Source organism: Corynebacterium tuberculostearicum, from assembly GCF_032821615.1.
Lineage (GTDB): Bacteria > Actinomycetota > Actinomycetes > Mycobacteriales > Mycobacteriaceae > Corynebacterium > Corynebacterium tuberculostearicum_H.
On record NZ_JAVBIF010000007.1, the window covers coordinates 57,511 to 115,181 of the forward strand.

Genomic DNA, 57,671 nt, shown 5'->3' on the forward strand with positions numbered 1-57,671 from the left:
AAAAGGCCGGACTGCTGCGCAGAGCGTCGAAGTTTGCCTATGCGCAGGCTGAAGCGAGCGTCGGCAAGCTCACTGTGATCACCCGCAAGGCCATTGGCCCGGCCTACGTATTTATGGGCGCCAAGGACCTCGGCGCGGACCTGGTCTACGCATGGCCCACCGCGGAAATTGCCGTCACCCAGGCCTCCCAAGCTTCCCTGGCCATTTATGGCTCGGAGGACAAAGAAGAGGAGATGGACGAGCTCTTCTTGCACCCGTATGCCGCAGCAGAGCGCGGGCTGGCCGATAATGTCATCGAGCCAAAGGCAACCCGCCACTACCTGGTAGAAGGCCTGCGCCTGCTAGAGCGCAAGGCCGTAGCCCAGGTACCGAAGAAGCACGGAACCGTTTAGGAGGGGACATGTCTGCACCTGAAATCAAGGTAGTAAAGGGCAATCCCACCGAGGATGAGCTCGCGGCCCTGCGCACAGTCTTAGCGCAGATGAGTGCAAAGCACTCGGGCGCTACCGGCGAGCGCAATGAATGGGGCAACCCAGCCGAGCGCTTCGAGCGCTTTGGCGCGCAGCGCGTCTACAACCCCTCCGCCTTCCATACCGTGCGGTACTTCTAATGCGGCTTATCCTTGCCTCCCAATCACCCTCGCGCGCGTCTATCCTGCGCGGCGCGGGCGTGGAGCCCATTTTAGAGCCGGCCGATATAGACGAGCGCTCTCTCGAAGCCTCGCTCGCAGGCCACCCGCCGGCCGATGTCGTGGCGGCCCTCGCCACCGCCAAGGCCGAAAAGGTGGCCGAACGCTACCCCACCGAGCCTGTCATCGGCGGCGATTCCATGCTGCTGCTCGACGGCGAGCTACAAGGCAAGCCCCTTACCGAGGAAGCCACCATTGAGCGCTGGCACCAGCAAGCCGGCCGCACAGCCGAGCTGCTGACCGGCCACTGCCTTATCTTTGGCGATAAGCGCCATGTAGAAACGTCCACCACCACGGTGCACTTTGCCCACGCCAGCGAGGCCGATATCGCAGCATATGCCCACTCCGGCGAGCCTCTCCACTGCGCCGGCGCCTTCACCTTGGAAGCCATGGGCGGCTGGTTCATTGACCGCATCGAAGGCGATCCTTCCTCCGTTATCGGACTATCGCTGCCGGTGGTGCGCCGCGCGCTCTATGCCTTTGATCTGAACGTCTCCGATTTCTGGTAGCCGCGCGCCGGCGCCGCTACAGTGGGGTGGCATGGAAATGAAAGACATGCTTGCCCCGAAACCCATTGAGCTGCCGGCCGATCCCGGCGCAGAGTCCACCTCGGATCTCGCCGCCGGCATTGTTGCCCACCCCGATTCCCCGCTGCTGTGGGCGCTCCTAGCGGAGCAGGAGCTCAAGGAGCAGGAAGGCTCTGAGCCGTCCGCTTTCATCACCGCCTACGCTTGCGCGCGCACGGGTTACCACCGCAGCCTCGACCGCCTGCGTGGCAATGGTTGGAAGGGTTGGGGCCCTGTCCCCTTCTCCCATGAACCGAACCAGGGTGTCCTACGCGCCATCGCCGCGCTCGGCCACGCAGCAAAGGCCATCGGCGAGGACGATGAGTACGACCGCATTCGCCAAATGCTTTCCGACGCCGACCCGGAGTCCGTCGCCACCCTCCTCGACTAATCCTGGAGTTCCCGCATGCCTGCCGTGACACCGCGCTACCTACACCGCTTCTCTGCCGCCGTATTGCTCACTGTTTCCGTGCCGCTCACGCTGAGCGCCTGCGGTACTCAGGAAGATTCTTCTTCCTCCCATCAGCCGGTCTTTTCCAGCCAAGTACCTGCCGAAGATGATTCCGCCGGCGGGGACGATGCAGCTTCCGCGGCCGCACCCTCCCCGTCCGAGTCCACCGACGGGGGCGATGAAGCGACCACGCCGCAGCAGGATAAGAGCGAGGACAGCGAGTGCACGGAGCTCCCCAACGACCCGCGCAAGGTCTACGCCTCTGGCACGGCACCTGGACGCATGCCCGCTGATGACGGCAGCGATTTCAATTACTGGATCGCCGATATCGACAACTCCTATGACCCGTGCTCGACGATCAGCTGGATCATCTTCCGCGGCTCAATGGGCGATTTAAACGGTCCGGCAGGCACCGGCGCCTCGATTGCTGATGGGCTAGCCCTCTATGTCAACGGTGCCCCGGTAAAGGACATGTCCATCTTCCACAAGGTTGAGAGCGTCACCCCGGTCTCAGACAACGAGGTCGATTTCACGTGGGGAGAGCGCAGCCGCACCACCGCGGAGGGCATTACCGCCCACCACACCGTGCGCTTGCGGGCACAGGACGATTCCCTCGAACCGGTATCCGGCGAAGTCGCGGAATTCAACAAGATGTGGGTTGACCTTCCCAGCTACCAGCTTGGCACCTACGACTAACTTTTAGGCCGGCATTTAATCGTCTGGGCCCGCAATACAATGCGCCCCAGCGGAATTTCGCTGGGCGCTCGTCGTTGCTCGCTTAATTGAGCAATCAGCTCATTACAGTGCTAGTCCATCTTGTCCAGGATGTCGCCGGTGTTTTGCGCAATGCGCACGTTCGCCACCATGGCTTCCAGGAATAGCCTGATGGCAACCATGATTGCGTAGTAAATGACAGTGCTCAGTACCGCCAGGAAGATGAACGCAAAAATGCTTCCGAAGATGGCGGACGCGGAATCTTCCTGAATGCCATAAATGCCCATGCCGGTGGCGAAGAAGAAGGCACCGAGGAGGTGAAGGATCCACATGATGCCGCCAAGAATCATGGCGACCTTGTAGATTTCCTTCACATGGGTGAGGGTCAGGAAGTGCTTAAACTCGAACTCAAAGAGCCCGCCCAATAGGCCGTCCTTCTTGCCCAAGCCCTTGAGGGTGTCACTCATCTGGCTCTTCTTATCACCGAGGATTTGGCCGGAATCGGCAGAAGCATCGCCTGCTTGCGGGAACTGTCCGAATCCCTGGTTCGTGTTCTGCTGCTGGGTATAGCTGCCGAAAACCGGCTGATCGCTAGCGGACTGGGCGGAGCCGAATTGGTTGCCGTTCGCAGCAGCATCCGACGGTGCCGAATCCGTAAATGGATTATGCGCACGGGAGGCAGCGCCCTCGCTTGGGGTGGAGGGCCTCGAGGAGGCCCAGAAGTCAGAGGAGTTGCCCTCCGCGCTCGGCTTCGGAGAGGAAAGGTCACTCGAATGTCCAGACTCACCAGGCTTATCGGTGTGGCCGAAAGACTTCGTCTCCTTGGCATCGGTAGAGCCGAATTCCTTGGTCTCATTCACCTCGGAGGCGCCGGTAACCCCAGCGCTTTTCGCCGCATCCTCGGCGCGGTGCTGCGGGGTCTCGGAAAAATCGCGCGGAGAAAAATCCTTCGGGAACCCGTCGGAGTTGAAATCATTATCAGCCATAATCTGGTCCTTCGAAAATGCTTTAGGGGATGGTAGGAAAATGCCCCACGGTCACCCGTGGGGCCACTTGGCAGAATACAGCGTGCGCTAGGCGTTCGCGTCCTGAACGCGACGAATCGCCTCGGCGGCGACCTTTTCTTGGATGCCCATGTCTAGTTCGGAGGTGAAGCCAACGCAAGAGCAGTTGATTTCGCCGAGGACATAGGTGTCGGTGCCATCGGGGGCATCGTCAAGCATGAAGTCCGCGGTCCAGATCAGGGGAACATCCTTGGTATCGCCGAGCTTCTCTGCGATAACGGGGCGGGCCTTCTTAAACATCTCCAACAGTTCCGGCCAAGATTCCGGCTTATCGTAGGTGTACTTTGCGCCGGAGAAGAGGGTGGCAGAGAAGTTGTCGCCGCCTTCCGCTGGCTTCTTGTGCACGATGAATACCGGCTCATCGCCCACGAGGAGAATACGGATTTCGCCCTCTACAATGCGCGGCATAAAGCGCATGTCCACCAGCATGCCGTTATCGCCCTCAATGTACTGGTCACAGAAGTCCATGAAGGCGCCCAGCTTGTAGTCATGGGTCTGATTGTCTACTGCCTCGGTGCACTTCAGGGCGGTATCGAGCGGGAGCGCGGTGCCCGGTTCTACGGACTGGGCAAGCTCCTGGTCCGCGAGGCGCACGCGCCAGATGCCCTCACCGGTGGAACCGCGGTTTTGCTTGAGTACACGCTCGCCATAAGACAGCGAGGTGGGGAAAGTATCGTGCAGCTCTTCTACCTCGTAGTACGCGGCGGTATCGTCCGGCACCAGCGGGGTGTCATTGAGCTTGACCAGTGCATCTTTGGCGCCGTAGGCCATCATGTCCGCCGGAGTGGACATGCCTACCAGGCCGGCGTCTGCCAGCTTGGTGAGCATTTGGAAGTAGCCCTTTTCGCCACCGGGGATATTGCCTGGGTTCACGCGAGAGATATAAGCATCAAAGTTTTCAGAAACCTGGGCGTAGATTTCCTCTGCCTTGTCTGGGTGGAAGTAGATGACCTCCGCATCCCAGCCTTGTTCCTTGATCGCGTTGACGATCGGCATGGTGTCCTTACGGTGACCATCTGCGCCTTTATCGGAGCCGCCCTCTACCTCAAATACAACGATTGCCTTGTGCACTAGCAGTTCCCTTCTTAGGTGGTGTTCATAGCACGTTTTCGCACCATATCCCAAGTTTATCCCAGCTTTTCCTCCCCCGCGCGGCCAACTGCCCCCTCCGCCTAACCCCGTCGGCCGGCGCCCCTATTTCCCCGGCCGAGCCCTGTATCGCACACCACAGGAATGATCCCCGGGTGATCACCACGGGAAAATTCGGGTTAAAGTGGTGGGAGCAAATTACTAACCCTTATAGGAAAGGCAGGCGGACAGTGGCTGACGTTGATCCCTATCCCCCATTTCAGGAATACGCACACCCCGAGCGCCTCGTGTCTGCACCGTGGCTGTCCGCACGCCTAGGCATCAAGGGCCTGCGCGTCATCGAGGTCGATGAAGACTCGCTCCTCTATGACATTGGCCATATCCCCACCGCCACCCGTATCAACTTCCGCACGGAACTATTGAGCCCGCTTACTCGCGATTTCATCGATGGCAAAGAGTTCACTGCCTTGATGCGGGATAAGGGCATTAATGCCGACGATACGATTGTCCTTTATGGCGATAAGTCCAACTGGTGGGCCGCCTACGCCCTGTGGGTATTTACCCTCTTTGGCCACAAGGATGTTCGCCTGCTCGATGGTGGCCGCAATGCCTGGATGGCCGAGGAACGCGATACTTCCTTCATGGTGCCGGACTTCCCCGAATCCGAATACCCCGAGGTAAGCCGCGATGATTCCGTCCTGCGTGCCTTCGTAGACCAGGTGCGCGAGTCCGAAGGAGCGCTCGTGGATACCCGCTCCCCAGAGGAGTTTGCGGGCGAGGCCACCGAGCACGATCCCAATGGCGATTCCGCCTACGGCACCACCATGCGCCACGGCCATATCCCGGGCGCCATCAACCTCGAATGGGACCGTTCCAACTATCCCAACTCCTGCTTCCGCTCGGCCGAGGAGCTCAAGGTTAATTACGGAATGTTGGAGCCTGAATCTGCAACGATCCTCTACTCCCACGTGGGCGCGCAGGCCGCGCACACCTGGTTTGTGTTGACGCATCTTTTGGGATTCACAAAGACGCAGGTCTACGATGGTTCGTGGTCTGAGTGGGGCAATATGGTGAAAATGCCGATTGAGCGTTAACTTTTCGGTTTCGCCACATAAACCCATATCCGGCAGGGATGTGGGTTTATTTTTGTTCAAAAACATCCCCACTCGCGTGCGTGAAAATTAACTCATGCTTTTGTGTGCAAGAATAGATTGCGTATTCAACCTAATGTGTTCAGGAGGTTGCTGCCGTGGCAGTAGAAACCAAAAAGATCTCTAAGGTTCTCGTGGCGAACCGCGGTGAGATCGCCGTTCGCGTGATCCGCGCGGCCCGCGACGCTGGCATTGCCTCCGTCGCCGTCTACGCCGAGCCAGACGCCCAGGCACCTTTTGCCTCGCTTGCCGACGAAGCCTTTGCCCTCGGCGGCACCACTTCTGCCGAGTCCTACCTCGTCTTTGACAAGATTCTGGACGCCGCAGAAAGATCCGGCGCCGATGCCATCCACCCCGGCTATGGCTTCTTGTCTGAAAACGCCGACTTTGCCCAAGCCGTCATCGACGCCGACCTGACTTGGATTGGCCCCTCCCCCGAGTCCATCCGTGACTTGGGAGACAAGGTTACCGCGCGGCACATCGCCGAGCGCGCCGAAGCCCCCATGGCCCCAGGCACCAAAGATCCGGTAGCCGGCGCCGATGAGGTGCAGTCCTTCGCCATGGAATACGGCCTGCCCGTAGCCATCAAGGCTGCCTTTGGCGGCGGCGGCCGCGGCATGAAGGTGGCCTACTCCGCAGAGGAAATCCCCGAGCTCTTTGAATCCGCTACCCGTGAGGCAACCTCCGCCTTCGGCCGCGGCGAGTGCTTCGTAGAGCGCTACCTAGATCGGGCCCGCCACGTCGAGGCCCAGGTGCTGGCGGATAAGCACGGCAACGTAGTCGTCGTCGGCACGCGCGATTGCTCCCTGCAGCGCCGCTTCCAAAAGCTGGTCGAAGAAGCCCCGGCCCCTTTCCTCACCGAGGAGCAGCGCGCCTCCATCCACGAGTCCGCCAAGCGCATCTGCCGCGAGGCCGGTTACTACGGCGCAGGCACCGTGGAATACCTGGTGGGCGCCGACGGCCTCATTTCCTTCCTAGAGGTCAATACCCGCCTGCAGGTGGAGCACCCAGTTTCCGAGGAAACTACGGGCCTCGATCTCGTGCGCGAGCAATTCCGTATCGCTGAGGGCCACGAGCTCTCGCTCAAGGAAGACCCCACCCCGCGTGGCCACGCCTTCGAGTTCCGCATCAACGGCGAGGATGCCGCGGCGAACTTCATGCCAGCCCCTGGCACCATCGTGAAGTACTCCGAGCCAGCAGGTCCGGGCGTGCGCGTTGATTCCGGCGTCGTCCAGGGCTCCGTTATTGGCGGCCAATTCGATTCCATGCTGGCCAAGCTCATCGTTTGGGGCCCAGACCGCGAGACCGCGCTGCGTCGCTCCGCCCGCGCCCTGTCCGAGTACACGGTGGAGGGCCTGCCCACCGTTATCCCGTTTGACCAGGCTGTCGTTGCTGACCCTGCCTTTACCGCAGAAGACGGCAATTTCCGTGTCTACACCAAGTGGATCGAAGAGGAATGGGATAACCAGCTGCCCGCCCACGATGACTCCACCGATGCAGAGGCCGCCGAGGCCGAGCCTTCCCAGGTGCACACCGTGGAAATCGATGGCCGCCGCATCGAGGTTGCCCTCCCCGCCTCCTTCGGCGCCAACGGTGCCCCGCGCAAAAAGAAGAAGCGCAAGGGCTCTGGCGCCAAGGCCGCAGTGTCCGGCGATGCCGTTACCTCCCCGATGCAGGGCACGGTCATCAAGGTCAACGTCGAAGAAGGCCAAGAGGTCACCGAGGGCGAGGTTCTCCTCGTGCTCGAGGCCATGAAGATGGAAAACCCCGTCAAGGCGCATAAGGCCGGCACCGTTACCGGCTTGGCCGTGGAAGCAGGCGCTTCTACCACCAAGGGCAGCGTACTGCTGGAAATCAAGTAGCCTGCCCCGCTAGCCTTGGAAGAATGACTGATTCTTCCCTCGGCGTGCGCTTGGCCAAGGAAGAGGACCGCGACTATCTTGCGGGCCTCTTCCCTTCTTCTATTGCGGACTGGTCCCCCATTGTGGACGGCGGGGTCATCGCCCTGCCCATGGCCGCCAACGAGGACCCCACCGTTGCTCCCCGCGGCGCCGCGCTCCTGCGCTACTACCCCGCCGCCGACAAAGGCCCAGCTTTCTTGGGCGATCCCTCGGCGCACCCGCTTGACGACGCCACCTGGCTCACCCCCTTCGACCCCGAAGACATTCCCGAGCTCATCGTCTCCAGCGATGACCCCGCCGCCCGCGAGTTGCTTATCGCCAATGCCATCGACCTCGCGGCCGAGCAAACTGCCCCCGGCATCTCTTCCGCTGAGCCCTTGCCCGGATTCGAAGAACTCGCGCCTGGCAAGTTCTTCCGCCGCTTCTAGCTCGCCCCTAGGTCCGGCCGCCCTCCTGCTAACCTAGCTACGATGCTGAAAATAGATGCAACTTATGGACATTCCACCGCTTTAGGGCGCCTGAATCGCACCTTCGACGCCGGTCGCGTATACGGCTTGAAGGGCCCCAATGGTGCGGGTAAATCTACGCTGCTGCAGACCTTGAGCGGCGAAATTGCCCCACTCGAGGGCACCGTTACCATCGACGGTGCCGCACCCGGCAGCGCAGAGGCCGCCGGCTCCGTCATCGCAGTCGCGGACCCGGTCTTCTTGCCTGACCTCACCGTCGGCGAGCACTTCACCCTGCTTTCGCGCCGCTCCGGCGTGGACTTTGCCGAGGTCCATGAGCTCTGGGCTATCGACGACGCCATCCGGAACTCCGCGGTCAGCGACCTTTCTTCTGGCCAGCGCCAACGCGTCTACCTCGCCGCCCAGCTCTATCAGCCGGCCAAGGCCCTGCTTATCGACGAACCCGAGCGCCACCTTGACCACACCTGGACCGCCTTCTTGGCCGAGGAGCTGCGCCACCTCGCCGCCGAGGGCCGCTGTGTAGTGCTGGCCTCCCACTCCCCGGCCATCTTCGATGCCTGCGACGAGGTGGTGGAGATTTCATGAAGCTTCTGTCCACAGCCTCCTCAGCCCTCTATTACGCCTTTATAGCGGCGCTCATCGCGAGCGTCAGTGTTTACGCTTGGCAGAATGCCGCCGAGGTTTTGCCCTCGCTCGCGCAGCGCACAGCCGCGGCCCTGCCCGCCACCGCGACCATCGGCGCTGGGGTCGGCTCGCTCGCCCTCATGGTTCTCCTCGAGGCGCTCTACCCGCTGCGCAGCCTCTCGCTCGGGCGTTGGGTCTATGCGGATAGGCCGCGGGGGCGTATGCGGGGCGTCGATAAGCTGTCCATTGCCCAGCTCGCCGGCGTCAGCCTCCTAGGTCTTGCTCTGTGTGCATCACTGCACCTTCCGCTCTATGCGGCGATAGCCCTCCCTCTGCTGCGGTTTGTCATTGGCTGGCGATCCTTCGATCTCGCCTCGCTCCTCCGCGCGGGCCGTACTCGTGCCGTCGGCTCTTCTTCCTTTGGGATTTTGGACTCTGAGATTTCTGCTGATGCTATTGCCTCCCAGTCCGCGCGTCTTCGTCCGCGCTCGCATGCCACGACTTCGCTCAGTCTCCTCTTTGCCCGGCGCCTGTATCGCCGGTGGTATATCCCTCTCGGTGCGGTCGCCGTCATCGGCCTCACTCTGGGCCTTGCCCCACAACTCGGCAGCCTGGCGCTCATAGGATTCGCTGCTGCATGGACCATCGTCGGCGCCGCCACCGGCCGCGCCGCCTCCTTCGGCCGCATCATCGAGGGTGCCTGGCCCGACTGGGGGCTGCCCTTGGCTGCTTCCGCAGGTGCCGCAGTTCTTGGCACCGCCTTCATCGCCTTCGTATGGAAGCTGTCTTTGATAACGCTCGTAGCGTGTTGTTTAGGGCTTACCTACGCCGCCTTTAAACGTTCCCGCCCCGCACGTGTGACCACCATGAATATCATCGATACCGGCGGCTTCGGCGCCTCCTTCTCTCCCGAGGTCTTCGGCTACTTCATGCGCGGGAGCTACGGTATTGCTGCCATCGCAGTAGCCCTTTTCCTCTAGTCTCCCTGCCCCGCACCCCAGGTACGTCACTGCATTAAGTCACACATGCCTGGGGTTTCTTTGGGATCTCATTTTGTATTACAACTAGCAATACAGATTGTGTTACTATAAGTAATACAGAAAAAGATTGGAGGTGACAGATGTTCATTACCCTTAACCCCGAATCTGACGTCCCCGTATTTCAACAGATTCACGATGAAATCGTTTTGGCTATCGCTCACGGACAGCTTTCCGATGGCGACAAGCTAGATCCCGTCCGCCGCGTTGCCAAGGATATAGGCATTAACCCCGCCACCGTGAAGAAGGCATACGACCTCTTGGTTTCCGAGGGCCTCGTAGAAACCGCCGGCCGCTCCGGATCCATCGTCAGGCCTGGTGCTCGCACCGCCGCGCAAGAAAAACAACTAGAAGAGCAATTAAGCCGCATAGTCGCACTCGCCCGCGCACAGGGCTTTAGCCCAGATGAGCTCCACGCTCGACTCAGCTCCACCCTTAATGACCTGGAAGTATCGTCATGATTTTCACACTTTTAATGGCCGCCACCACCCTTGCTATCACTTGGATTATGGCCCAAACGCCCTCCCTGGCCTCACCTGGCACACCGCTCGGCGTCCGCGTACCCAAGGCTTATCTTTCCGATCCTGCCGTTACCTCCGCCCTTGCCGGATTCAAGGTACGAACGTGGACCTGTGGCATTGCGGCGACGGTCCTGTCCCTCTTTGCCTGGAAACTACCGCTATTAGCCGCCGTACCTTCCCTCGTGGTAGCGCTCGGTGGCATGTGGGCTTATCTATCCCAGCGCCGCCGCATCATCGCCGCTAAAAAAGCGGGCGGCTGGTTCGACGAGGTGGAAACCACCATCGCTGCCCGTGTTTCCCACAAATCCATTGGCACGCCCAACTTCGACGGCTTCCCTACGCCGACTTTTCCATGGGTAACCATGCTCTCTTCCCTGTTGTGCATCGCGGCCGGTGTAATCATCGTCGCTTCCCACTGGTCCGATATTCCTGACCCCGTTCCCGTGCACTGGAATGGCTCCATGGAAGCCGACAATTGGAGCGACAAAACAATTGGGAGCGTGTTTTTCTCCTCTTTCGCCGCTCTAGGCATGCTCTGCCTTTTCACCATCATCTGCTCTTTTATCGCGCATAGTGAGGTATCCCCACGCTCTGAGCGCAGCATAAAAGCGCGGCTGCGTAACGAAGCCAACCTCGCTGTCACGAACACCGGCATGGGAGTCCTCACTCTGCTCATCAGCGCCGGGATCGCACTGATGCAGGTAACCGGCCCTATCCCGCATTATCAACGCTTCAACGGCGCCGCGATCATCACAATGTTGATTCTCACCATTGGTGGCAGCATCGGTCTAGTTGTATTTCTTCTCTACAAGCAATCCCGGTTATCCGAGCAATTGCGCGGCATCCACTTTCCCGATGACGACAAAGAATCACCGGACAATGACCACCTCTATAAATGGGGTGTAATGTACTACAACCCTGATGACCCAGCGGTCCTAGTAGATAAACGCTTCGGTACGGGAATGTCCTTTAATTATGCTCGGTGGCAGGCCAAAGCTTTCCTCGTCGTTACGTTTGTCATCTTGGTCGGCTCGTTAGCATTGCCCGTCATCCTTGGTTAAGGCGAGCCTCCGCAATCCTCGCGAATCAACGATTTCGTCCATCTAGAGCAATGATTTCGTCGACGATTTTGGTCATTTGGATGGGCGAAATCGTTGATTTTCACCACAGCTAGACACCACAGCGCCCCGCTCCCTGGAGATTACTCGAGGGAAGCGGGGCGCTTGAGTGTGCTGATTAGTTGATTACGGCAATGAGGTCGCCGCCTTCAACCTTGGTGGCCTGGCCAATGGCCACGCGTTCGACCACGCCATCCTTGGTGGCGGAGATGGAAGCTTCCATCTTCATTGCCTCAATGACGGCGATTTGGTCGCCGGCCTTTACCTCGTCGCCAGGCTTGGCGGTCGGGTTGACTACACCTGCAAATGGTGCGGCGACGTGGCCCTCGTTGATGGGGTCGGCCTTTTCTACGGTGGCGACGGTGGACTCGGCGTTTCCGTCGCGAACCTTCATCGGGCGAATCTGACCGTTGACATTGAGCACAACGTTACGCATGCCCTTTTCATCCGGCTCACCCACGGCGTCGAGACGCACCACGACCTGCTTGAGATCGGCGCGATCGGTGGAGCCTTCTGGGAAGTAGTGGACTACCTTTTCTTCGCCTTCAGTCAGACCGTAGAAGAAGGTGGTATCCGTCAGCGCCTCGGTATTGCCGTACTTACGGCGGAACTCGTTGAACTCCTCGAACTGCTTGGGGAAGAGCAGGCGGTTCAGGCTGGCGCGGCGCTCATCCGAGTTATCGGATTCCAGATGCGGCTGTTCTTCCGCAGGAACCTCGCTCACCTTGGCGCCGGTTTCCTCGCGACCGTCGAGCACCTTATCGCGCAACTCCGGCCAGCCACCAGGAGGGGTACCGAGCTGGCCGCGGAGGAACTGGTTGACCGAGTCCGGAATATCGAACTTGGTCGGGTTGGCAGCGAAGTCATCAGGGTCTACGCCGGCACCCACAAGGTGAAGGGCGAGGTCGCCCACAACCTTGGAAGACGGGGTGACCTTGGTCGGACGGCCCAGCATCTCATTGACTGCTGCATAGGTGTCCTCGATGACCTCGAAGCGGTCCGCCAAGCCAAGGGCAGCGGCTTGGGCACGCAGGTTGGACAGCTGACCGCCTGGAATCTCGTGCTTGTAGACGCGGCCGGTCGGGCCAGGGATACCGTTCTCAAACGGGGCGTAGAGCTGGCGCACGGCCTCCCAGTAGGGCTCGAGATCCGATACGGCCTGCAGGTCGATACCGGTATCGCGCTTGGACTGGGAGAACGCTGCAATAAGGGCGGACAGCGACGGCTGCGAGGTGGTACCGGCCAGCGGCGCGGAGGCGCCGTCGACAATGTCTGCGCCCGAGAGGGCGGCAGAGTAATAGGTGGCCATCTGGCCACCCGCGGTATCGTGCGTGTGCACGTGCACCGGCAGGTCGAATTCCTTGCGCAGCGCCATAACCAGCTTGGAAGCGGCCTCAGGGCGCAGCAGACCAGCCATATCCTTGATGGCAAGGATATGGGCTCCCGACTCTACAATCTGCTCGGCCAGCTTGAGGTAGTAATCCAGCGTGTACAGGTTCTCCTTCGGCGACGAAAGGTCACCGGAGTACGCCATGGCCACCTCAGCAACGGTGGTATTGGTCTCGAGGACGGCATCGATGGCGGGGCGCATCTGGGAGACGTCGTTAAGAGCATCAAAGATACGGAAGACGTCCACGCCGGACTTGGCTGCTTCCTGGACGAAGCCGCGGCAGACCGAATCCGGGTACGGGGTATAGCCCACAGTATTGCGCCCGCGCAGGAGCATCTGGATGTTCTGGTTCGGCATAGCCTCGCGCAGCATGTCTAGGCGCACCCAGGGGTCCTCGTGGAGGAAGCGCATGGCGACGTCATAAGTCGCACCACCCCATGCCTCAACCGAGAACAGGTTCGGGGTCATGCGGGCTACGGCTTCGGCTGCAGAAACCAGGGCGGTACTACGCACGCGGGTGGCAAGCAGGGACTGGTGGGCGTCGCGGAAGGTGGTATCCGTAACCATCAGCGCATTCTGCTGGCGGATCTTCTCCGCCCACTTTTGCGGACCAAACTCGAGCAGGTCATCGCGGGAACCGCGTGGCAGTGGCTCGGAAAGGTCCAGCTCGGGGAGCTTATCAAAGGGACGCAGCGCCGTCGGGCGCTTGCCGTTGGGTTTATTAACGGTGGTCTCCGCGATGTACTCGAGGATGCGACCAGACTCATCGACGGCGGGCGGCGCCTTGAGTAGGTGCGGGTGCGCGTTGATGAAGCCGGTGTCCACACGGGTCTGAGTAAAGTCCGGTTCACGCAACAGAGCACGCAAAAAGCCGATATTGGTGGCCACACCGGAGACGTGGAACTCGTTGAGCGCGCGCTGGGCGCGCTGCACGGCCTGCTCGAAATTGACGCCGCGGCAGGTCATCTTTACCAGCAAAGAGTCAAAGTTCGGCGATACTTCTGCACCCACAGAAGTTGCACCGTCCAAACGCACGCCAGCGCCGCCCGGCGAACGATACGCGGTCAGCGTACCGGTATCCGGGCGGAAGCCGTTATTGGGATCCTCGGTGGTAATGCGGCACTGCAGGGCAGACCCGGTGATGGAAATCTTGTCTTGGGCGAGGTGAATATCCTCCAGCGAGGCACCGGCCGCGATATTCATCTGTGCCTTCACGATGTCGACGCCGGTGATTTCCTCGGTCACGGTGTGCTCCACCTGCACACGAGGGTTCATCTCGATAAAGACGTGGTTGCCGCGCTCATCCACAAGGAATTCCACGGTGCCCGCGCCCTCATAGTTGATGTGCTCGCAGAACTTCACCGCATCCTGGCAGATGCGGTCACGCAGCTCTGGGTCTAGCGTCGGCGCCGGGGCGATTTCCACTACCTTCTGGTGGCGGCGCTGGACGGAGCAGTCACGTTCAAAAAGGTGAATGACGTTACCTTGGCTATCAGCCAGAATCTGCACCTCGATGTGCTGTGGCTTGATTACTGCGGTTTCAAGGTAGACGCTGCCATCGCCGAAAGCGGCTTCCGCTTCGCGGGAGGCCTCGGCAGCCTTCTCGCGCAGCTGATCTTCGGATTCTACGAAGCGCATTCCGCGCCCGCCGCCACCGGCGACGGCCTTAACGAATACGGGGAAATTGAAATCCTTGGAGTATTCCACCAGCTTATCGACGTCCGTCGATGGCTCCGAGTCCTGCAACGTCGGCAGCCCAGCTTCCTTCGCCGCGCTTACCGCTGCAGCCTTATCACCAGTCAAATCCAGCGTGGATGGGGTCGGGCCAATGAACTTAATTCCATTGTCCTCACAGGCACGAGCAAGATCCGCGCGCTCCGAAAGGAAACCATAGCCGGGGTAAATAGCATCCGCTTCCGCCTTCTTCGCGGCGCGAATGACTTCATCGATATCGAGATAAGCCTTTACCGGCTGCCCCTCGGTACCAATACGGACGGCTTCATCTGCAAAGGCACGATGGAAGGAGTTACGGTCTTCACGAGGGTAGACCGCGACGGTCTTTGCCCCGGTCTCGAAGGCAGCACGGAATGCACGCACGGCGATTTCGCCACGGTTGGCTACCAGAATCTTTTTGAACGATGGAAGCGCGGGATTAGCCACTTCTGTGTTCCTTTCAACTCGGAAGGTACTGCGATACAGCACCTCCTCTTGGGTGATCCGTATCTCAGTTTAGAGATCGAAACCTTCCTTGTCTGCCCATTTTCAAGCGGAGTTTGCCACACTATCCAGCGCTTAAACCGTTGAATGGGTGGTTTCTGCAGTCCGACCAGTAATAACAGGGTTAGCCGGTCTGTAAATCTTGCAAATTTTCGCCTCAGCAAAATATACAGCGGGGACACCCTTGGATTCACTAAGTGTTCATTTTCACTTCATACTAATTTTTCTTTAATTAATGCATATTTATATGCAAGGTGTTACTTTCGTTTTGCGCACCCAGCGCACGTCCCGCCAATCTCTAACAAGGAGAGAAAATGAGAATAAAAAACTCGCTACAGCCAGCGTAGCTATCGCAGCACTGAGCGGAATCGCTGTACCAGCAGCCAGTGCCTCCGCAGGTGAATGCGGTGGAGGCCTTGTGTGCATTTTCAACGAAGCTAACTTCAGCGGATTCCTAGGTTCCCGGGGCCCTGGAATCGGAATCATGAACGTTTCGCGCAACGCCAATGACAAGATGTCATCGTGGATCAATAACACTGGAGGCCATGCTGCTTGGTACCAGCACGCCAATGGTGGCGGCAAGTGTCACACCATGACTCCATTTTCCAATAACAATTATGTGGGCTGGTGGAGCAACGACACCCTTACCTCGTGGCGCACTAATCGGGGCTGCTAAGTAGACATCCGTTAGCTGGGAAGAAGGATGACAATCATCTTTCTTCCCAGCTTCAATATTTCAGAACTAAATGACCCAAATTCACATTCACCAAGTTCATAAAACACTCGGCGTTGGCCCTAAGGCGACTCACGCACTCAAGGGAGTTTCATTAAAAGCCGCACAGGGAGACTTCATTGCAATCTCCGGCAAAAGCGGTTCAGGGAAAACCACTTTTTTGGACATGCTTTCCGGCTTAATCTCCATAGACTCGGGCTCAGTCACGGTTAGCGGGGTCAAAGTAGATACCGCTTCTGAAAAGGAATTGCTTCGTCTGCGCAGGGAGATTATTGGCATTGTCCACCAATCCGATCTCATCATTCCCGAGCTGACCGCCGCCGAAAACGTGCAACTCGTCCTATCAGCAGCAGGATACAAGCCTGTAGATTCTCGAACGGCGGCTGAATCCCTCTTAGAACAAGTAGGTCTCGAGGGACTAGAGACCCGATATCCCGACGAATTGTCCCGCGGCCAATGCCAGCGGGTCGGTATTGCCCGTGCGTTGAGCGGAAACCGGTCGATCCTACTAGCAGACGAGCCTTCTGCCGCTTTGGATCAACAAAACTCGCGAAGCGTGTTTGCACTGTTTAGAAAACTCGCCAGTCAGGGAACAACCATCATCACTGCTTCCCATGACCCGATCGTTCTGGACTATTGCACCCGATCTTTCACCTTGATCGACGGCCTTCTACACAATGCAGAGGAGGCGGAGGAATCACTTGGTTAGCCAACTTCTATCCAAAATCATTAAAGGACAGCCCAAAGTGCGTCTCATGTACGCACTAGCTGCTCTCAGCATTCTCCTCCTTGCCGCTACAGCCACGAGTGCGATGCTTATGACAATGTCCGCCGAACAACACGTCGCATCGAACCTAGGCGATAACCACCAGCGAGCAGACGCGCCCTGTTCACTTTCCTTAGGCGACGATATCGACGATTGCCTATCCGCACCGTCAGATCCCAAGCGGTTCTCCCGTGAACTTGTATCGCAAGACTTCTACGTGGATACTGACCCCGATCACCGAATGACATATTCGGAGGGTGATTGGGAAAGCCAAGGGCCCAGCTACGGTTTAACTTTGGAATCAGGTCGGTGGCCAACCTCTCCGGGGGAAATTATCGCAACCACAGCTAGCGGTCTTTCCGAGGAATCAGGGGTCAGTGCCTTTAGTAGCAACCTGGAGATTAACGTGGTCGGCACCGTTACCAGTAAATATGTACCGACCGCAACCGCCGTGTACGCAGCGCCTGGCACATGGGATCTCAGCACCACTCCTTCATCCCCATCTAGTGCTGGGGCGCGCCCAATGCTTTTAGATAACCAGTCTTCGGACCAAGAAGAACTAGAAAAGACAATGGATCGCATTGCTCACGTAGACAATGCCGAGTTCAGCGCCAGAGAAGCAGTGAAACTGTCCTACCTCTCAAGGCAATCGCTGGAGAATCAGCCTCCCAAAAGCCTTCTTGATGAATACTCGTTTTTCTTCGGAATTTTTGCGTTTCTCTTACCTCTATTTTTCTCAGCCTTCCTAACTGCCATGCAAAGGCGCGCGCTCGAAGCCCCGGCCAACGCTCTACATCAACTCGGAATATCCAGGAAGAAGTTGTGGGCTATCTTCCACGTACAGATCCTTTTTCTAGTCCTTTCAATTTCAGTGTGCGCTATTGTCACCGGTACGCTTTTCCCTCACCTCTTTAGAACCCATCTAGCAGAGTTGGGGTCCGTGCCTGGGCGGGATTTCGTCCTCCCCTGGAAATGGTGCGGGTTGCTTTTAGCGTCCGCCTTACTTCCCCCGATCTTCAGCGCACTGACAACTGCATTACCAATCCGGTTCCAAAAAGCCCAAACTGCGGAACATCAACTTTCTGCTAAATGGAAGCGGGTTTCAGCCGGGGCTATCCCGGCACTGTGCGCCATAGCACTAGCAACCGTATTGTTCGCTGGGGTAGTCGGCCCGGAAATTTTCACAACTCTTGCTCCAATCCCTACGTTAGCGCTCGCGATAGCGTTGACGCTCGCTGTAACTATTTCTATTAAAAGCGATTCCCCAACGTCACCGAGTCACCTGGCCCGTCGCTTTCTAAGTTCGCACCGTTTTCTCCCGCTAATTGGAGTAGCCCTATTGTCCAGTACAGCAGGGATAGCAATCTTCAGCAGCAACCTGGCCGCTAGTATGACTGCCTCAGAAGCTGAATCCTACGCACCAATTGTCGCACCCGACCAAGCAATCTTGACCCTGCCAGATGAAATGGATTCTGCGAGAGAATCTGCACAGAATTCATTAGTATCCCAAGGTGACTTGCCCGAACCCATTTCTGCACAGCAGCTTTCCGCAGGATTGCCGATGACTCCTGATGTATCGGGAACTTTTGGCATTCTTTCCGTCCAGGATGCCAAGAGTTGGGAGAAGCTCACGGACGAAAAGCTTACTTCCGACGAAAGGCAAACCCTGGAAAGCGGTGGTGTTCTTGTCCGCGACAAGAAACTTATGGATGCCTCTCACACACAGATCACCGATTCAAACGAAAAGTCGCACACGCTCGAGGCCCAAGAGGGTTCTTTTGGAAACTATTGGGAGAAACAAGTCGGCGGTGTGGTGCTAAACAGCACCGCACAAAGTCTTGAAATTCCTAGCATTTCAACCCAATGGATATTCGACGGCTTATCCGCCCAAAAGGCAGAACGAGTGCCAGAAATCGCTAACCATCTTGGTATACCACCTGAGGATATCCAGCTTTCCAAAGGCTACGAAACCGAGACCCCCTTATCGTTCTATATCAGCCTTACAGCAGCTCTGCTTTCTGCAATCGCCATATCTTTTGCGATTGCGCGCGGCCTAAATACCAGTATGAACACACTGCACACCACCTTTTTCCACTTGGGTCTTCGCCGTGATTGGAGCTTCAAATCGTTTTCGTGGGCCATAGCGATTATCTGCCTGAGTTCCCTAATCATCGGAGTCTTCAGCGGTCTCGCCCCGTTAGCAGCATATAGCTTCTTGCTCGGTGATGGCTTTCTGTTCGCAGTCGATTGGAACGCAATAGGCTTCACCATCACTTCAGTCCTAGCGGGCACCCTAATCGGAGCATTCATTCAACAAAGACGCCTTCACTAGCCCTAAACACCACTCCACTCGGCCCGCGGTCACAAATCATGTTGATCGCGGGCCCCTTTCGCTATATGGTTACCCACATAGGTGGTAAACCCATACACCAGGGAAGGAATCACATGCCACATACACGAGAGGCCGCACCATGAGCGATACTCGGCCTATTTATCAACAGCTGGCAGGAGGAATCAGAGACATGATTATTTCCGGCGAACTCCCCGAGGGAGAACGCGCCCCTAGTACCAATGAGCTTTCAGCTTTCCATTCCGTCAACCCCACTACCTCCGCAAAGGCACTAACCGTCCTCTTCGAGGAAGGTCTGCTGGAAAAGCGACGCGGCCTGGGCATGTTTGTGCGTGAAGGCGCGCGCGACAAGGTACGCCACCAACGCCAAGAATCACTCAGGGAAGACTTCATCGTTCCCCTCCTGAAAGAAGGAGCCGCGCTGGGCTTAAGCGCCAGCGACATCGCCGACCTCATCGAAGCCGAAGGAGACCATCATGACGCACCTTAAGTTGAAGAACGTCACCTGCAAGCGCCGCCTGCACGTGCCACACCTCGATCTCAACGCCGGCATGTACGGGCTGATCGGCCCCAATGGTGCTGGCAAGACCACGCTCTTGCGCGCGGTAGCGGGGTTCCTGCCCATCAAAGGCAGCATCGATACCCCACAGGTGGCGATCGCGCGCACCGGAGCCGATATCTTGCTCGCCGGTTCCACCGTGCGCCAGCACCTGCGCGCCGCAGAGCACGTACGTGAGGGATTCGACGTGGGGTATGCGGAGGAGCTGTTGGATAAGATGGGCATCGATAAGCGCAGCAAGAACCGCTCTTTAAGCACCGGCCAGCGCCAATTGGTTGCCTGTGCCACTGCCCTGGCAGCGCGCACACCGGTCACCCTCCTCGATGAGCCCTTCAATGGCTTGGATGCGCCGACGCGCACGCGCCTGCGTGAGCTCATCATCGCCCATGCCGCAGCCAGCCCGGATTGGCTGCTTGTGCTTTCTTCCCACCGCGCGGAAGATCTCGTGGGGCTGATTGACCAAGTCATTACCGTGCAGGAAGGCACGGTCAACGGACCCACAGATCTTGAATCCCAACGGCCGCACTACCCCGTGCTCACGGGCAGCGCAAAGGACGTTGAGCAAGCCCTCGCGCTTGCCGACGCCCTGCCCCTCCACCAATCCTCGCTTGGCTCGACCACCAAGGTTCATGCCTGGTCCCCGGTACCGTTTCCGGACGATACCGTGGACGCCACCCAAATCACCGTCTCCTACCTTGACGACGGCCAGCTCATTGATTCCCTTGTCTCCCGCGCCCATGAATCCGCCCGCACCCCACATGAGGAGTCCTAGTCATGAAGCTATTGAAGACCTTCAACCTCAATGCCAAAAAATCGCTAATCTCCGTGAGCATTATCATCGTTTTGCTCTGGACTGTTCCGTATTTTCTACCGTCTGATCCCGAGACAATCATCAACCCTGCGGATTGGGGTTTCTTCGCCGTATTCATTTGGGGAATTTATTGCGCCTTTGCAGCTACTGAGTACCGCCCGCTTCGTGGCTTAGGGCTTCCCTCAACAAAGTGGCTAACCAGTATGCACGCAACGCTTTGGGTAGCTGCACTGGTTTTCGGAGCTATTGCTTGGCTGACTTACTATGCTGCCCTACGCGCCGGCGTAGCTATGTATTCTTCGTGGGTCATTGCCCCTGGAAATATTGATGCCGCTCTCATTTTCGTCCGCATCGCGACCTTCGGCAGCTTCACTTGTGGTCACCTCATGACCGGTTATATCGGTACGCTCATAGGCCTCATATTCAGCTCTGCTTCTTCTCATTCCTGGGCTTCACGCCTGCTCATCATTGCTGGAATCATCGCGGGCATTGTTCTAGTAGACTTCGCACTCACTCTAATTTTCCAGTACGTCGGCGCTCCAGAAATTGAAGCCCCGTGGCCGGGATTGTTCTTTTTTACAGGACTCAGCATTATTGTCTGTTCCATAGTCGCTTACCTGCTCGCACGGCGTATCCAGCCATAGCCCGACCGCAGGAAAGCCACGACAAGTATGTCAGCTCCCCCGCTCCGGCCAACTTGACGGTGCCGGAATTGGGGGAGCTGACACGTTTAAAAAGGACTTCGGTGGAACCGAACGCTGCTCCTCGCCGTTATATGCAGATAGCGGGCGGATAAGCGAGTTATTCTCGTTCTGCTCTACGATGTGCGCAGTCCAACCGGTGATGCGGGCCATCACAAAGATTGGCGTGAAGAATTCAATGTCAAAGCCCAGGATGTGATAGGCAGGTCCAGCCGGGAAGTCGAGGTTGGGTTTGATCTTGATGGAGGTGTTTTCCTCCATTGTCTTGGCCATGATGTCATACATGTCAACCCACTGGGTCTGGTCGTGTTGTTCGGCCAGCTCCTTAAACGCTGCCTCCATTGTTGGCACGCGGGAGTCGCCGTTTTTGTAGACGCGGTGACCAAATCCCATGACCAATTCCTTGTTAGCCAGCTTCTTTTTGGTCCACTCTTCTGTCTTGGAAAGAACGGCAACCTCCAGGAAGTTTTTCATCACGGCCTCATTGGCACCACCATGCAAGGGCCCCTTGAGCGCGCCGATGGCCGCGACGATCGCGGAATAAGTATCGGACATGGTCGAGGTCACCACGCGGGCGGCTAAAGTGGAAGCATTAAAGGAATGCTCGGCATAGAGGATGAGGGACTTATCAAAGGCCTTGATATCGGCGCGGTTGGTAGCTGGAGAGCCTTCCTCATCACCGAAGACCATTCAGAGGAAGTTCTCCGCAAAGCCCTTCTTGCGGGAGGGCTGGATGTAGTCTTCGCCGCGGCGGCGCCGGAAATATCTCCAAGCGCCAATCCTCCACCGCCTTCCACTTCGCCCGCTCGGGTGGTTCTTGCCCGCTGTGGGTAGTCCACCGCGCCTTTGAAACGCCCAACCGCATCACCCGCCAGGTAGCCGCCATGCCGGATGGCCATGCCTACCTGTGGATAGGTCGCTTTGTGCAAGGAACCGCAAAATCTTAGGGAACCCCTCGCAAAGAATTCGCCGTGGGCTTAGGCTGCGATATCTCTGAGGCCGACCGCATTGTCTACGCCGATGCTCTTAATCTAGACATATCCGCCGCCACCCCTATCGGCCCTGGTTGTACAGCTTGCCCGCGCGAACATTGTCCCCAGCGTGCCCTTCCACAAGCAGATCGCCCCATCCAGGTTTCCCTCAATCGCACCGCCGAGCATTCCTACTCCACCTTTTAACAACGCATGCAAAAGCGCCCACCCTAGGCTGGCTACTAAAGGCGGGCGCAAAAGAAAGGAAAAGATCGCTTACTCTAGGTCGTCGTGAGCCACGAGGCGTCGCGCAGCCTCGGTGATGGTGCCGGACAGAGACGGGTAAACGGCGAAGGAATCAGCCAGCTGGTTCACGGTGAGCTGGTTGGTCACGGCCATGGCGATAGGCAGGATGAGCTCGGAGGCGGTCGGCGCGACGATGACGCCGCCGATAACGCGGCCGGAGGTCGCGCGGCAGAAGAGCTTGACAAAGCCGTGCTGTAGCGAGCGCATCTTCGCACGCGGATTGGTATTCAGCGGCATGGTAATGGTGCGGGCGGCTACCTCACCGGCCTCGATTTCTGCCTGGGTAAAGCCTACGGCTGCGATCTCTGGGCGCGTGAAGACGGCATTGGCCACGGTCTTCAGGCGCAGCGGGGACACGCCCTCACCCAAGGCGTGGTACATGGCCACGCGGCCCTGCATTGCCGCGACGGAAGCCAGCGGGAAAAGGTCAGAGCAGTCACCAGCGGCGTAGATACCGGCGATATTGGTGCGGGAGACGCGGTCAACCTGAATGTGGCCAGACTTGGCGGTTTCCACGCCAACGTTCTCCAGCTTCAAATCCTGGGTATTAGGGATAGAGCCGATAGACATGATGACATGGGAACCGGTAATTTCGCGGCCGTCTTGAGTGGTCACCAGCACATTGCCGTCCTCTGTGCGGTTGACGGTTTCCACGCGGCAATTCTTTTCCAGCTCAACGCCGCGCTCGCTAAGCACGGTCTCGAGGACGTCGGCCGCATCGGCGTCGTCATGCGGCAAAATGCGGTCACGGGAGGCAACCATGGTGACCTTGACGCCCAGCTCTGCGAAGGCGGAGACGAACTCGGCGCCGGTCACACCAGAGCCAACAACGATGAGGTGCTCCGGCAGTTCGGTGAGGTTGTAGACCTGCTGCCAGGTAAGGATGCGCTCGCCATCCGGCTGAGCGCCGGGGAGAATACGAGGGGTGGCGCCGGTGGCCACCAAGACGAGATCTGCGTTAATGGTTTCCTCGTGGCCGTCCTCGTTGAATACGGCAGTGACCTTGTGGCCGCCGAAGGCATCGGCTTCCTGATCCTCTGGGAAGTAACCACGGCCATCGATAACGCGAGCGCCTAGGGATTCCACCGTGGCGCGGATATCGGAGGACTGCTTGCTTGCCAGATCCTGCACGCGCTTATTCAGTGCGGTCAAGGAAAGATGGGCCTGGCCAATGCCCTGGTTAAGTTCCATATCCTCGGCACGGCGCAGGTCGGTTTTAATATTGGCACCAGCGATGAAGGACTTGGAAGGAACACAGTCCAAGATAACGCTGTTGCCGCCCATGCCTTGGTCTTCAATAATGGTGATTTCTGCACCATATTTAGCACCTGCCAACGCTGCCTCATAGCCGGCTGGGCCGCCGCCGATGATGACGATTCGCTTGGTCTGGTTCAACACGCACTTGCTCCTTTATCGGCTCCACTTTAAAAGTCGCTTACGAGTCTAACGTGTAGGACCTTAAAGCGCGTTAGTCTGTCTCCGCATTCTCCCCTATGAACTGCTCAACCACGGCGCCAAAAAGTTTGATGCCCACGCCTATGGCCCGCTCGTCGACGATAAGATCGCCCATGTGCAGGTCATGCTGCTCGCCTTCGCCGGACCAGCAGCCCAGCCGCGCCATGGAACCGGGGACCTTTTCTAGGTACCAGGAAAAGTCCTCGCCGCCGGAGGACTGCGGGGCTTGCACGACGGCCTGCGGGTCGATGGATTGGGCGGCGGAGGCAAGCAGGGCGGTGGCGACGTCGTCGTTAAGCACCGGCGGAACACCCCGGTTGTAGGTCAGCTCATGCTCTACGCCCACAGGCGCGAGGACTTGCTCCACCAGCTCGGTAAAGAGGCTTTGCATATCGCGCCAGATGCCAATATCGGCCGTGCGCATGGTGCCGGTCAAGCTGCCAGTCTCCGGAATGGCATTGGGCGCATAGCCGGAATTGACCTGGCCAAAGACCAAAACGGTGCCGGTGCGCGGGTCAACGCGGCGCGAGAGCAGCGCGGGCAGTTCGGTAATGACCTTTCCTAGGGCATACACAACGTCGGCCGACAGGTGCGGCCGGGAGGTATGCCCGCCTGGGCCCTTGATATTGAGCTCCACGACGTCGGTAGCAGAAGTAATCGCCCCGGCGCGGATACCGATGCGCCCCACGCGCAGCTTGGGCTCGGCGTGGATGGCAAAAATGGAATGCACGCCTTCCAGCGCACCCCATTCAATAACGTCGGTCGCACCGCCGACCCATACTTCCTCGGCCGGTTGGAAGATGACCCGAATACCCAATGGCAGGTCGTGGACGCGCTGAAAATCCGCCACCGCGCAGGCTAGGCCGAGCGCCACGGTGGTGTGCACATCGTGGCCGCACGCATGCATCTTGCCGGGCACCTCAGAGGTATATTCCAGGCCGGTGACTTCGGTGACTGGCAGGGCATCGATATCCGCACGGAAAGCTAAGCGGCCTAGTTCCGTATCGGGGCCGATGTCTACCATGAGGCCGGTCTGGGGGAAGCGCTGTGGCTCCAGACCGTAGTCCTGCAGGATAGAAGCGAGGAAGTTGGTGGTTTCTACCTCTTGGTTCGCGGTTTCCGGGTGGCGGTGAATATGGCGCCGCCACGCGATGACCTCCGCACGGTGGGCATTGAACCACTCGTTGATGAATTCCGAGATCATCCGCGTGCCTTCCCTGTCGTTGAAATACGTCTGGGTGCAAAGTCTACAACTAGACCATGCGGTTCAGTAACTCAGGTGGTGATGCGGGGTGCTCTAGCTCAAGGCGCCATTCCACGTGGCGGCAAACCGACGCCGATCCACATAGCCTTGTGGGAAGGGCGCGACGTCCTCGGCGGCGGCCACCGCGGAATCGGTCAAATGCCCTTCGACCACGTCCCCGCCGGCCGGCAGCAGCACCGCCGGTGGGATTTCTAGTGCCAAGGCCAGCTTATATACCGTAGACAGCTGCGGATCGGCCATGGCGTGCACGCCATTTTCGTTGCGCTCCAGATTGGAAATTTGGCTGCGAGAGACCCCAGAAATCTCCGCCAGCGCCTGCTGCGAAATCCCCCGACGCTTTCGCACTCGCCGCAATTGTTGCGAAAATCCGTGGCCGTAGCTCGACCACATTAGATGAATGAAACTCATATTCTCCCCCTGGAAAGTGCGGTCGCCTTTCCAGGGAGAAGATTACCTTAAAGGTCGATATTGCGCGGGCCGTAGAGGCGGTCGCCAGCATCGCCCAAGCCCGGAACGATATAAGCATCCTCGTTGAGCGAAGGATCGATAGCGGCGGTGACTAGGCGCACCGGCAGACCGGATTCAGCCAGCGCATCCACACCCGGCTGCGCCGAAACCATGCAGATGGCGGTGATATCGGTAGCGCCACGATCGGCAAGCAGGCGCAATGCGTGCAGCAGGGAACCACCGGTGGCCAGCATCGGATCCACCACGAACACCGTGCGGCCGGTCAGGTCCTCCGGCAATGCCTCCAGGTACGGCACTGGCTCGTGCGTCTCTTCGTTGCGGGCCATACCGATAAAGCCCACCTGCGCATCCGGAATCATGGACAGGGCCGGGTCCACCATGCCCAGCCCAGCGCGGATGATCGGCACGATGATAGGCGGGTCCTGCAGGCGGGTGCCCTGTGCGGTAGAAACCGGGGTGGCGCAGTCGAAGTTCTCCACGGCAAGGTTGCGGGATGCTTCATAGACAAGCATGGCGCCCAAGTCTTTCAGGGCGGCGCGGAACGCGGAGTTATCGCTGCGCGCATCGCGCATGAGGGTAAGGCGGGAGGCGGCAAGCGGGTGGTCTACAACGTGGATGTCCATGACCACCACTTTAAACTTTTTGGGAACCAAATGGGCCATCGGGCAGTCCAATAGGGCATGAGACCTTTCACGATCGATACTGACTATGCCCGCCACCTCGCCCGCGACCTGCACGCCCAGTCCCAAGGGGAGAATCCGCCCCACCCCGTTTTGCCTGAAGATTCCACATTCACCGCTTTCAATGAGGCTGTGCATGCCGCGCTCGATAATGTGGGCGCGCGCATGAGCGTGCTGCGCAACGATATGGGGCAGGTTGCCCACTCCGGTTTCCAGATGTCGCGCGAGGCAGAAGACACCGATGCCTCACTAGGCCAGCACCTTGGGGCGGCGATGTAGATGCTCGATACCGCGCTCAAGCAGATTGCCACCATGCAACCGGCGCAGCTTCCGGAGGTTGAGCTTCCCCGCGTGCCGGATCTCTCCGCCGCCGAGCCTTTGGCCGCTATCGCCCACGGCAATCCCGCTCCCCTACTCGAATCGGCGAAAAATATCGATCTCGATAATGCAACCATCTCTGCCGCGCTCGGACAGGCCCGCACCTTGGTGGCGGGCACCATCCGGGATCTGGTGGGCATCGCCACGCAGCTGGTGCGCCAGGCCCTGCCCACCGCGCTGGGTTTCCTGTCGCTGGATCCGTCGGCGCGTGCCGCCGCTCTGGCTCAGCTTCGCGCGCTTATCTCCCAGCACCTGGGCATGGCCACTGCCCGCGTGCAGCGCTTGATGGGCGATCTCAGCGCGGCTGCTCAGTCCCTGCAGCCGGTAGCGCAGCGGCCGGTGCACTCCGCGCTTGCCGACGCCCCCGCAAGCCCCACCGGCGCCCAGCACTCCACCGCTCTTCCAGAACAATCCGCCGCGGGCGCTGATGCTGGCGCCGACGCCACCGCACACGAGGTATCTTCTCCCCCGCCCGCACCAAAGCCTTCTGCCGAGGGCGGTTCGGCCGCCGGGCAGGCCGCGGTCGCCGCGGCGAAGAGCCAAGTGGGCCAGCCCTACGTATGGGGCGGCACCGGAAACGGTGGCTTTGATTGCTCGGGCCTTACCCAATGGGCTTATTCACAGGCCGGAGTGGACTTGCCCCGCACGGCGGACCAGCAGACGGTTGGTCAGCAGGTTAGCGCGGATCAATTGCAGCCCGGTGACCTGGTGGTATGGGATGGGCACGTGGCAATGTATTCCGGCAATGGCGAAATCGTGGAGGCCGGAGACCCGGTGCAAACCAACCCGCTGCGCACCACAAATATGGGTATGCAATTCAAAGGCTTTTGGCGGCCCACGGCCTAAGGCCGGTGCGGCCTCGCGCGCTGCTTAGGGCGTTGGGTAGACTAAAACGCCATGAGCACCCGCGCAATTGTACCTGTAAAGCTCTCGCTGACCGAGGGCGATTTTTATACCCTCTGGGCACCCAAGTGGCGCCAACATGGCTCCGAGTGGCAGGCCTTTCTGGGCGATGACGAGGCCGTCCTAGCCTTTAACTCACCCGCCGAGCTGCTGTGCTTCGTGGAGTCTGGCACTAAGCATGATTTGCTGGACCACCCGCACTGGGACCAGTTTGCCGGCCGCGATGCGGACCGCGTTACCCCGGCGGAGCGCGATGAGTATGACCTCATCGGCATGCCGGAGGCGCTGGCTGGTCGCCCGAGCCACCGGAACGTATCCACGGTGGCCCGCAACCTGGAGATGGCCTCCGCGCTTGCCGACGTCGCCGGTGCAGAGCACACCACCATCTTCTTCGCCTCCCACTCCATCCTGCGCAACGTCTCCCGCGGCGCCGACCACTACTCCGGCGAACAGGGCATGAGCGAGTGGTCCGGCGTGGGCCACGTCATCGCCGGCAACTGGAAGAAGGTCATCGAGGACCTGGATGAGCACGTCCGCGTGGTCTCCAGCGATGACTTTGATGCGGCCAAGGTCTCCGATGCCAAGGAGCGCATCTCTTCTGCTGCTGCCGCCTCCGCTGCAGCGGCCAAGGAAGCCGAGGAAAAGCGCAAGGCTGCCGCCGAGGCCGCTGACCCGTACGATAACTCCCCGTGGGCCGCCGCCGGCATCGATCCCATCAAGATCACCGCGCAGTCCAAGTCCGTCTACACCCTGCGCACCTACCTGGACGGCAAGCCCATCTTCTTGGGCAAGTGGGGCGAGATTTTCACCTTCGATTCCCCGAAGACCCTCGTGCGCTGGATCATGGACAACGATGACCACGACCTGGCACGTGTATCCACCTGGGAAGAGGTTGTCGCCGCCGCTAATGCCGGCGAGCTAGAAATTCAGGTCCACCCGGATAACCAGTACTCCTTCAACGGCATCGTGCGCGATATCGAAAAGGGCCCAGAGGCCGTCGATTCCGATCAGATGGCGCGCTGCTATGAGGTATGCGCCGATGCCGCTGACTGGGCCGGCGACGATTCCATTAACTCCTATATGCTGGCTCACCCGCGCCTGCAGGACTACTTGGGCTACATGCTCGGCTCCACCGAGCACGCCGGCTACGTACCGTCCAAGCCATATAACGAGCACGCCGAGTCTTGGAAGGGCTTGGAAGATATGCTCATCAAGCGCTTCTCTAAGTTCTAAACCCGTACCAGTTCGCGCGGCCCGGTCCGCGCGTGGCATCCGCCGCCCTAGCCTCTGCCCCACTGCACAGCAGCTGGACGGAGACGGGGCGGCTTTTTACGTCTAGTTGCCCGACGCTTCTTCCTCTTGGCGTCGGGTCCGGTCGCGCATGTATTTATCGAAAATCAGCCACACAACAAAGGCACTGAGTCCAATAATGGAGCGGCCTAGGGTTCCTATCCCAAAGACTCCGCCCAGAATCAGACCGAGAACAATCAGGCTGGCGAAAGTTACGACCCACGACACGTGCGTGTTGTATTTCATCGCTCGTCCTCCCTTAGTACGTGACTTTAGAGGTGGCGGCGAAGGTGGTCAATGAGGGCGTCGATAAGCTCGCGCGATTGTGGCGCCTTGGGTTTAATCTGGTCAAACCCGTGGTAGGCGCCGGCCCACACATCCAGGGTGGTGTCCACGCCGGCCGCATCGAGGGCTTGGGCAAAAGCCACGGATTCATCGCAGAAAAGGTCGATGCCGCCCACCCCGATCCACGTGGGCGGCAGTCCGGAAAGATCACTGCTCGTGGCCGGCGAAGCATAGGGCGGCAGGTCAACATCTAGGTGGTCATCTCCCAGGTACATCGACCACGCGCCGCGGTTCGGGCCCGCCGTCCAGATGAATTGGCCCACCGCACCGGACTTATCCGTGGTGCGGTGATCCAGCATGGGATAGACCAAGCCGAGCGCGCGGACCGGATGGCCCTCATCCAAGGCCCGCTGGACCAAGCCCGCGGCAAGGCCACCGCCGGCGCTATCGCCGGCGACGGCGATGCGCGAGGTATCCCCGCCCAGCTTATCGCCGTGTTCTTGCACCCAGCGCAGCGCGGCGTAACACTCATCATGATCCGCGGGGAACGGCTCTTGGGTGGATTTGTGGTAGCGCGGGGCTACCACGATGGCACCGAGCTCGGACGCCATGCGGGCATTTTGCGGGTCGTACATGGCCGGGCCACCGATGAGATGGCCGCCGCCGTGCGTCCATACGACCACGGGGCGCGGCCCAGCGGTGGCTGCGCCCTGGGCATCGCCGCGTGGGGTAAGCACGCGGGCACTAAAGGCGTGGCCATCGAAGGAAGCGGAAAACTCCGTAATATCCACCGCGTGCCGCACCGGACGGGAGAAGTCGATGCTGGCAAAGAAGCGGCTGGCGCGGGCAAAGGTGGCGTCGGCAAGCAGGTGCATAGGCAGGTACAAAATCGGGCTGCGAAGGCCCGGTGCCACCTCACGCAGGTACGGCCGGCGGCTGAGTGCATACGCCGCCATGCCCGCTACCCCAACCACACCGGTCAGGGCAGCCCCGGCCTTGAGGACTCGCGAAACGCGCATTTAGAAATCGCGCAGAATACGCTGTGCCAGCGGCTCAGAGGAAGCCGGGTTCTGGCCGGTGTACAGGTTGCGATCCACAATGACGTTCGGGGACATCGGATCGGTCTCCTGGTAATCCGCGCCGAGCTCGCGCAGGCGGGTCTCCAGCGCCCACTTAGCGGCGGCGATGACGTCCTCGCCCTCCTCAGCATTGCTGAAAGCAGTCATTTTGTAGCCCTTGAACGGCCAGTTCTCGTTATCTACGGCCAATAGCGCTGCCGGGGCGTGGCAAACGAGGCCGAGCGCGCGGCCGGAATCCATGCGAGCCTGCAGAAGCTTAGCGGAATCCTGGTCATAGGCCAGATCCTCCATCGGGCCATGGCCGCCTGGGTAGAAGATGAGGTCATAGTCTTCCTCATTGACATCGGCCAGGTTCATCGGGTTCTCCAGCGCTACGCCTAACTCTGCCAGGTAGTTTTCCTGCGCCATGCGCACGTTATCGGGCAGTACCTCCAGGCTGTACTCGTCTACGACGGGAGCCTTTGCTCCGGGGGTAGCGAAGTGGATATCCCAGCCTGCGCCTTGGAAGGCGCGGTGCGGTGCAATAAGCTCCTCGGCCCAGTAACCGGTCGGGCGCTTGGTGCCATCGGCCAGCGTCCATTCCTCAGCGGCGGTAACAACAAAAAGTACGGAAGGCATGTAATTCTCCTTTAGTCAGTAGTTTCTTCAGCGGCGTCTGCCAAAGACTCTTCAGTGTCTGGGCCTGCCAGCTCGGGGTCTGAAAGTTCCTCGTATGCTGGCAGGATAACCGTTTCTAGCAGATGCTGCCGTAATTCCTGGTCAGCAAAGGAATTCTCCACCGCTTTGACGGTGAGGTCGAAAAATTCCTCCAGCCCGTAGCCAAAGGTCTCACTCAGCGCGAGGAACTGCTTGGTCAAGGTGGTCTCGCCCGAGGAAATGGTGCAGGTAAAGCCCAGCTGCTGCAGCAGTGGCAGTGGGTGGTCGGTCAGCTCCTCGGCTTCCTCCAGTGGGGTAAAGACCAGGGGAATATGGCGGTCGCGGATGTAGCCAGAGGCCTTGCCCGGCACGATGCCTTCGATATTCGCAGTGAAGTCATCGATCATATTCACCGGGTGGATAAGGCGATTCACGCCGGCCTGGGCGGCGCGCTCAACTTCCGCGAAGTCCTCGCCCACGTGAATCTGGGTGGGTAGGTAGGCGGCGCGGAAGTCCGCGGCCGCGCCCGCCTCGTCCTGCGGGAGGTTATAGCCCACCACGGGGGCGTCGTCAGGCACTGCTGCCTCAGGGGCCGTGCCGGCCAGGACGAGGCGGGAGTCCAGGGAAGGAATGCGGGCTGCAACGGCGGCTTCAACAACCGCGGCAGCGTCCAGGCCAATCGCTGCTGGATCCAAGTGCAGTTCCGCGTAGACCACGCCGTCTGCGGCTAGGGCTTCGTAGCGCTCACGGATGGTCGCGGTGAGTTCCTCCGGCGTAGCGGCCGTGGAGTTAATGGGCTCAAAGAGGGAGACCTTAGGCAGCTTGGCCACCACGTCGGCGGCGGAGTCCTTGTTTTCAGGGCTAATCAAAGGCGCGTCATGCATGCGTCCCATCGTAGGCACGGGCCTAAGATGTGTCATGTCATGAAAAGAATTATAGCTAGTTCCCTCGTTACCGTCCTGCTCAGCGGCGCACCGCTCGCGCTGGCGGAAGAGCCGGAAACTCCTACCACCATGCGCACCACCGCCCCGGATACCGATAAGTGCCCGCACGCCGAGCGCCCGGAAAAGGCCACCACCACCTCGGAGCGCCTCGCTCCTGGGCAGGCCTCACCCACCCCGCTGCCGCCGGTGGAAAGCAATGAGGCCTGTGGCACCACCCTGCCCGAAGGGTTCAAGGTGGATAAGGATGTGGTGGCCGCGGCGTGGATGGTCTCCGATATCGATTCCGGCGAAATCATCGCAATGAAGGACCCTAACGGCCGCTACCGGCCGGCCTCCATCATCAAGGCACTGCTGGCGCTGGTGGTTATCGACGAACTGGATCTGCACCAGAAGGTCGAGGTGGGCGAAGAATCGGCACAGATTGACGGCTCAGCGGTCGGCATCGGCCCAGGCGGCACGTACACGGTGGAACAGCTTTTGCAGGGCTTGCTCATGGCCTCTGGCAACGATGCCGCGCACGCCCTGGCACAGGAATTGGGCGGCGACGAGGCCACGCTGCGCAAGGTCAATGAGAAGGCGGCCGAGATCGGCACAAATTCCACCTACGCGGCCAGCTACTCTGGGCTCGATGCCCCGGGCATGTCTACCTCGGCCGAGGATATTTCCCGCATTTACCGCGCGGCCTTCCATAACCCGACCTTCGCGCGGATTGTGGATACGGAGTCCGTGGACTTTCCCGGCTGGGGCGACCTTGACGGTTACCAATTAGGCAACGATAACGGGCTCTTCCTCAATGATCCGGACGGCATTGGTGGCAAGACGGGCTTTACCGATGACGCGCACCATACCTTCGTCGGCGCGCTCGACCGCCATGGCCGACGGCTGCAGGCGGTGCTGCTCGATACCACCGTGGAGCACGGCCCGCGCGCGTGGGAGCAGGCCCAGAAGCTGCTGCACGAGGCCTACAAGGTGCATCCCGGTGACGGTGTAGGGCAGTTGCTTGCCGACGTCCATTCCGACGCCGACTCCACTGCCTCCCCGGCCCCCGATGCCCAGGCACAATCGGCCAACTCCTCCTTGGCCGGGGTGCAGGGGTGGCTCGGCTGGGTTATCGCCGGCGCCGTAGTGTTGCTGGCTATTTGCGTGGGTGCTTTTTCACTACTTCGGCGTTAGCCCACTCATCGTGGGAGCCGCGGCGGTTATTCTTCTCCGAAATGGTGAAGGTATGCACGCCGGCGCCCACCCAGCTGGCGAACGTACCGGGGCCCGGCACGATATTGACTAGGCGCCACCACTGGCGCTTAGCGGACTGGGTGAGGGTGAGCCGCTCTTTGGTGTCGACATCGCGCACCGTGTAGCCCATCAGCAGCTTGGCCGGGCTGGCGCCGAGCCAACATTCGGTGCCCAAGGTGTAGAGCAGCAAGATGATGGCGCCGCCAATGAACGTCGAGAGCTCATCCACGCCGCCGGACAGCAGCGCGCCGCCGAAGCTGCCGCTAATGAGCGAAAAGAAGATGAGGTCCAAAATGGCCATGCCGATGCGCGCATCTTGACCGGCGCGCTGGCTAATTTCGGCCGCTGGTTGTTGTACCAACGGCGCGGGTACAGCCGCGTTCGCCGTTGCCGGCGGGAATGGATTGTGCTGCGGGGCAAAGGGATTGCGCGCATACGGCGACCCATAGGGGCTCGAGGTCTGCGCAAATCGTGGTTCCTGCTGAGCGTGACGCCCCGGCCCGGCCGCCTGACCGGGCTGGAAGGACTGAGCTTGCTGCTGGGCTTGCAGTGGCCGCGGGTTCCACTGCCCTACCGCGCCCAGCTGTCCGAGGTCTCCCCAGGTGGGGCGCACTCCCGCCGCGCACGCCTTATCGTATTCGGCCCGCTTTGCAGCAGAGCCCAAGACGCTGGCAGCGATGCGCAGCTGCGCGCGCCGCGGATCTTCAATGTCGTGGCCTTGCTGCTGTAGCAGCACATCCTTGGACTCCAGCAAGACTAAGAGCTCGTGCTCGCCATCGCGGCGATCTAGTCCCCATTCCTCATAAAGATTCGGTGCGATGTCATTGGCGTTCATAATGCTCCATCTTAAAGCCCAACGGCAGCGGCGGCCTCACCCCTAAGGAGGAGATTTTACTTACGGCGCAACAAGCTCCATGCGCCCACGGCCGCGGCGCCTACAGCGGCGCCAACGCCGAAGGTCGCACCTGCAGGCGCGCCTTCCTTGACCTCGTTGCGGACGCGAATAACGGCCGGCTCTGGGACCGGCGGGTGAGCGTACTTCAGGGACTCGGCGGTGGTGGCGGTCCACGCGGAGACGTACAGCACCACGCGCCAAATCAGATACATGACCACCATGAGCACGATGACGGGGCCGAAGACCGCGCCGGCAGGGCTGCCGGTAGCAGAGGACATGATGAGCGTGGACAGCTGCTTGAGCAGCTCAAAAGCCACGGCACCAATGGCCGCGCCGATAAGGCCGGACTTCTTCGGCACCTTGGTGCGCGGCAGGATCATAATCAGCCACCACATGACGATGAGGTTGGCCAGAAGGCCCACTGCCAAGCCGACAAAGAAAATAACCGAGTCCATGCCCGGGAAGGACTCGATTCCTACGCGCTCAAAGATTTTCTGGGTAAGGCCGGAGGACCCGGCGGCGGTGACGCCAAAGGCGATGAGGAATGCCACGATAAGGCCAATGAGGCCCACCAGGTCAGACAACTTCTTCTTCAAGAAGGAACCGCCCTCGTTGGCATCGATGCCCCACATGGCCGAGATACCGATGCGCAGGTTGTTCATCCAGCCTAGGCCGGACCACAGAGTGGTCAAACCACCGATACCGAACATGGCGCCGCGTTGGTCAATGGCGGTATCCAAGATCTCATTGACCGTATCTCCCATATCGCCATCGATAGAACTGGTGATATGGGATTGCAGATCATTGAGCAGGTCCTCGCGGTTAGCCAAGACGGCGGCGACGGTGGCCACGACCAGCATGGCAAGCGGGAAGATGGAGAGCACCGAATAATAGGTGATGCCGGCGGCAAACTGGTTGCCGCCTTCGGCACCGTAGCGCTCGTTCATGCGCATGAGGTGGTCAACGAATCCGGACTTGGAGCGAATCTTATCTACCGCACCGGGATCGTCGGCATTGGCGCGTTCGATGCCGTAGTGGTCCGTCTTCTTCGAGGAGGATTGCGTGGTGGTAGGCACGTGCTTCCCTTCTTGCTCGCACAGTTTTTATCTCACCTAGAGTAACTGGCAGATGCCCACTTGTCCCTTTGCGGGGTGGGGCACGGGGGAAGCGGCCGCTTACTACTTGCGCAGGCGGGGAAGGAAGCCGACCTTTTCATAGACGGCGTCGACAAGCGGCTGGGCAATCTCCTGCGCCGTCTCCGCGCCCTGCGCCAGGATGCGCTCGAGCTCGCCGCGGTCCGCCATCAACTCGTCATAGCGCGCCTTGAGCGGAGTGGTAAATTCCTGCAGCGCGTCGGCGGTATCGACCTTGAGGTGGCCGTAGCCCTGGCCGGCGTACTTTTCCACCAAGGAATCGATGGATTCACCGGTGAGCGCAGACTGGATGACCAGCAGGTTGGACACACCCGGCTGGTTGTCGCGGTCAAAAGCCACCGAGCCCAAGTCATCCGTCACGGCGGACTTGATGCGCTTAGCCGAGGTCTTCGGTGCATCAAGCAGGTTGACCAGGCCCTTCGGGTTGGCGCCGGACTTAGACATCTTGGACGTCGGCTCTTGCAGGTCATAAATCTTTGCCGCACCCTCCGGGATGAACGGCTCCGGCACCTTGAAGGTCTCGCCATACTTATTGTTGAAACGCTCGGCAAGATTGCGGGTCAGCTCCAGGTGCTGGCGCTGGTCCTCGCCCACCGGCACATAATCCGGCGAGTAGAGCAAGATATCGGAGGCCATGAGGATCGGGTAGGTAAATAGGCCCACCGAGGTGCGGTCCGAGCCCTGCTTGGCAGATTTATCCTTGAACTGGGTCATACGGGAGGCCTCGCCAAAACCGGTAAGGCACTGCAGTACCCAGGTCAGCTCCGCGTGCGCAGGCACGTGCGACTGCACGAAGAGCGTGGACTTTTCCGGATCAATGCCTAGGGCAATAAGCTGAGCGGCACCCGCGATGGTGCGGTTGCGCAGCTCCTCAGGGTTTTGCTCCACGGTGATCGCGTGCAGGTCAGGAATGAAGTAGAAGGCGTCATAGCCGTCCTGCAGGTCAATCCACTGCTTCAGCGCTCCCAGGTAATTACCCAGGTGATAGGAATCAGCGGTGGGTTGGATACCGGACAGGACACGGGAAACGGTGGAATTGTCTGCAGTCATGGTGCCTTATCCTACCCCCTAGCCCCGACGCACGGTTCACATCCTTCCCCGGCGCCGCCTGAGCGAAGGATCGAAAAATCCCCTGCCCGATTAGGCAGGGGATGCGGCGCAAGGATGTTAGAGCTTGCGGGAGGTGGGGCTGACTACGTCCATCAGGATGGCCCAACCGGATACCATCAGCGCGCCGCCCACGCCCATGAGCACGATGGGGCCGAGGAAAGCGAAGGACGGACCAACAACGGTCCACCACCAGATGCTCAGGCCGAGGATTACAGCGCCGAGGACGAAAGAAATAATTGCGCGAGCCATGAACTTTCTCCGTTGCAGATTACTGAATTTTTTGACCTGCCCATAATAGCACTACTGCTTGTGTTTGGGTGCCTTGCGCTTGCCGACGTCCCCCTTATTAAAGCTCCACTGCTGCTCCACGTTGACTCCCCTCGCCCCTGGCGAGTGCCGGCCGCTCGGCCGCGTAATCGACTGCCGCTTCGGCCGGCGCGCGATGCGGTTGCTCGACATATCGCTGTAGTCCGTTCCTTCGGTCGCGGTAGAAAACGCTCGAGACTTGTTCCTGAAGGTGCGGCTCAAGGGTCGGCTAAGCGGCCGGGTCAGCGGGCGCGTGATCGGGCTGGCATAGCGCGTGGCGGCGCCCGCCTTGCGCTTGGCCTTGCGGGCGCCATCGCGCACAATGCGCGCAGACAAACGCAGGCGCGGGTCCATCTGCTGCTCGGCGTCGCGGTATTCGAAGACGGGCAGGCCCTTCTTGAAGTAGATCGCGGCCAAGCGAGCAATAAAGCACACGGAGGCGGTGATAATCGCGGTCGGTTCCTCGGCCAGGCCACTGTGGTACAGCGCCATAAATAGCGCCGCGGCGAGCAGCGAGATAGCGGCGTAGAACTCGCCGGAAAAGACCAACGGGATGCGATCCGAAAGCAGGTCACGCAGCACTCCTCCAAAGACGCCGGAAATCACCGCAGAGACCGAGGCAATAATGAACCCGTGGCCCAGATGGACCGCGATTTGGGTGCCGAGCACCGAAAAGACCGCAAGCCCCAGCGCATCCAAGATGAGGAAGAGGTGGCGGAAGTAGTGCATGAGGAATGACATGCCCACCGTCACCACGGCCGCCACGATGACGATTACCAAATAGATGGGGTGCTCAACCCAGGTAAAGGGAGGGTCATCGAGGATCATATCGCGCACCGTGCCGCCGCCCAGCGCCGTCATGGAGGCAATCATGGTGACGCCAAAAAGATCGAGCTTTTGGCGGCCGGCGGACAATGCGGCGGTCATGGACTCGGCCGTAATACCAACTACATACAGGACGCTAAATAGTGGCGTCATCAGCGGTACTCCACCAGCAGTGGGGAATGGTCGGACCAGCGCTGCTCTACAGTGGGGGCCTTTTCCACCCAGGTGCGCTGCGCGCGCTCCAGCATCGGGCGGGTGGCCGCCTGGTAATCGATGCGCCACCCGGCGTTGTTATTAAACGCCTGGCCGCGGTAGGTCCACCAGGTATAAGGACCGTCTTCGTCCGGATGCAGGCGACGGGCGACGTCGAACCACTGCGGTTCTGCGGCCGGGGCCCACGGCTCGCCGCCGGCGTACTCGACAACACCCTGCCACTGCCCCAGGTTCTTCTTCTCCTGCGGCTTGTCATCCGGGAACGCGCCAAAGACGTGATCCATAAAGGCGCGCTCTTCCGGCAGGTGGCCAGCCTTCTTTTCGTTGGCCTTATTGTTTTTCAGGTCCTGGGCGCGGTGGCAGATATTCCAGTCGCCGCCGATGACCATGTCGGCCGGGCTGCCATCAGAATTCGTGCGCGCCGCGTTCTTCGCCAGCACCTCCTGGAACTCATCCAAGAAGCGGTACTTTTCATCCAACTTCGGTGAACCGGTATCGCCGGAAGGCAGGTACAGCGAGGCGACGCGAATATCGCGGGTGGTAGCCGCAATCCAGCGGCCGGCGTCGGTAAAGGAGCCGAAGCCCACTTCGACGTCGGCAAGCGGGGTGCGAGACAGGATACCCACGCCGGCGCGGCCCTTTGCGGCGGCGTCGGCAAGAGCTAAGTGCCACCCCGCCTCTAAAGCTGGGGCCAGGGCCTTTTCGGCCTGCTCCGGGGTTGCGCGCACCTCCTGCATGAGCACGATATCGGCCGGAGTCTCCTCTAGCCAGGCGTTCATTCCGGGGTTATTTTCGTTGCGCTGCTTGCACGCAGCGCGGATTCCGTTGACATTAACGCTCGCGATGGTAAGGGTCATGCCAACAGCATATCGGTAAGCCTAGGCGCGGCGAGAAAGGCGCTTTTTATCCCACATCGTCGCAGCCCATACCAGGCAACCCGCAGCCGCTAGGGCCGCACCGGCCAGCGCCGGGGCGGAGTAGCCCAAGCCGGCACCCACCACGGCGCCGCCAATGGTCGCACCGGCCGCGTTTGCGATGTTCAGCGCGGACTGGTTAAGGGCTGCGGCCAAAGTCTGGGCGTCGCCAGCCACATGCACCAAGCGCAGCTGCAGCGAAGGAACCAAGGTGGAGCCCATAAACGCCACGCAGCCAAAGCACAAAGTGGCGGGAATGGCATGGCTAGAAAGGAAGTAGAAGGCCGTCAGGATAACGATGAGGCAAGCCAAGGCAAAGATAATGCCAAACTCCAGGTTGCGGTCAGCCAGCCAGCCGCCAAAGGCATTGCCGATGGTCATGCCGATGCCATAGGCCATGAGCACCACCCAGATGAGGCTCTGGTCCATGCCGGCGACCTCGGTCATGGTCCACGAAATATAGGTATAGACGGAGAACATGCCGCCGAAGCCGACCACGCCCATGATGACGGTGAACCACACCTGACTGTTTTTGAACGCACCAAATTCGGTGCGGATATCGGTCTGCTTCATTTCCGTCATGTGCGGCATCAGGAAGAACAACGCAATGGCGGTGACGATGCCCAAGGCCACGACCACCAGGTAGGCCGCCTGCCAACCCAGCGCGGAGCCGAGGGCTTGGGCGGCCGGTACACCGATAACCGTGGCGATGGCCAGGCCCATGCCTACATAAGCCATGGCCTTGCCGCGGCCGCCTGGGGGCGCCATGGAGGCGGCAGAAAGGTTAGCCACGGAGAAATAGGCGCCGTGGGGCATGCCCGCGATGAAGCGCGCGATCATGAGGATGGCGTAATTCGGTGCCAAGACCGAGAGGAGGTTGCCCACCACGAGGAAGCCGATGAGCAGCAGGATGAGCCGGCGGCGCGGCAGCTTGCCGGTAAAAGCCGCAATCAACGGGGCACCGACCACCACGCCCATGGCATAGATGGTGATGAGTGTGGAGGCGTTTTCTTCCGAAACGCCAAAATCATCTGCAATAAGCGGCAGCAGGCCCATGGACACGAACTCCGTCGTGCCGATGGCAAACGCGCCCAAGGCCATGGCCACCATGACGATGGCGCGGCGGCGGGTGGTAATCTCCGTTTGCAGCGGCAGCGGGCGGCGGCGAACGCGGTGTTCGTGTGCGCTGCGCGGGCTTAGCTCATCGATGATTTTCATGGAGAGTGAGGGTACACCCCGTCTGCGCCGGTGGCATGCCCGCAGCGGGGGCTCGTGAATATCTCCACCCCTCCCGCGCATGGGTGACAGCGGCCACGCAACCCTTTTCAAGGGGCGGCAAATGGGGGATCACTTTCGGCAAACTGGCCCACATGCCGCCCACAAAATCGGTAATCTGGGCATTTGAACAATTTTCCAACGTTAATTAGGAGAATCATGGCAAAGATTACGTGGACCCGTACCGATGAGGCGCCGCTGCTGGCGACCTACTCCCTCAAGCCCATCGTGGAGGCCTTCGCTTCCACCGCTGGCATCGACGTGGAAACCCGCGATATCTCGCTGGCCGCCCGCATCGCCGCGCAGTTCCCAGAGCGCCTGACCGAGGAGCAGAAGGTCGAAGACGCCCTAGCGGAGCTGGGCAAGATGGCCAAGACCCCAGAAGCAAATATCATCAAACTGCCGAATATTTCTGCTTCCCTGGTGCAGCTGAAGAAGGCCATCGCCGAGCTGCAGGCCGCAGGTTACGATCTGCCTGATTACCCGGATAATCCTTCCACCGAGGAAGAAAAGGACATCGCCGCCCGCTATGACTCCGTCAAGGGCTCCGCTGTTAACCCGGTGCTGCGCGAGGGCAACTCCGACCGCCGCGCCCCGGAAGCCGTGAAGAACTTTGTGAAGAAGCACCCGCACCGCATGGGCGAGTGGTCCAAGGACTCCAAGACCAACGTTGCCACCATGGCGGACAACGACTTCCGCCACAATGAGAAGTCCGTCATCCTGGACAACGAGGACACCCTGTCCATCGTCCTCAAGACCGCCGATGGCGAGCAGACCCTGCTGCCGGAGCTTCCTGTTCTTAAGGGTGAGGTCATCGACGGCACCTTCATGTCCGCAAAGGCCCTAGATGAGTTCCTCCTCGCACAGGTCAAGCGCGCTCAGGAAGAGGGCGTTCTCTTCTCCACCCACCTGAAGGCCACCATGATGAAGGTCTCTGACCCCATCCTCTTCGGCCACGTCGTCCGCGCCTTCTTCGCCGATGTATATGACAAGTACGGCGAGGAGCTGCTGGCTGCCGGCCTCAACGGTGAGAACGGCCTGGGCGCTATCTACGAGGGCCTGAAGAACCTGGACAACGGCGAAGAAATCAAGGCTGCTTTCGACGCCGCGCTTTCCGACGGCCCCGACCTCGCCATGGTCAACTCCCACAAGGGCATCACCAACCTGCACGTGCCTTCCGACGTCATTATTGACGCCTCCATGCCTGCCATGATCCGCACGTCTGGCCACATGTGGAATAAGAACGACGAGGAGCAGGACACCCTCGCCGTCATTCCGGATTCCTCCTACGCTGGCGTCTACCAGGCCGTTATCGAGGACTGCAAGGAAAACGGCGCCTTCGACCCAACCACCATGGGCACCGTGCCGAACGTTGGCCTCATGGCGCAGAAGGCCGAGGAGTACGGCTCCCACAACAAGACCTTCAAGATCCCGGCCGCTGGCACCGTTGAGGTTCGCAACTCCCAGGGTGAGGTCCTCATCTCCCACGACGTGGAGGAAGGCGATATCTGGCGCGCCTGCCAGACCAAGGACGCTCCGATCCAGGACTGGGTCAAGCTCGCCGTCAATCGCGCTCGCCTGTCCGGCATGAAGACCATCTTCTGGCTCGACCCGGAGCGCGGCCACGACCGCAATATCAAGTCCCTGGTGGAGAAGTACCTTAAGGACCACGACACCGAGGGCCTGGACATCTCCATCGAGGATCCGGTAACCGCTACCAAGACCTCCATCGAGCGCATCCGCCGCGGCGAGGACACCATTTCTGTTACCGGCAACGTGCTGCGTGACTACAACACGGACCTCTTCCCCATCCTCGAGCTGGGTACCTCCGCCAAGATGCTGTCTGTGGTTCCTCTCATGGCTGGCGGCGGCCTCTTCGAGACCGGTGCGGGCGGCTCCGCCCCGAAGCACGTCCAGCAGGTAGAGGAAGAAAACCACCTGCGCTGGGATTCCCTCGGCGAGTTCTTGGCCCTGGCTGAGTCCTTCCGCCACGAGAAGCAGACCAATGGCAACGAGAAGGCCGGCGTCCTGGCCGCCACCTTGGACAAGGCCACCGAGCGCCTGCTTAATGAGGGCAAGTCCCCGTCCCGCAAGGCTGGCGAAATCGACAACCGCGGTTCCCACTTCTTCCTGGCCACCTTCTGGGCCGAAGAGCTGGCTAACCAGACCGATGATGCCGATCTCGCCGCTGCTTTCAAGGACGTGGCTTCCCAGCTGTCCTCCCAGGCAGACGAGATTGCCCAGGCGCTTGTCGACGCCCAGGGCAACCCCGCCGACCTCGGCGGCTACTACTGGCCGAATGACGAGAAGACCTCTGCTGTCATGCGCCCAGTTGCTCAGTTCAACGAGATCATCGACGGTCTAAAGAACTAATTCCGCGTTAGGCGCCTAATAAAAGACCGCCTCGTCTCCTCCCAGGAGTTCGACGCGGTCTTTTCTTACTTTGTGCACCGTTTCAACCGACCTGATAATCGAAATCAGGCAGTCCAAAGCTGCACCCGGAGGCACAGGTCTGTGCGCTCGACGGCAGCCCTGCTCCCCTGGCAACACCTATTTACGCGGTCACCATCGTCAGAAGGTCGTCGTAGGTGGAAACCACGTCATAGCGCACATTGTTATGCTCCACGGAGTTGAGCTTGGCGAAGAACTTGCGCGCGCACTCGATCTTTCCGAGTTCTGCGCCCTTAAGCTGCAGACTCGACATGCTGCCCTTGGTTTCGGCTACAAAATACACGTGCTTGACAGAATTCTCGGTAAACGCAATTGCCCAGTCTGGGTTGTAGTTTCCCAACGGAGTTGGGATAAAGAACCCACCGGGCAGCTTGGCATAGACAACGACTTCCGATTGTTCCTCGAGCTTTTCTAAGAACACCCGTTCCGTTTGAGAATCCGTGACTGCGTAGTCGTAGATGTGCTTCTTAAGTTTCTTATCATCCTCCCCGAGCTCCTGACGGGTCTGGTTAGCGGTAAAAATGGTGGTATCGAATTCACTCTCCAGCATGCTGTAGGAGAGATGCTCGATAACCTCGGTCGCCTTTTGCTCATTGACAATCCGCGACACTTCCATGATGAAGTGCTCCGGATTCAACCGGTACATACCAAACTTCTCAGCCCCAATACCTTTCAATATTGCTGCGCACGTCCGTCGGGTCAGCATGGTCTTCTCAGCAATCTCACCGATGAGGTCGTACTTCACTGAGGATGACGCAGTGACGGACTCCGATTGGCTCTTGGATATGCGATCACCAAACCCCTCCCGCTTGTCTAGGTCGGCCTGTTCCAAGCGGAAGTTTTGAGTACCTGACTCGACCACATATTGCATAGACGCAACATGAAGCTCCTTATTAAGAGCCCGAATCGCCTTCCCAATAAGCTCCGTAGAATCGAAGTCCACTGTGTAGACGGCCTTGTGGTTAATTCGCTTCCACAGTTCTTGAAACTCTTTACGCTTCAAGTTGGCGTTGGGCAGCAAACGCTTCGCTTTTCGGTCATCACGCGGCTTCGGGACATTCATATACAGAGCATCGACGAGCGGAAGCATGGCAGCGAATTCGACCTCGAGGATAGACTCCGGAGGTTCCTCTAAATTCCCCCCTTCTCTCCTAGCTTCCTTAAACGCCTGAGTCACGTGCCAGTCATCGTCGATATAGTCATTCACAAGCAGATACTTAAACATCACCTTTGCTTGCTTTTCGGTCACCTTAGTTTTCTCAGCGCCAGCGATACTGATGGCCTGCCCGGAGAAGTAATCGACACTAGCTTTGCGCGGTCGGAAGGATAGGGACTCGGCGATTTCTTTTTGCAGACCGTCAACAAATTCCGTATAGGACTCATCCGTGACCACGGTAAGCACGTTAATATCATGGACACGGCCCATCACTGAGGCAGCGTCTTGGCGGTCTCCCTCCTGATTAACGCACAGGCGTAAACCACGACCGATTTCTTGGCGGCGGGAGACCGTGTTATCACTTTTCTTAAGCATGCCCATCGTGAACACGTTGGGGTTATCCCAGCCCTCGCGCAAAGCTGAGTGGGAGAAAATGAATCGCACGGGTTCTTCTAGACTTAGCAGTCGCTCCTTATCCCGAAGAATCAAATCGTATGCATCAGAGTCTGTTGACTGCCCCTTATCGTCACCACGCTTGGAAATCTTGCCGTCCACGGCCTGCTTGGACTTCTTGTCCACTGAGAAGTATCCCTGATGAACAGAATGCACCTCATCGCGAGAAACGTATTTGAGGTAATTACTAAACTCTGGTTCAAGCTCCAGCTCATCGAAAAGGGCGTCACGAGCCATGGTGTATTCCTCTTCGAATACGCGGGCATACTCACCCATTGTGTCCTCGCGAGAATAGTCACGGTACTTCGCGACCTCATCGATGAAGAACAAAGAAAGCACCTTGATGCCTTTCGGGTAGAGTTCCCGTTCCTTGTCTAGGTGAGCCTTAACCACTTCACGAATCTGAATGCGCCGCTTGGTTTCTTCAGTGACGTCGCGGTCCGCCAGCTGCCCAGCAAATACATCATCACCATTGCTTAGGCGTACGACATCTGCGGTAGCGTCTATATCGACAATGAAGAGCCCCTTGTAGGCTTCAATTCCGTTAGATAGTTCATGGAGATTGTCGCCCTTTGACAAGCGTTTTCGCTGGCGTTTAATGCCGGTCTTGGTCTGCACCTCTATCTCGACGCGCGCGAATGGCGGCTTGCTGGGCGACACCTCAATGTTCTCGACGTATAGGTATGCCTCTGTACCTGCAAGACCCTTCACCGTGATACCACGCACACCGATGCGCTTAACCAACTGCTGATTGTAAGCGTCGACAGCGTCGAGGCGGTAGACCTTAGTGTGTTCGTCCTTGTGAGTGGCGGAGTATCGCAGCATCATAAGGGCCTTGAACTCTGCCAACGACTGGAGCGACTTCTTGGCGCTCATCTTCTGCGGCTCATCAATGATAACGATGGGACGGTTAGCCGCGATGACATCGATGGGCCGACGGGAGCCGAACTCGTCCAGTTCCTCGTAAATGCGACGATTATCCTTGCCGGTCGAATTGAAGGCCTGAATATTGATGATCATGACCTGCACGCCGGTGTTTTCACTGAAGGCCTCGATTTCATTCAGCCGGCTGGAGTTGTACACAAACGCACGCGGACTCATCCCGTACTCTTGTTTGAAGTGGTCCGCAGTGACCTCAAAGGTCTTCTTCACGCCCTCGCGGATAGCGATCGAAGGCACCACGATGATGAATTTTGACCACCCAAACCGCCGGTTAAGTTCCATAATCGTCTTGATGTAGACGAATGTCTTACCAGTTCCGGTTTCCATCTCAATGTCAAGGTTGGGCACATTCGGCGCCGCGATGGAATCCTTGAGATCCAGCGATTCCTTTAATCCACCCTGACGCTGAATCTTCTGCACGTTCTCCAGCAACTGTTGATGCGTCAGGAGAATATCCGCATTACGCAGGCCCATGTCTTCCCCCTGGGACATGCGGATTTGTCCGTTTTTCCAAAGACCAGGATCAATACGATAGGCAGTACCATCATTGTGTGGCTGCCCGAGAAACGCATCGGCGACGGAATTGACCGCATCTAGCTGGTATTGCTGTTTCTTAAATTGCAGCTTCAACCTAGATCACCTTAACATCAGCAGACGGAGCAAACTCCTTGAAGATCTGCTCAGCATTTATGCGCTCGGCGTCACTAGCAAACCCTTCGTCACGGAACACGGCACGCACCGGCTCGCGCTGAGCGATGCCCCGCACGGTTTCCGAATTCACTGATGGCTCGAAGCAGGCGATAAGCGCCCCGCCTTCAACGACGAAGCACTCCTGTCCTTCGATGGACTCCACTTCAATCGCCACGTCCAGCGGTAGACCCCAATCAAGCAGCACCTGGAATAGCAGGTCTTCACCCGTGCGGTCCGCCTTTACGTTGCTCACCGAATCAAACAGGTTGGACTGGCTCACCTCGTCCGGAGTCGCAAGCAGATCATACATGTTGGACGAATCAATACGCAGGCTCCGGAATCCATAATCAAACGCTGGGATTCCATTGTCCTCACCCGCGGTTTCTAAAGATTCCAGGGCAGCAATACCGGCGCGACGAAGGCGTTCTTTGGTGACTTCAGATAAAACCGGAGCAACGTTCAGCTGACGAGTAAGCTCCATCGCATTCTTAATAGTTTCCTTGTCCTGACCCGAACCATCCAAAAGTTGATCAATTTGGACACAAAGAAATCTGCGATTCCCATTATCCTGAGAATTTACCCGATAAACAGCATCGGCAGTGGTACCTGATCCCGCAAAAAAGTCGACAATAATGTCGTGCTCATCTTTACTGAATCGCGTTACGCCCATGACAATATCTTCGATTAAAGAAACGGGCTTTGGATGGTCAAAAACTCCTTTTAAATCTAAAGCCTCCAAATCTGAACTCGAATTCTTATTCAAATGCTTCAGCACACTATGAAACTTTGAACTGTCCTTCCCAAGGTCTCTAAGACGACCAACTACATGATCATTTCCTTTCGGCAGTAATACATATTCACCGCTTGCAATCCTATGATCGATTTCTTTTTTCGAGTCAGAACCTTTTACCGCTTCAATCTCGCTATACAGAAGAGTTCCATACTTGCCAAACTCCTTTCTCAACCAATCGGTTTCTATCCAATAGGTTTTTCCTTCCTTCTCGACGACCTTGCCTCTTACATCTTTTGCACGCGAAAAGCCCCTAAATTCCTCGATATTGCGTGCGTACACCAACAAATAGTCATGCCCTTTCACGACTCTTTTTGCCAGCCCCCCTCCTTCAGAACGCACGACCACAAGTTCCGCGAAAAAGTTGGTAGCGCCGAAGACTTCGTCCATTACACGTCGCATATTTGAAAACTCATTGTCGTCAATCGATACGAAGATCGCTCCATCTTCTTTCAGTAGGTTCCTAGCAAGTCGCAACCTTGGGTAAATCATCGAAAGCCAATCAGAATGAAATCGACCATTGCTTTCCCGGTTAGTACTTAACCGAGCACCATCCGCATCAATTTGCTCAGACTTTTGAAGGTATTCGTTTAAAGTAAGGGAAAAATCATCGTCATAAATCAGATCGTTGCCGGTATTGTACGGAGGATCAATGTAGATGAGCTTGACTTTGCCCAGGTAGGACTCCTGCAGAAGCTTGAGAGCTTCTAGGTTATCGCCCTCGATGAAAAGATTCTCGGTCGTGTCAAAGTTAACAGAGTCTTCACGGACGGGACGCAGCGTCTTCGCGATGGGGGCATTCGCAGTCAGGGTGGCGGCGCGCTTTCCGGGCCACTCCAAGCGGAATCTCTCTTGCGGCCCCTCAACCAGATGATCGCTCAGCTCCTGACGCAGCAGATCGAAATCAATGGCACGGGTGACGTTGCCGTTATCGTCGGCTACCTCGGTGACGATTTGGGGGAAGAGAGCGGCAAGCTTCTCAATGTTCCCCTCGACCAAATCGGGCGAGGTCATGCGCATCTTTTCCACGGTAAGATGGCCTTTCAGTAGGAGACAAATATGCCCTCTACCTTAGCTTTTGGCGGTTCAAAAGCGCCTTAGGCACGCTCAGTGAGCGACTTCAAATCGCTTTTCTTCGCGTCTAGCTGAACACGGAGCTCAAACTTCTTCTTGAATTGGGTCTCCGATCTTATCCGTCGATTCAAGGAGGCGATGTCAGCGCAAAGAGCGTCGATCTTGGCTAGTCGCGCCGCTGATTGCTGCGGCGTCTCGCTGGGGCTTATAGGAATTTCACTGAGCTGGGACAGAATCTGCGTGTAAAGAGCGTCAAGACTGACGGCGACAGGCAACTGCCTTCGCGGCATATTCCCGGCCACCCATTCAGAGCAAAAGTAGGACCGCGGCTTGCCGGATTCAGCCCCATAGACTTTGAATGTGGCCTGCATCTGTGTCTGTGTGTCAGCCCCTGACAAACGGACAACTTCAAACAGCACAGGTTGTGAAACCGCGGCATCGATGGCTGCGAGTACCTTGAAATCCAGCTCATAATCTTTGAGCGCTACGGTGAACACCTGAAATTCTGGTATGGCCTTACTTGCAGGAAGGTTCGTGGATTTGGGAGCCAGCTTGTAGCTCCACTCAATGCGCTCCACCTGCTCCACAAACAAGGTTTTGACCGAAGGCGGTACCTTTGTCTGCTGGTAGATCTTCTCTTTCGGGACTCGCAGCGACACCCGCGCCGCCGGGGGCCAATCGTATAGGACGTCCAACATTGCTACTGCCCGTCTTCTTCCACTACTGCGACAAACGCGATGAGCTCAAAGTCATCAATTCCAGAAATATTCTGTTCCAAAGCCGTAGTGGGACCAGCACTAAACAGGCTGTCAATGTCCTTTTCCTCATCGAGTTCGATCATCGATCGGATGGCATCAGTAAGCAGTTCAGAATATTTCTCCATGACTATTCCGTCGCGAGTGGCTGCGTTGAATGTCGCCACCGCGGGAGCAATCGGATCACTGAAATCCCGGCACGCCACCCGCATGAGATCGAGAAGGTGCTTGGCCTCACTGTGATCGGCGACCACAGAGCCAGCCTCATCTACGTAAACCAAGTAATACGGATGCAGGCGATTGCCATAAATGATTTTCTCATCGGCCTTAATATTGCGCAGCACGAAAATGACGCCCGGGACCAACCCCAGTTCTTCGTTTGCTGGAACAACGGCGTGGAGTCCCTTGAGCATGTTCGGTAAATCGTCATGGCTCTTGAGGTAACTCAGAAGATCCATGCGGAAATCGTTGAGTCCCAAGTCCGTAATCGAGACTCCGGTGCGCACGTCCTCAAGCTCGATTACTTCATTTTGAAGCCGCTTGAGTTGCTCGCGCCGAAATTGCGCATCCGGGTTTTCGCGCCGCAGAACGTTGTCATCTGCGGTACCTGCAATATCGGCGATAACCATGCGGTTCTCAACGCGTTCCTTCAAATTGATGTACTCGTCAAGCGTCAGGTTCGGCCAGAAGTTCACTAACTGAATGGTTGCGTTTTTGGAGCCGATGCGGTCAATGCGTCCAAAACGCTGGATGATGCGCACTGGATTCCAGTGAATGTCATAATTGACTAAGTAGTCACAGTCTTGCAGATTCTGGCCTTCACTGATGACGTCTGTACCGATAAGGACGTCAAGCTCACGTTCATCGCCGGGCATTGCTTCATCGCGTTTTTTCGAGACCGGTGAGAACAGAGTCATAGCCTCGTTAAAGTTCAGCCCCTTCGCCAAGGAACTAACAACGCCATGGTTGCTACCTGTAATGACCGCTGATTCCAATCCTGCGGCGGACAACTCCGGGCTGAGCTCGCGGTACAAATAGTCAGCAGTATCCGCGAATGCAGAAAACACCAAGGACTTCTTGTTGCCAGGATTGAAGGGTGCCTTAGCCTTCTCCAGCAGCATCCTTTTGAGCCTTTGGAGCTTCAGATCGTGCTCAGGGGTTATCCTGCGCACCTCATCCAGCAGCTCCTTTAGCGTCTCGCGGTCGTGCCATAGGTCAGCCTGCCAGCGCTCGATATCGAGATCCTCAAGGTCAATGGAGATCTTTTCTCCGAATTGGAGCGATTCAAGGCTTGCAGACTCGGAATCGCTCAGGTCTAGGTCTGTCTCATCGATCTGGTCTGCTTTGAACTCATCGAGCAAGCCGCTGAGTGTCGACCCACTTCCAGCTAACTTGCGCAACAATTCCTCCACCGAGTCAAGCAGCTTCGTCAGCGTTTTTGTGAAGGCATAAATAGAACTCTCCAAGCGCTTGAGAAGATTGACCGTCATGAGCTTTTGCAGGCCCTGTTCACGGCCGGCCTGACCGATCTGGGAGTTCCCCTCCACAGACGTGAGGTTGTAAAGGTCCTCATACTTGGACTTGCGACTGTCAAACACATAGTTCAGTGGCGTATAAACCGCCAGTTTGAGGACCTGAAGCTGTTCAAAGATCTCGTTGAAGGTTAGTGCACCTGGAAGGTCCGTCAGATCCTCCCGGATTGAAATCGGCAGCTTTCGCTCTGGAAATGCACCGATGGCAGAGGTGTCGTAATACTTCTGAATATGACGCCGAGAGCGTGCAATAGTCACAGAATCGAGTAGCTCAAAGAAATCGAAGTCCAGCATGGACAATATGCGTTGCGTCGTACGCCCCTCAACGGGCAGTTTCGACCACTCGTTGAAAACTCGCTGGGCATCGCGGAACACATCCTCTACGGAGCCAGTAATCTTGAGGCTCTCCGAAAGAGCCTCAGAATCACCTTCATAGGCTAGCTGCAACTGATTTCGCAAGTCGTTGAAGCGATTGTTGACCGGTGTGGCGGACAACATCAGGACTTTCGTTTTAACGCCGTCCCTGATGACACGGTTGAGCAGCTTTTGGTAGCGGGATTCTTTTTCTTCCGCGTAATCCGCGTTACGGAAATTGTGAGATTCATCGATGATAACGAGGTCGTAGTTCCCCCATTCCAGCAACGATAAATCAATACCGCCAATGGTGGTTCCCTTATCACGAGAAAGGTCTGTATGGGCCAGGACGTCGTAGTTGAAACGGTCCTCTTTAAACTCATTAGTGCGGTAGCGAGAGTTGTAATTTGTCCAGTTTTCGGCCAGCTTCTTCGGGCACAGCACCAGCACTGCCTTGTTACGCAGTTCGTAATACTTGATGACGGCCAAGGCCGTAAAGGTCTTACCCAAGCCCACACTGTCCGCGAGGATGCAGCCATTGAAAGTCTCCAGCTTGTTAATAATGCCCGTCGCAGCATCTCGCTGGAAGTTATAGAGCGATTTCCAAATCTTAGTCTCCTGGTAACCGGTCCTGTCATTAGGCAGGACATCCTCGCTAATGTCCTCCAGGTAGTCGGCAAAGAGGTTATACAAGGTGAAGAAGTAGATCCTGGCCGGGGAATTCTCTGCGTACACAGTAGCGATCTGGTCCAGAATCTCGTCGGTGACGTCCTTGAGCAGCTCCGGATCATTCCAAGTCTGTTCGAAGAGACTCAGGAATGCCTCCGTTGCGCTGGATTCATCCTGCTTCGTAACTATGTTTGATACGGCAGATCCATGTTCATAGCCCAGGTCTGTGGTAGTGAATCCCCCAATCGGAATATAGGTAAGACGGTCATCCACTGCTGCAAAACTTTGCATTTCGCTCTGTGTCGCCCGCGCTCGAAAAGTAACTTTGTTGCGAATCCATTCCGCGCACTCCCGTGCGATTGCTTTCTGCGTAAGTTTATTACGCAGCTTGATCTCAAACTCGGTGCCGGCAATCTTGGACTGCGAGCTCGGCTCAGGAATGAAGAACTGACGACGCTGCTTTCCCCTGCCATGAGACGCCTGCTTCAGAAAGGAGTCGGAGGTGAAGATGAACTCCAATGCTTCAATGCCCTGCAATTCTTGCTGAAGCGCCTCAAAAGCATAAATTGAAAACGTAGCTGCGGCTACCCTGAGCTTCGAACCGGGTGTCAACTCATTTTTGAGATCATCGCCCCACAGCCGAGTAGTGTTGTTCAAAAGTTCCATCTACGCCTCTTTAGAAAACTGGGTCGTTAACTTCTTAGCTCCTCCAGAATACAGTTCAAGACCAGTACGGATTTTCATACAGGAGCACCGTTGTCGTTAGGTTGGACAAGTATGACTTCCACCGATTCATTTGTTTCAGTCTTCTCTCTACTCCACCGGTTGCTGCCGTTTGCGGAAATTTAGGTGGGCATTACCTTCCCACCTTCGAATGGGTTTTGAAGTACCATCGCGCCGAACTCGCCGTTTGAGGCGCCGGCGTCAGAACCGCCTTCGTGTCCCTCAAGCATTCCGCACAAGGCCTTCAGGGCATAATCTCTGCGTGGCAATTTGTTCGGTACGGATATTACCGAGCACATGAAAAACGCCGTCCAGCTGTAGTAGCACCTGTCCTCACTACTAGAGGATTCGACCGAATCCTCATTGCTTCTACCCGTGACTTGGATGTGTCGTAGTAGCGCAGCGCATTCGTCGTAACTTTGCGTGTGATATGACTCGGTGTGTTCGGTAGCGTAAGGGGCCGACGTGGCCGTCACATATCCGATTGTCTGAGTGTATGACCAAGGAGGCCCGCCTCTGTAACCGAAAACTCTCGCGCATAGCGTGGCGAATGGCACGGTTTCGGGCGAGGCTCAGGTCCAAGAGGCATAACTTGTATTTGCCTCTACCGGCGTTAACCCTGCCCTCCCAGCTCGAGAAGGACGAATAATCGCAGGCCGCCACACCAGCACTAGGCGTGAGTATTTATCTCTCTCAATCGCCACCACGTCCCCGACAGAGGCGATACCCTACGCATTGAGCTAGACAAAGTATTGCACAGCAAAACCTTCGCTCTGCCGGACCCATCATCAAGATTCTCCGCTGGGTTAGCAATGAGCCCAAGGTAGCTAAGTACGAGGGAAACAAGGCTGGCCTGGGTATCGTCGAGATCGCAAATAGTCGCCACGCAGTCCAGGTGCATGCATCGCTGGGGACGACGGCGAAAGCTACGCAGCGAGTAGATTCGACTGGGTCAACGACGTTTTCGCCCCTCTTGTTGAAATCTCAGCAAAGAAAACGAATATCTACGCAGACGATTGCGGCACCGGCGTGCTCAAGGCAAGCCTTTTCGAACGCAATGTGCTCAGCTTTCAGTCTTTAGCACAGTCCAAATACAAGTCGCGTGCTAGTTAAATTGCACAAGAATCCAACCATACTTCATGCACGCGGGCGTCGCCGTTTTCTTCTGGGTGGAAGCTCAGCGCCGTCACGCGGCCCTGACGCACGCCGACCACCGCGTCGCCGTTCTCGCCCGGCACCGTCGCGATGACCTCGACGCCCTCGCCCACGCGGGTAACGATGGGCGCACGGATAAAGCTCGCCTCGATGTCGAGCGTGTCCTCCCCCATCGTAACTGGCACAATGCGTTCTTCGGAGAAGCGCTGGCTGCCAAAGGCATTGCGGCGCACGGTCGCATCCAGCAGCCCCAGGGTTTGCTGCCCCGGCGCGGGGTTATCGAGCTCGCGGGCGCAGTAGATGAGTCCAGCGCAGGTCGCGAGCACCGGCAATCCTGCGGCCGCGGCGTCGCGCAGCGGCTCGGCCAGCCCGAAGCTACGCGCCAGCTTGTCGATGACGCTCGACTCGCCGCCCGGAATCACCAGCCCGTCGAGTCCGTCCAAGTCGCGCGGCACCCGCACCCGGCGAGTCGCCACACCGAGCCCGTCCAAAATGCGCAGGTGCTCCTCGACGCCGCCCTGCAGCGCCAGCACCCCGACGGTGGCTACCATCCGCGCTCGGCCAGGCGGTGCGGTGCAGGCACGTCGTTGACGTTGATGCCCACCATGGCCTCGCCCAGGCCGCGGGAAAGCTTGGCGAGCTCAGCGGGGTCGTCGTAAAGCGTGGCAGCCTTCACGATGGCCTCCGCGCGTGCCGACGGGTTGCCGGACTTGAAGATGCCGGAGCCGACAAAGACGCCTTCGGCGCCCATCTGGCGGACAAGGGCGGCGTCGGCAGGCGTGGCCACGCCACCGGCAACGAAGAGCACGACCGGGAGCTTGCCGGTCTCCGCCACCTCTGCGACCAAGTCATACGGGGCCTGCAGCTCCTTGGCCGCGACATAAAGCTCGTCTCGGTCCAGGTGGCGCAGGCGCGCAATCTCGGCCTTAATGGTGCGCAGGTGCTTCACGGCCTCGGAGACGTCGCCGGTGCCGGCCTCGCCCTTGGAGCGAATCATGGCCGCGCCCTCGGTGATGCGGCGCAGGGCCTCACCCAGGTTGGTCGCACCACACACGAACGGCACGTCGAAGTCCCACTTATTGATGTGGTTGACGTAATCGGCCGGGCTGAGCACCTCGGACTCGTCGATGAAGTCCACGCCCAGCTCGCCCAGGATCTGCGCCTCTACAAAGTGGCCGATGCGGGCCTTAGCCATGACCGGGATGTCCACGGCCTCGACGATGCCCTCGATAAGCTCTGGGTCAGACATGCGGGCCACGCCGCCCTGCGCGCGGATATCGGCCGGCACGCGCTCCAGCGCCATCACGGCCGACGCGCCCGCGTCCTCCGCAATGCGCGCCTGCTCCGGCGTGACGACGTCCATGATGACGCCGCCTTTCAACATATCGGCTAGTCCTCGCTTCACGCGCGTAGTGGCGCGTCCTTGTTCATTTACCTGTTTAGTCATAGGTCACATAGTGGACCACACAATTGGTACAAGACAAGAGCCATTTTCAGCGTGTTGGATTAGACCACTTATGATGAGGGAATGCCTCTCCGCCTCGATCCCTCCGACACGCGGCCGCTACCCGTGCAAATCGCCGCAGCCGTCCGCGCCCAGGTTGCTGCCGGCGTCCTCCGGCCCGGCGAGCGCGTTCCCTCCACCCGTACCTTGGCCGCCCAGCTCGGCGTTTCCCGAGGCAGCGTAGTCACCGCCTACGAGCAACTGACGGCCGAGGGATACCTCACGGCCGAGGTTGGCTCCGGTACTGTCATCAACCCGCTGCTCCCCCACGCCCGCGCCCCGCGCCCGGAGCCGGCCCCCATACCGGCCGCCGAGCCCGAGCTGGTGTCGCTGACGCCCGGACTGCCCGACACCGCGGGAATCCTCACCCCTGAATGGAGGGCCGCGTGGCGTGCTGCGGCCGTCGACCCCTCCGGAGACCTCCCCTGCGAGGTCGCCGCGCACCTGCGCCATATGCGCGGGCTTAACGTCGACCCAGCCTGCATCCTCATCACGGCCGGCGCCCGCGACGGCCTCTCCGTGCTCCTGCGTGCTCTTGGTCGCCAGCTGCGCGTGGGAGTGGAATCACCCGGCTATCCCAGCTTGCGCCGCGTACCCCAGGCTCTCGGCCACACGTTGGTGGAAATCCCCACCGACCCCGACGGCGTCACCGTCCCCGCGGCCGATCTCGACGCCCTCATTGTCACCCCCAGCCACCAATACCCCTACGGCGGCTCCCTGCCCGCAGCCCGGCGCGCCGAACTCGTCGAATGGGCCCGCGCACACGACGCCCTCCTCATCGAGGACGACTTCGACTCCGAACTGCGCTACGTCGGCCAGCCACTGCCCGCCCTGGCCGCCCTCGCCCCGGAGCACACCGTGCTGCTGGGTACCTTCTCCTCGGTCATCTCCCCCTCCATTGCCTGCGGCTACCTCGTCGTCCCACCGCGCCTGCGCCCGGCCGTTGACCGCGTGCGCGAGGTCTTCGGCCAACCCGTCGGCGCCATCCCCCAGGCCGCGCTCGCCCACTACCTCGCCAGCGGCGCTTTACGACGCCACACCGGCCGCATGCGCCGCACCTATAAACGCCGCCGCAACCTCGTAGCTGAAACGCTGGGCGCCATCGATGGCGCCCAGCTCCTCCCCATCCACGGCGGCCTCCACGCGGTCCTTCTGTGCGATCCCGCCGTTGCTCCTCGCGCCGCCGCCCGCGGCATCAAGCTCACCCCGCTGCGCGATTATTGGGGTGGCGCCGACGCCGAAGATGGCGTCGTCCTCGGCTTCGGCCACCTCAGCGACTCCGAGCTGCGCACGAGCCTCACCGCGGTCGCGGCCGCATTACGCGAGTGATACCGTCATCTCAAAGGCCATAAAAGAAAGGTGATAAATGTCCCTCGGTCCGCTTGAATTTCTACTCATACTCATTCCGTTCCTCATCCTCGCCGGAATCATCGCCATCGTGGTCAAGCTCGTGCGCAATAGCAACGAAACTCGCGCAAACACCCGCCGCATTGCCGATCAGCTCGAGAAACAAGACCGCCACCGCTAAGCAAGGCACCCCACCAGACCAAGCGCACACTGACCGCTTGGTCTATTTTTATTCTCGTCCCTGCCAGCGGGTTTCACTAAACCCGTTCGCAAGCCATACCGCTTGGTCTAGTCTTGCCAAGCATGACGACGAAATACGATAACTCCAATTCCAACTGGTCCTTCGCTACCCGCTCCGTACACGCGGGCCAAAACCTCGACGGGCACCACAACGCCCGCAACGTGCCGATTTACCAGACCACTTCCTACGTCTTTAACGACGCCGAGCACGCGGCCAACCGCTTCAATCTTTCCGACGCCGGCCCCATTTACACCCGCCTGACCAACCCCACCCAGGACGCGTTGGAAGAGCGCCTCGCTTCCCTCGAGGGCGGCGTCGCGGCCGTTGCCTTCGCCTCCGGCCAGGCCGCCGAAACCGCCGCCATTTTGAACCTTGCCTCGGCCGGCGACCACATCGTGACCTCCCCGCGCCTCTACGGCGGCACCTCCACCCTCTTTACCGTCACACTCAAGCGCCTAGGCATCGACGTCACCTTCGTCGAGGACCCGGATGACCCGCATTCCTGGCAGGATGCCGTCCAGCCGAATACCAAGGGCTTCTACGGCGAGACCTTCGGCAACCCCGTGGCCGATGTTCTCGATATCCCGGCCATCGCCGAGGTCGCCCACAACAACCAGGTCCCGCTCATCGTGGATAACACCATCGCCACCGCCGCCCTCGCGCGGCCACTGGACCTCGGCGCGGACATCGTCGTGGTCTCCACCACCAAGTTCTACACCGGCAATGGCTCGGCCATCGGCGGCGCGATTATCGACGGCGGCTCTTTCGACTGGACCGTCACCCGCAACGGCGAGCCCGTCTTCCCCTACTTCGTCACCCCAGATGAGGCCTACCACGGCCTGAAGTACGCCGACCTTGGCGCCCCAGCCTTCGCGCTCAAGGCCCGCGCCGGCCTGCTGCGCGATACCGGTGCCGCAATCTCCCCCTTCAACGCCTGGCTGACGCTGAATGGAATCGAGACGGTGGGGCTGCGCGTCGAAAAGCACAATGCCAATGCCCAGGCCGTTGCCGAGTACCTAGAAGGCCACGTCAGGGTCACCAAGGTCAACTACGCCGGCCTGGATTCTTCGCCGTATAAGGCCACCAAGGAAAAGCTCGGCTACGCCTATACCGGCTCCGTGCTCTCCTTCGACATCGACGGCGGCCGCGAGGAAGCCTGGGCGTTTATCGACGCCCTCAAGCTCCACTCCAACCTCGCCAATATCGGCGATACCCGCTCCCTGGCTGTGCACCCGGCAACCACCACGCACTCCCAGTCCGACGAGCCTGCGCTTGCTGCGGCCGGCATCACCCAGTCCACCATCCGTCTGTCCGTGGGCATCGAGCATATCGACGACATCATCGCGGACCTCGAGCTGGGCTTTGACGCGCTGGCATGAAGCTAGTTAGCATCGGCGACTTTCACACCGAAGCCGGCGCCACGCTTGCCGACGCCCACATTGCCTACCACCGCTTCGGCCACCTCCTCGGCGATCCCCACGGCCGCAATAACGTCATTGTGGTTGAACACGCCCTGACCGGTGATTCGAATGTGGCCGAGTGGTGGGCCGATCTGGTCGGCCCTGGCAAGGCGCTAGATACGACGAAGTGGTGCGTTATCGCCACCAATTCGCTGGGCGGCTGCGGCGGCTCCACCGGCCCTGCCTCCCCGCACCCAGACGACGGCCGCGCCTGGGGCTCGCGCTTCCCCGCACTTTCGGTGCGCGACCTCGTCTCGGCCGAGCGCGCCGCGCTCCGCGAGCTCGGCATCACCCACGTCCACGCCATCATCGGCGGCTCGATGGGCGGCGCGCGCACGCTGGAGTGGACGCTGATGCACCCGGAGGCCGTTGATGCGGCCTGCGTCATTGCCGTATCTGCCCGCGCCTCCGCCTGGCAGATTGGCATCCAGTCGGCACAAATCGCGGCCATCGAGCAGGATTCCTTCTGGCATGGCGGCGACTACTACGCCTCTGCGCAGCGCCCGCGCGAGGGGCTGGCTGCCGCACGTCGCATTGCGCACCTGACGTATCGCGGCGAGCAGGAAATCGACGAGCGCTTCGGCGTCCAGGCCCAGACCGGCGAGAACCCGCTCGGGCCCTACCGCCGCCGCAATGAGCGCTTTGCCGTCAATTCCTACCTGGACTATCAGGGCATCAAGCTGGCCGACCGCTTCGATGCCGGTTCCTATGTCACCCTCACCGAGGCGCTCAACCGCCACGATATCGGCCGCGGCCGCGGCGGCCTTAACCGCGCGCTGGGCTCGTCCGAGGTGCCAACGATGGTCGTCGGCGTAGACACGGACATCTTGTACCCGTATCACCAGCAAGAACACCTCTCGCGCAACCTCGGCA

The 57,671-nt window shown here is 59.1% G+C and carries 50 protein-coding genes and 3 pseudogenes (2 of these 53 only partly in view); 28 read left to right on the forward strand and 25 right to left on the reverse strand.

Annotation, left to right across the window (positions count from 1 at the left end; genetic code table 11):
* The 5 genes in view from RAE09_RS07075 to RAE09_RS07095 are tightly spaced (at most 31 nt apart) and all read left to right on the forward strand, a layout consistent with a single transcriptional unit that may run on beyond the window.
* A protein-coding gene (locus RAE09_RS07075; RefSeq protein WP_316981308.1) for an acyl-CoA carboxylase subunit beta crosses the window boundary here: on the forward strand, window positions 1–392 show its end. It extends 1,069 nt beyond the left edge of the window; only the last 392 of its 1,461 coding nucleotides appear in the window; the start codon falls outside the window, past its left edge; it ends in the stop codon at window positions 390–392.
* 8 nt (window positions 393–400) lie between these two features.
* Window positions 401–610, forward strand: a complete 210-nt coding sequence (locus RAE09_RS07080; RefSeq protein ID WP_198492599.1) for an acyl-CoA carboxylase subunit epsilon — start codon at window positions 401–403, stop codon at window positions 608–610.
* Window positions 610–1,197 (forward strand): Maf family protein, encoded by a 588-nt coding sequence (locus tag RAE09_RS07085; RefSeq protein ID WP_200435815.1) that lies wholly within the window; start codon window positions 610–612, stop codon window positions 1,195–1,197. The genes RAE09_RS07080 and RAE09_RS07085 overlap by 1 nt, the downstream gene beginning before the upstream one ends.
* Window positions 1,198–1,228: 31 nt before the next feature.
* Window positions 1,229–1,645, forward strand: a complete 417-nt coding sequence (locus RAE09_RS07090) for a DUF3151 domain-containing protein (protein WP_316981309.1) — start codon at window positions 1,229–1,231, stop codon at window positions 1,643–1,645.
* 15 nt (window positions 1,646–1,660) lie between these two features.
* Window positions 1,661–2,401: a hypothetical protein gene (locus RAE09_RS07095; RefSeq protein ID WP_316981310.1), complete on the forward strand. Its 741-nt coding sequence runs from the start codon at window positions 1,661–1,663 to the stop codon at window positions 2,399–2,401.
* A 110-nt stretch (window positions 2,402–2,511) separates the two neighbouring features.
* Here the strand turns inward: RAE09_RS07095 and RAE09_RS07100 are convergent, their stop codons facing one another.
* Window positions 2,512–3,405: a DUF4282 domain-containing protein gene (locus RAE09_RS07100; RefSeq protein WP_316981311.1), complete on the reverse strand. Its 894-nt coding sequence runs from the start codon at window positions 3,403–3,405 to the stop codon at window positions 2,512–2,514.
* An 87-nt stretch (window positions 3,406–3,492) separates the two neighbouring features.
* Window positions 3,493–4,554, reverse strand: a complete 1,062-nt coding sequence (locus tag RAE09_RS07105; RefSeq protein ID WP_316981312.1) for a Cj0069 family protein — start codon at window positions 4,552–4,554, stop codon at window positions 3,493–3,495.
* 248 nt (window positions 4,555–4,802) lie between these two features.
* Between RAE09_RS07105 and RAE09_RS07110 the strand changes: the two genes are divergently transcribed.
* From RAE09_RS07110 to RAE09_RS11940, 7 genes and pseudogenes are all read left to right on the forward strand, one after another.
* Window positions 4,803–5,666 (forward strand): sulfurtransferase, encoded by an 864-nt coding sequence (locus tag RAE09_RS07110; RefSeq protein ID WP_150850515.1) that lies wholly within the window; start codon window positions 4,803–4,805, stop codon window positions 5,664–5,666.
* 155 nt (window positions 5,667–5,821) lie between these two features.
* Window positions 5,822–7,585 (forward strand): acetyl/propionyl/methylcrotonyl-CoA carboxylase subunit alpha, encoded by a 1,764-nt coding sequence (locus RAE09_RS07115; protein WP_316981313.1) that lies wholly within the window; start codon window positions 5,822–5,824, stop codon window positions 7,583–7,585.
* Window positions 7,586–7,608: 23 nt separating this feature from the next.
* On the forward strand, window positions 7,609–8,052 hold the full coding sequence (locus tag RAE09_RS07120; protein ID WP_005326740.1) for a hypothetical protein: 444 nt from the start codon (window positions 7,609–7,611) through the stop codon (window positions 8,050–8,052).
* Between the two features lie 42 nt (window positions 8,053–8,094).
* A complete protein-coding gene (locus tag RAE09_RS07125; RefSeq protein WP_005322562.1) occupies window positions 8,095–8,676 on the forward strand; it encodes an ABC transporter ATP-binding protein in 582 nt (193 codons plus the stop codon).
* On the forward strand, window positions 8,673–9,695 hold the full coding sequence (locus RAE09_RS07130; RefSeq protein WP_316981314.1) for an ABC transporter permease: 1,023 nt from the start codon (window positions 8,673–8,675) through the stop codon (window positions 9,693–9,695). Before RAE09_RS07125 ends, RAE09_RS07130 begins: the two co-directional genes overlap by 4 nt.
* Window positions 9,696–9,835: 140 nt before the next feature.
* Window positions 9,836–10,213, forward strand: coding sequence for a GntR family transcriptional regulator (locus tag RAE09_RS07135; protein ID WP_316981315.1), 378 nt, complete (start codon window positions 9,836–9,838; stop codon window positions 10,211–10,213).
* Between the two features lie 422 nt (window positions 10,214–10,635).
* A pseudogene (locus RAE09_RS11940) lies at window positions 10,636–11,256 on the forward strand (DUF1648 domain-containing protein); the annotation flags it as partial.
* A 253-nt stretch (window positions 11,257–11,509) separates the two neighbouring features.
* Here RAE09_RS11940 and RAE09_RS07145 read toward each other — a convergent pair.
* Window positions 11,510–14,941, reverse strand: a complete 3,432-nt coding sequence (locus tag RAE09_RS07145; RefSeq protein WP_316981317.1) for a pyruvate carboxylase — start codon at window positions 14,939–14,941, stop codon at window positions 11,510–11,512.
* A gap of 304 nt (window positions 14,942–15,245) precedes the next feature.
* Between RAE09_RS07145 and RAE09_RS07150 the strand changes: the two genes are divergently transcribed.
* From RAE09_RS07150 to RAE09_RS07175, 6 genes are all read left to right on the forward strand, one after another.
* Window positions 15,246–15,674, forward strand: a complete 429-nt coding sequence (locus tag RAE09_RS07150) for a peptidase inhibitor family I36 protein (RefSeq protein ID WP_316981345.1) — start codon at window positions 15,246–15,248, stop codon at window positions 15,672–15,674.
* Window positions 15,675–15,744: 70 nt separating this feature from the next.
* Window positions 15,745–16,440 carry an ABC transporter ATP-binding protein gene (locus RAE09_RS07155; RefSeq protein ID WP_204610076.1) on the forward strand — a complete coding sequence of 232 codons (696 nt, stop codon included), beginning with the start codon at window positions 15,745–15,747 and terminating at the stop codon, window positions 16,438–16,440.
* Window positions 16,441–16,555: 115 nt separating this feature from the next.
* Entirely contained in the window at window positions 16,556–18,829 is a 2,274-nt protein-coding gene (locus tag RAE09_RS07160; protein WP_316981318.1) for a hypothetical protein, read from the forward strand.
* Between the two features lie 139 nt (window positions 18,830–18,968).
* Window positions 18,969–19,337 (forward strand): GntR family transcriptional regulator, encoded by a 369-nt coding sequence (locus tag RAE09_RS07165; RefSeq protein WP_316981319.1) that lies wholly within the window; start codon window positions 18,969–18,971, stop codon window positions 19,335–19,337.
* Window positions 19,324–20,178 (forward strand): ATP-binding cassette domain-containing protein, encoded by an 855-nt coding sequence (locus RAE09_RS07170; RefSeq protein ID WP_316981320.1) that lies wholly within the window; start codon window positions 19,324–19,326, stop codon window positions 20,176–20,178. Before RAE09_RS07165 ends, RAE09_RS07170 begins: the two co-directional genes overlap by 14 nt.
* Window positions 20,179–20,180: 2 nt before the next feature.
* Window positions 20,181–20,861: a transglycosylase gene (locus RAE09_RS07175; protein WP_316981321.1), complete on the forward strand. Its 681-nt coding sequence runs from the start codon at window positions 20,181–20,183 to the stop codon at window positions 20,859–20,861.
* A gap of 30 nt (window positions 20,862–20,891) precedes the next feature.
* On the opposite strand, the pseudogene RAE09_RS07180 reads toward RAE09_RS07175, so the two are convergent.
* Window positions 20,892–21,677, reverse strand: a pseudogene (locus RAE09_RS07180) (citrate/2-methylcitrate synthase); the annotation flags it as partial.
* Here RAE09_RS07180 and RAE09_RS07185 point away from each other — a divergent pair.
* Window positions 21,659–22,096, forward strand: a pseudogene (locus tag RAE09_RS07185) (DUF2083 domain-containing protein); the annotation flags it as partial. The pseudogenes RAE09_RS07180 and RAE09_RS07185 overlap by 19 nt on opposite strands.
* A 69-nt stretch (window positions 22,097–22,165) precedes the next feature.
* Here RAE09_RS07185 and RAE09_RS07190 read toward each other — a convergent pair.
* The 4 genes from RAE09_RS07190 to upp form a co-directional block, all read right to left on the reverse strand.
* Window positions 22,166–23,593: an NAD(P)H-quinone dehydrogenase gene (locus RAE09_RS07190; RefSeq protein ID WP_284868018.1), complete on the reverse strand. Its 1,428-nt coding sequence runs from the start codon at window positions 23,591–23,593 to the stop codon at window positions 22,166–22,168.
* Between the two features lie 70 nt (window positions 23,594–23,663).
* Window positions 23,664–24,854: an amidohydrolase gene (locus RAE09_RS07195; RefSeq protein ID WP_316981322.1), complete on the reverse strand. Its 1,191-nt coding sequence runs from the start codon at window positions 24,852–24,854 to the stop codon at window positions 23,664–23,666.
* 93 nt (window positions 24,855–24,947) lie between these two features.
* Complete coding sequence (locus RAE09_RS07200) at window positions 24,948–25,322, reverse strand: helix-turn-helix domain-containing protein (RefSeq protein ID WP_005322588.1); 375 nt, start codon at window positions 25,320–25,322, stop codon at window positions 24,948–24,950.
* Between the two features lie 47 nt (window positions 25,323–25,369).
* On the reverse strand, window positions 25,370–26,005 hold the full coding sequence (gene upp / locus RAE09_RS07205; protein WP_250411307.1) for a uracil phosphoribosyltransferase: 636 nt from the start codon (window positions 26,003–26,005) through the stop codon (window positions 25,370–25,372).
* Between the two features lie 57 nt (window positions 26,006–26,062).
* On the opposite strand from upp, the gene RAE09_RS07210 reads away from it, so the two are divergent.
* Genes RAE09_RS07210 through RAE09_RS07220 form a run of 3 tightly spaced genes read left to right on the forward strand, consistent with a single transcriptional unit; the run spans window position 26,063 to window position 28,576 of the window.
* Window positions 26,063–26,341: a chemotaxis protein gene (locus RAE09_RS07210; protein ID WP_250411305.1), complete on the forward strand. Its 279-nt coding sequence runs from the start codon at window positions 26,063–26,065 to the stop codon at window positions 26,339–26,341.
* Window positions 26,342–27,286: a C40 family peptidase gene (locus RAE09_RS07215; protein WP_316981323.1), complete on the forward strand. Its 945-nt coding sequence runs from the start codon at window positions 26,342–26,344 to the stop codon at window positions 27,284–27,286.
* 51 nt (window positions 27,287–27,337) lie between these two features.
* A complete protein-coding gene (locus tag RAE09_RS07220; RefSeq protein ID WP_005326765.1) occupies window positions 27,338–28,576 on the forward strand; it encodes a hypothetical protein in 1,239 nt (412 codons plus the stop codon).
* Window positions 28,577–28,678: 102 nt separating this feature from the next.
* On the opposite strand, the gene RAE09_RS07225 is transcribed toward RAE09_RS07220, so the two are convergent.
* Genes RAE09_RS07225 through RAE09_RS07240 form a run of 4 tightly spaced genes read right to left on the reverse strand, consistent with a single transcriptional unit; the run spans window position 28,679 to window position 31,517 of the window.
* Window positions 28,679–28,879 (reverse strand): hypothetical protein, encoded by a 201-nt coding sequence (locus RAE09_RS07225; RefSeq protein WP_316981324.1) that lies wholly within the window; start codon window positions 28,877–28,879, stop codon window positions 28,679–28,681.
* A gap of 26 nt (window positions 28,880–28,905) precedes the next feature.
* On the reverse strand, window positions 28,906–29,937 hold the full coding sequence (locus RAE09_RS07230) for an alpha/beta hydrolase (RefSeq protein ID WP_316981325.1): 1,032 nt from the start codon (window positions 29,935–29,937) through the stop codon (window positions 28,906–28,908).
* Window positions 29,938–30,615 carry a type 1 glutamine amidotransferase domain-containing protein gene (locus RAE09_RS07235; protein ID WP_005322612.1) on the reverse strand — a complete coding sequence of 226 codons (678 nt, stop codon included), beginning with the start codon at window positions 30,613–30,615 and terminating at the stop codon, window positions 29,938–29,940. It abuts the gene before it with no gap.
* Between the two features lie 11 nt (window positions 30,616–30,626).
* Window positions 30,627–31,517: an adenosine deaminase gene (locus RAE09_RS07240; RefSeq protein ID WP_394372002.1), complete on the reverse strand. Its 891-nt coding sequence runs from the start codon at window positions 31,515–31,517 to the stop codon at window positions 30,627–30,629.
* A gap of 39 nt (window positions 31,518–31,556) precedes the next feature.
* Here RAE09_RS07240 and RAE09_RS07245 point away from each other — a divergent pair, with 39 nt between their 5' ends.
* Window positions 31,557–32,750 carry a D-alanyl-D-alanine carboxypeptidase family protein gene (locus tag RAE09_RS07245; RefSeq protein WP_005326771.1) on the forward strand — a complete coding sequence of 398 codons (1,194 nt, stop codon included), beginning with the start codon at window positions 31,557–31,559 and terminating at the stop codon, window positions 32,748–32,750.
* Here the strand turns inward: RAE09_RS07245 and RAE09_RS07250 are convergent.
* The 7 genes from RAE09_RS07250 to RAE09_RS07280 all read right to left on the reverse strand — a co-directional run bounded on the left by RAE09_RS07250 (window position 32,713) and on the right by RAE09_RS07280 (window position 39,445).
* The gene (locus RAE09_RS07250) at window positions 32,713–33,645 is read right to left on the reverse strand and encodes an RDD family protein (protein WP_005326774.1); all 933 of its coding nucleotides are present in this window, start codon (window positions 33,643–33,645) and stop codon (window positions 32,713–32,715) included. The genes RAE09_RS07245 and RAE09_RS07250 overlap by 38 nt on opposite strands.
* 56 nt (window positions 33,646–33,701) lie before the next feature.
* Entirely contained in the window at window positions 33,702–34,781 is a 1,080-nt protein-coding gene (locus tag RAE09_RS07255) for a YhjD/YihY/BrkB family envelope integrity protein (protein WP_005326776.1), read from the reverse strand.
* Between the two features lie 102 nt (window positions 34,782–34,883).
* Window positions 34,884–35,909 carry a tryptophan--tRNA ligase gene (trpS, locus tag RAE09_RS07260; protein WP_005322617.1) on the reverse strand — a complete coding sequence of 342 codons (1,026 nt, stop codon included), beginning with the start codon at window positions 35,907–35,909 and terminating at the stop codon, window positions 34,884–34,886.
* A gap of 117 nt (window positions 35,910–36,026) precedes the next feature.
* Window positions 36,027–36,218: a hypothetical protein gene (locus tag RAE09_RS07265; RefSeq protein ID WP_005322618.1), complete on the reverse strand. Its 192-nt coding sequence runs from the start codon at window positions 36,216–36,218 to the stop codon at window positions 36,027–36,029.
* Window positions 36,219–36,269: 51 nt separating this feature from the next.
* Window positions 36,270–37,253 carry a trimeric intracellular cation channel family protein gene (locus RAE09_RS07270; protein WP_250411281.1) on the reverse strand — a complete coding sequence of 328 codons (984 nt, stop codon included), beginning with the start codon at window positions 37,251–37,253 and terminating at the stop codon, window positions 36,270–36,272.
* On the reverse strand, window positions 37,253–38,170 hold the full coding sequence (locus tag RAE09_RS07275) for an exodeoxyribonuclease III (protein ID WP_200435836.1): 918 nt from the start codon (window positions 38,168–38,170) through the stop codon (window positions 37,253–37,255). The genes RAE09_RS07270 and RAE09_RS07275 overlap by 1 nt, the downstream gene beginning before the upstream one ends.
* Before the next feature lie 21 nt (window positions 38,171–38,191).
* Window positions 38,192–39,445: an MFS transporter gene (locus RAE09_RS07280; RefSeq protein ID WP_316981326.1), complete on the reverse strand. Its 1,254-nt coding sequence runs from the start codon at window positions 39,443–39,445 to the stop codon at window positions 38,192–38,194.
* A gap of 216 nt (window positions 39,446–39,661) precedes the next feature.
* On the opposite strand from RAE09_RS07280, the gene RAE09_RS07285 reads away from it, so the two are divergent.
* A complete protein-coding gene (locus RAE09_RS07285) occupies window positions 39,662–41,875 on the forward strand; it encodes an NADP-dependent isocitrate dehydrogenase (protein ID WP_316981327.1) in 2,214 nt (737 codons plus the stop codon).
* A gap of 181 nt (window positions 41,876–42,056) precedes the next feature.
* Here the strand turns inward: RAE09_RS07285 and RAE09_RS07290 are convergent, their stop codons facing one another.
* The 6 genes from RAE09_RS07290 to pdxS all read right to left on the reverse strand — a co-directional run bounded on the left by RAE09_RS07290 (window position 42,057) and on the right by pdxS (window position 53,693).
* On the reverse strand, window positions 42,057–45,134 hold the full coding sequence (locus tag RAE09_RS07290) for a type III restriction-modification system endonuclease (RefSeq protein ID WP_316981328.1): 3,078 nt from the start codon (window positions 45,132–45,134) through the stop codon (window positions 42,057–42,059).
* 1 nt (window position 45,135) lies between these two features.
* Window positions 45,136–47,004, reverse strand: coding sequence for a site-specific DNA-methyltransferase (locus RAE09_RS07295; RefSeq protein ID WP_316981346.1), 1,869 nt, complete (start codon window positions 47,002–47,004; stop codon window positions 45,136–45,138).
* A gap of 77 nt (window positions 47,005–47,081) precedes the next feature.
* On the reverse strand, window positions 47,082–47,756 hold the full coding sequence (locus RAE09_RS07300) for a DUF4391 domain-containing protein (protein WP_316981329.1): 675 nt from the start codon (window positions 47,754–47,756) through the stop codon (window positions 47,082–47,084).
* A 2-nt stretch (window positions 47,757–47,758) separates the two neighbouring features.
* Window positions 47,759–51,034: an SNF2-related protein gene (locus RAE09_RS07305; protein ID WP_316981330.1), complete on the reverse strand. Its 3,276-nt coding sequence runs from the start codon at window positions 51,032–51,034 to the stop codon at window positions 47,759–47,761.
* A 1,166-nt stretch (window positions 51,035–52,200) separates the two neighbouring features.
* Complete coding sequence (gene pdxT, locus RAE09_RS07310) at window positions 52,201–52,797, reverse strand: pyridoxal 5'-phosphate synthase glutaminase subunit PdxT (RefSeq protein WP_316981331.1); 597 nt, start codon at window positions 52,795–52,797, stop codon at window positions 52,201–52,203.
* Window positions 52,791–53,693: a pyridoxal 5'-phosphate synthase lyase subunit PdxS gene (gene pdxS / locus RAE09_RS07315; RefSeq protein WP_316981332.1), complete on the reverse strand. Its 903-nt coding sequence runs from the start codon at window positions 53,691–53,693 to the stop codon at window positions 52,791–52,793. Before pdxS ends, pdxT begins: the two co-directional genes overlap by 7 nt.
* 81 nt (window positions 53,694–53,774) lie before the next feature.
* On the opposite strand from pdxS, the gene pdxR reads away from it, so the two are divergent.
* From pdxR to metX, 4 genes are all read left to right on the forward strand, one after another.
* The gene (pdxR, locus tag RAE09_RS07320; RefSeq protein ID WP_316981333.1) at window positions 53,775–55,079 is read left to right on the forward strand and encodes a MocR-like pyridoxine biosynthesis transcription factor PdxR; all 1,305 of its coding nucleotides are present in this window, start codon (window positions 53,775–53,777) and stop codon (window positions 55,077–55,079) included.
* A 37-nt stretch (window positions 55,080–55,116) separates the two neighbouring features.
* Complete coding sequence (locus tag RAE09_RS07325; RefSeq protein WP_005322637.1) at window positions 55,117–55,278, forward strand: hypothetical protein; 162 nt, start codon at window positions 55,117–55,119, stop codon at window positions 55,276–55,278.
* 122 nt (window positions 55,279–55,400) lie between these two features.
* Window positions 55,401–56,717, forward strand: coding sequence for an O-acetylhomoserine/O-acetylserine sulfhydrylase (locus RAE09_RS07330; RefSeq protein ID WP_316981334.1), 1,317 nt, complete (start codon window positions 55,401–55,403; stop codon window positions 56,715–56,717).
* A protein-coding gene (metX, locus tag RAE09_RS07335) for a homoserine O-acetyltransferase MetX (protein WP_316981335.1) crosses the window boundary here: on the forward strand, window positions 56,714–57,671 show its 5' portion. Its footprint extends 161 nt past the window's final position; 958 of the gene's 1,119 nt are visible here — the first part of the coding sequence; it begins with the start codon at window positions 56,714–56,716; its stop codon lies off the right edge, out of view. Before RAE09_RS07330 ends, metX begins: the two co-directional genes overlap by 4 nt.

Excerpts from the sequence above, each read along its gene's own strand:
- RAE09_RS07080 (WP_198492599.1), top strand. The coding sequence starts at position 401 with ATGTCTGCACCTGAAATCAAGGTAGTAAAGGGCAATCCCACCGAGGAT.
- RAE09_RS07085 (WP_200435815.1), top strand. The coding sequence starts at position 610 with ATGCGGCTTATCCTTGCCTCCCAATCACCCTCGCGCGCGTCTATCCTG.
- RAE09_RS07090 (WP_316981309.1), top strand. The coding sequence starts at position 1,229 with ATGGAAATGAAAGACATGCTTGCCCCGAAACCCATTGAGCTGCCGGCC.
- RAE09_RS07095 (WP_316981310.1), top strand. The coding sequence starts at position 1,661 with ATGCCTGCCGTGACACCGCGCTACCTACACCGCTTCTCTGCCGCCGTA.
- RAE09_RS07100 (WP_316981311.1), bottom strand. The coding sequence starts at position 3,405 with ATGGCTGATAATGATTTCAACTCCGACGGGTTCCCGAAGGATTTTTCT.
- RAE09_RS07120 (WP_005326740.1), top strand. The coding sequence starts at position 7,609 with ATGACTGATTCTTCCCTCGGCGTGCGCTTGGCCAAGGAAGAGGACCGC.
- RAE09_RS07125 (WP_005322562.1), top strand. The coding sequence starts at position 8,095 with ATGCTGAAAATAGATGCAACTTATGGACATTCCACCGCTTTAGGGCGC.
- RAE09_RS07130 (WP_316981314.1), top strand. The coding sequence starts at position 8,673 with ATGAAGCTTCTGTCCACAGCCTCCTCAGCCCTCTATTACGCCTTTATA.
- RAE09_RS07135 (WP_316981315.1), top strand. The coding sequence starts at position 9,836 with ATGTTCATTACCCTTAACCCCGAATCTGACGTCCCCGTATTTCAACAG.
- RAE09_RS07150 (WP_316981345.1), top strand. The coding sequence starts at position 15,246 with ATGCAAGGTGTTACTTTCGTTTTGCGCACCCAGCGCACGTCCCGCCAA.
- RAE09_RS07155 (WP_204610076.1), top strand. The coding sequence starts at position 15,745 with ATGACCCAAATTCACATTCACCAAGTTCATAAAACACTCGGCGTTGGC.
- RAE09_RS07160 (WP_316981318.1), top strand. The coding sequence starts at position 16,556 with ATGTCCGCCGAACAACACGTCGCATCGAACCTAGGCGATAACCACCAG.
- RAE09_RS07165 (WP_316981319.1), top strand. The coding sequence starts at position 18,969 with ATGAGCGATACTCGGCCTATTTATCAACAGCTGGCAGGAGGAATCAGA.
- RAE09_RS07170 (WP_316981320.1), top strand. The coding sequence starts at position 19,324 with ATGACGCACCTTAAGTTGAAGAACGTCACCTGCAAGCGCCGCCTGCAC.
- RAE09_RS07175 (WP_316981321.1), top strand. The coding sequence starts at position 20,181 with ATGAAGCTATTGAAGACCTTCAACCTCAATGCCAAAAAATCGCTAATC.
- RAE09_RS07195 (WP_316981322.1), bottom strand. The coding sequence starts at position 24,854 with ATGATCTCGGAATTCATCAACGAGTGGTTCAATGCCCACCGTGCGGAG.
- RAE09_RS07200 (WP_005322588.1), bottom strand. The coding sequence starts at position 25,322 with ATGAGTTTCATTCATCTAATGTGGTCGAGCTACGGCCACGGATTTTCG.
- upp (WP_250411307.1), bottom strand. The coding sequence starts at position 26,005 with ATGGACATCCACGTTGTAGACCACCCGCTTGCCGCCTCCCGCCTTACC.
- RAE09_RS07210 (WP_250411305.1), top strand. The coding sequence starts at position 26,063 with ATGAGACCTTTCACGATCGATACTGACTATGCCCGCCACCTCGCCCGC.
- RAE09_RS07215 (WP_316981323.1), top strand. The coding sequence starts at position 26,342 with ATGCTCGATACCGCGCTCAAGCAGATTGCCACCATGCAACCGGCGCAG.
- RAE09_RS07220 (WP_005326765.1), top strand. The coding sequence starts at position 27,338 with ATGAGCACCCGCGCAATTGTACCTGTAAAGCTCTCGCTGACCGAGGGC.
- RAE09_RS07225 (WP_316981324.1), bottom strand. The coding sequence starts at position 28,879 with ATGAAATACAACACGCACGTGTCGTGGGTCGTAACTTTCGCCAGCCTG.
- RAE09_RS07230 (WP_316981325.1), bottom strand. The coding sequence starts at position 29,937 with ATGCGCGTTTCGCGAGTCCTCAAGGCCGGGGCTGCCCTGACCGGTGTG.
- RAE09_RS07235 (WP_005322612.1), bottom strand. The coding sequence starts at position 30,615 with ATGCCTTCCGTACTTTTTGTTGTTACCGCCGCTGAGGAATGGACGCTG.
- RAE09_RS07240 (WP_394372002.1), bottom strand. The coding sequence starts at position 31,517 with ATGCATGACGCGCCTTTGATTAGCCCTGAAAACAAGGACTCCGCCGCC.
- RAE09_RS07245 (WP_005326771.1), top strand. The coding sequence starts at position 31,557 with ATGAAAAGAATTATAGCTAGTTCCCTCGTTACCGTCCTGCTCAGCGGC.
- RAE09_RS07250 (WP_005326774.1), bottom strand. The coding sequence starts at position 33,645 with ATGAACGCCAATGACATCGCACCGAATCTTTATGAGGAATGGGGACTA.
- trpS (WP_005322617.1), bottom strand. The coding sequence starts at position 35,909 with ATGACTGCAGACAATTCCACCGTTTCCCGTGTCCTGTCCGGTATCCAA.
- RAE09_RS07265 (WP_005322618.1), bottom strand. The coding sequence starts at position 36,218 with ATGGCTCGCGCAATTATTTCTTTCGTCCTCGGCGCTGTAATCCTCGGC.
- RAE09_RS07270 (WP_250411281.1), bottom strand. The coding sequence starts at position 37,253 with ATGACGCCACTATTTAGCGTCCTGTATGTAGTTGGTATTACGGCCGAG.
- RAE09_RS07275 (WP_200435836.1), bottom strand. The coding sequence starts at position 38,170 with ATGACCCTTACCATCGCGAGCGTTAATGTCAACGGAATCCGCGCTGCG.
- RAE09_RS07280 (WP_316981326.1), bottom strand. The coding sequence starts at position 39,445 with ATGAAAATCATCGATGAGCTAAGCCCGCGCAGCGCACACGAACACCGC.
- RAE09_RS07285 (WP_316981327.1), top strand. The coding sequence starts at position 39,662 with ATGGCAAAGATTACGTGGACCCGTACCGATGAGGCGCCGCTGCTGGCG.
- RAE09_RS07295 (WP_316981346.1), bottom strand. The coding sequence starts at position 47,004 with ATGCGCATGACCTCGCCCGATTTGGTCGAGGGGAACATTGAGAAGCTT.
- RAE09_RS07300 (WP_316981329.1), bottom strand. The coding sequence starts at position 47,756 with ATGTTGGACGTCCTATACGATTGGCCCCCGGCGGCGCGGGTGTCGCTG.
- RAE09_RS07305 (WP_316981330.1), bottom strand. The coding sequence starts at position 51,034 with ATGGAACTTTTGAACAACACTACTCGGCTGTGGGGCGATGATCTCAAA.
- pdxT (WP_316981331.1), bottom strand. The coding sequence starts at position 52,797 with ATGGTAGCCACCGTCGGGGTGCTGGCGCTGCAGGGCGGCGTCGAGGAG.
- pdxS (WP_316981332.1), bottom strand. The coding sequence starts at position 53,693 with ATGACTAAACAGGTAAATGAACAAGGACGCGCCACTACGCGCGTGAAG.
- pdxR (WP_316981333.1), top strand. The coding sequence starts at position 53,775 with ATGCCTCTCCGCCTCGATCCCTCCGACACGCGGCCGCTACCCGTGCAA.
- RAE09_RS07325 (WP_005322637.1), top strand. The coding sequence starts at position 55,117 with ATGTCCCTCGGTCCGCTTGAATTTCTACTCATACTCATTCCGTTCCTC.
- RAE09_RS07330 (WP_316981334.1), top strand. The coding sequence starts at position 55,401 with ATGACGACGAAATACGATAACTCCAATTCCAACTGGTCCTTCGCTACC.